Annotated in this window: 48 protein-coding genes and 1 other RNA gene (1 of these 49 running past the window's edge); 31 read left to right on the forward strand and 18 right to left on the reverse strand. The window is 63.2% G+C overall.

The features are described 5' to 3' along the window. Positions 1–253: 253 nt before the first annotated feature. From ABZ728_RS17295 to ABZ728_RS17320, 6 genes are all read right to left on the reverse strand, one after another. The gene (locus ABZ728_RS17295) at positions 254–685 is read right to left on the reverse strand and encodes a DUF1489 domain-containing protein (protein ID WP_366657493.1); all 432 of its coding nucleotides are present in this window, start codon (positions 683–685) and stop codon (positions 254–256) included. A 151-nt stretch (positions 686–836) separates the two neighbouring features. Next, on the reverse strand, positions 837–1,748 hold the full coding sequence (locus tag ABZ728_RS17300) for a hydroxymethylglutaryl-CoA lyase (RefSeq protein ID WP_366657494.1): 912 nt from the start codon (positions 1,746–1,748) through the stop codon (positions 837–839). Next, positions 1,745–3,769 carry an acetyl/propionyl/methylcrotonyl-CoA carboxylase subunit alpha gene (locus ABZ728_RS17305; protein WP_366657495.1) on the reverse strand — a complete coding sequence of 675 codons (2,025 nt, stop codon included), beginning with the start codon at positions 3,767–3,769 and terminating at the stop codon, positions 1,745–1,747. Before ABZ728_RS17305 ends, ABZ728_RS17300 begins: the two co-directional genes overlap by 4 nt. Before the next feature lie 8 nt (positions 3,770–3,777). Next, positions 3,778–4,680 carry an enoyl-CoA hydratase/isomerase family protein gene (locus ABZ728_RS17310; protein WP_366657496.1) on the reverse strand — a complete coding sequence of 301 codons (903 nt, stop codon included), beginning with the start codon at positions 4,678–4,680 and terminating at the stop codon, positions 3,778–3,780. A gap of 29 nt (positions 4,681–4,709) precedes the next feature. Beyond that, positions 4,710–6,317, reverse strand: a complete 1,608-nt coding sequence (locus tag ABZ728_RS17315; protein WP_366657497.1) for a carboxyl transferase domain-containing protein — start codon at positions 6,315–6,317, stop codon at positions 4,710–4,712. Then, entirely contained in the window at positions 6,314–6,982 is a 669-nt protein-coding gene (locus ABZ728_RS17320) for a 2-hydroxychromene-2-carboxylate isomerase (RefSeq protein ID WP_366657498.1), read from the reverse strand. Before ABZ728_RS17320 ends, ABZ728_RS17315 begins: the two co-directional genes overlap by 4 nt. Before the next feature lie 216 nt (positions 6,983–7,198). Here ABZ728_RS17320 and ABZ728_RS17325 point away from each other — a divergent pair, with 216 nt between their 5' ends. The 22 genes from ABZ728_RS17325 to rnpB all read left to right on the forward strand — a co-directional run bounded on the left by ABZ728_RS17325 (position 7,199) and on the right by rnpB (position 30,662). Beyond that, on the forward strand, positions 7,199–7,666 hold the full coding sequence (locus ABZ728_RS17325) for a gamma-glutamylcyclotransferase family protein (protein ID WP_366657499.1): 468 nt from the start codon (positions 7,199–7,201) through the stop codon (positions 7,664–7,666). A gap of 316 nt (positions 7,667–7,982) precedes the next feature. Further along, positions 7,983–9,170 (forward strand): glycine betaine/L-proline ABC transporter ATP-binding protein ProV, encoded by a 1,188-nt coding sequence (gene proV / locus ABZ728_RS17330; RefSeq protein WP_366657500.1) that lies wholly within the window; start codon positions 7,983–7,985, stop codon positions 9,168–9,170. Positions 9,171–9,183: 13 nt separating this feature from the next. Next, positions 9,184–10,110 (forward strand): proline/glycine betaine ABC transporter permease, encoded by a 927-nt coding sequence (locus tag ABZ728_RS17335; protein WP_366657501.1) that lies wholly within the window; start codon positions 9,184–9,186, stop codon positions 10,108–10,110. A 175-nt stretch (positions 10,111–10,285) separates the two neighbouring features. Beyond that, positions 10,286–11,155, forward strand: coding sequence for a glycine betaine ABC transporter substrate-binding protein (locus ABZ728_RS17340; protein ID WP_366657502.1), 870 nt, complete (start codon positions 10,286–10,288; stop codon positions 11,153–11,155). Positions 11,156–11,496: 341 nt separating this feature from the next. Then, complete coding sequence (locus ABZ728_RS17345) at positions 11,497–12,954, forward strand: flagellar hook-length control protein FliK (RefSeq protein ID WP_366657503.1); 1,458 nt, start codon at positions 11,497–11,499, stop codon at positions 12,952–12,954. Between the two features lie 30 nt (positions 12,955–12,984). Further along, positions 12,985–13,746 (forward strand): flagellar hook assembly protein FlgD, encoded by a 762-nt coding sequence (locus ABZ728_RS17350; RefSeq protein WP_366657504.1) that lies wholly within the window; start codon positions 12,985–12,987, stop codon positions 13,744–13,746. Between the two features lie 86 nt (positions 13,747–13,832). After that, positions 13,833–15,458, forward strand: a complete 1,626-nt coding sequence (locus tag ABZ728_RS17355; protein WP_366657505.1) for a flagellar hook-basal body complex protein — start codon at positions 13,833–13,835, stop codon at positions 15,456–15,458. Positions 15,459–15,618: 160 nt separating this feature from the next. After that, positions 15,619–17,013, forward strand: a complete 1,395-nt coding sequence (gene flgK / locus ABZ728_RS17360; RefSeq protein WP_366657754.1) for a flagellar hook-associated protein FlgK — start codon at positions 15,619–15,621, stop codon at positions 17,011–17,013. A 14-nt stretch (positions 17,014–17,027) separates the two neighbouring features. Next, positions 17,028–18,158: a flagellin gene (locus ABZ728_RS17365; protein WP_366657506.1), complete on the forward strand. Its 1,131-nt coding sequence runs from the start codon at positions 17,028–17,030 to the stop codon at positions 18,156–18,158. Between the two features lie 78 nt (positions 18,159–18,236). Beyond that, the gene (gene flaF / locus ABZ728_RS17370; RefSeq protein WP_366657507.1) at positions 18,237–18,638 is read left to right on the forward strand and encodes a flagellar biosynthesis regulator FlaF; all 402 of its coding nucleotides are present in this window, start codon (positions 18,237–18,239) and stop codon (positions 18,636–18,638) included. Next, a complete protein-coding gene (locus ABZ728_RS17375) occupies positions 18,610–19,041 on the forward strand; it encodes a flagellar biosynthesis repressor FlbT (protein WP_366657508.1) in 432 nt (143 codons plus the stop codon). The genes flaF and ABZ728_RS17375 overlap by 29 nt, the downstream gene beginning before the upstream one ends. Before the next feature lie 145 nt (positions 19,042–19,186). Further along, positions 19,187–19,600 (forward strand): hypothetical protein, encoded by a 414-nt coding sequence (locus ABZ728_RS17380; RefSeq protein ID WP_366657509.1) that lies wholly within the window; start codon positions 19,187–19,189, stop codon positions 19,598–19,600. Then, entirely contained in the window at positions 19,597–20,460 is an 864-nt protein-coding gene (locus tag ABZ728_RS17385) for a DUF1217 domain-containing protein (protein WP_366657510.1), read from the forward strand. The genes ABZ728_RS17380 and ABZ728_RS17385 overlap by 4 nt, the downstream gene beginning before the upstream one ends. A gap of 248 nt (positions 20,461–20,708) precedes the next feature. Beyond that, positions 20,709–21,713 carry a BMP family protein gene (locus ABZ728_RS17390; protein WP_366657511.1) on the forward strand — a complete coding sequence of 335 codons (1,005 nt, stop codon included), beginning with the start codon at positions 20,709–20,711 and terminating at the stop codon, positions 21,711–21,713. A 70-nt stretch (positions 21,714–21,783) separates the two neighbouring features. Then, entirely contained in the window at positions 21,784–23,370 is a 1,587-nt protein-coding gene (locus tag ABZ728_RS17395; RefSeq protein ID WP_366657512.1) for an ABC transporter ATP-binding protein, read from the forward strand. Then, the gene (locus ABZ728_RS17400) at positions 23,360–24,409 is read left to right on the forward strand and encodes an ABC transporter permease (RefSeq protein ID WP_366657513.1); all 1,050 of its coding nucleotides are present in this window, start codon (positions 23,360–23,362) and stop codon (positions 24,407–24,409) included. The genes ABZ728_RS17395 and ABZ728_RS17400 overlap by 11 nt, the downstream gene beginning before the upstream one ends. 12 nt (positions 24,410–24,421) lie before the next feature. Next, complete coding sequence (locus tag ABZ728_RS17405) at positions 24,422–25,363, forward strand: ABC transporter permease (protein ID WP_366657514.1); 942 nt, start codon at positions 24,422–24,424, stop codon at positions 25,361–25,363. 1 nt (position 25,364) lies between these two features. Further along, positions 25,365–26,636 carry an amidohydrolase family protein gene (locus tag ABZ728_RS17410; RefSeq protein WP_366657515.1) on the forward strand — a complete coding sequence of 424 codons (1,272 nt, stop codon included), beginning with the start codon at positions 25,365–25,367 and terminating at the stop codon, positions 26,634–26,636. A 98-nt stretch (positions 26,637–26,734) separates the two neighbouring features. Continuing rightward, entirely contained in the window at positions 26,735–27,310 is a 576-nt protein-coding gene (locus tag ABZ728_RS17415; RefSeq protein WP_366657516.1) for a hypothetical protein, read from the forward strand. Between the two features lie 466 nt (positions 27,311–27,776). Continuing rightward, complete coding sequence (locus ABZ728_RS17420) at positions 27,777–29,177, forward strand: cytochrome ubiquinol oxidase subunit I (RefSeq protein ID WP_366657517.1); 1,401 nt, start codon at positions 27,777–27,779, stop codon at positions 29,175–29,177. Between the two features lie 42 nt (positions 29,178–29,219). After that, entirely contained in the window at positions 29,220–30,224 is a 1,005-nt protein-coding gene (cydB, locus tag ABZ728_RS17425) for a cytochrome d ubiquinol oxidase subunit II (protein ID WP_366657518.1), read from the forward strand. 46 nt (positions 30,225–30,270) lie between these two features. Then, positions 30,271–30,662: RNase P RNA component class A (gene rnpB, locus ABZ728_RS17430), an RNA gene on the forward strand. A 70-nt stretch (positions 30,663–30,732) separates the two neighbouring features. On the opposite strand, the gene ettA is transcribed toward rnpB, so the two are convergent. Next, the gene (gene ettA / locus ABZ728_RS17435) at positions 30,733–32,412 is read right to left on the reverse strand and encodes an energy-dependent translational throttle protein EttA (RefSeq protein WP_366657519.1); all 1,680 of its coding nucleotides are present in this window, start codon (positions 32,410–32,412) and stop codon (positions 30,733–30,735) included. Between the two features lie 207 nt (positions 32,413–32,619). Here ettA and ABZ728_RS17440 point away from each other — a divergent pair, with 207 nt between their 5' ends. Then, positions 32,620–32,814 (forward strand): hypothetical protein, encoded by a 195-nt coding sequence (locus tag ABZ728_RS17440; RefSeq protein WP_366657520.1) that lies wholly within the window; start codon positions 32,620–32,622, stop codon positions 32,812–32,814. Positions 32,815–32,838: 24 nt separating this feature from the next. On the opposite strand, the gene ABZ728_RS17445 is transcribed toward ABZ728_RS17440, so the two are convergent. Then, entirely contained in the window at positions 32,839–35,922 is a 3,084-nt protein-coding gene (locus ABZ728_RS17445; RefSeq protein WP_366657521.1) for a VWA domain-containing protein, read from the reverse strand. A gap of 200 nt (positions 35,923–36,122) precedes the next feature. Here ABZ728_RS17445 and ABZ728_RS17450 point away from each other — a divergent pair, with 200 nt between their 5' ends. Continuing rightward, positions 36,123–37,712 carry a gamma-glutamyltransferase gene (locus ABZ728_RS17450; RefSeq protein WP_366657522.1) on the forward strand — a complete coding sequence of 530 codons (1,590 nt, stop codon included), beginning with the start codon at positions 36,123–36,125 and terminating at the stop codon, positions 37,710–37,712. Positions 37,713–37,760: 48 nt separating this feature from the next. Next, positions 37,761–39,242 (forward strand): M81 family metallopeptidase, encoded by a 1,482-nt coding sequence (locus tag ABZ728_RS17455; protein ID WP_366657523.1) that lies wholly within the window; start codon positions 37,761–37,763, stop codon positions 39,240–39,242. Positions 39,243–39,256: 14 nt separating this feature from the next. Here ABZ728_RS17455 and ABZ728_RS17460 read toward each other — a convergent pair whose 3' ends face one another. After that, positions 39,257–39,976 (reverse strand): DUF1428 domain-containing protein, encoded by a 720-nt coding sequence (locus tag ABZ728_RS17460; protein WP_366657524.1) that lies wholly within the window; start codon positions 39,974–39,976, stop codon positions 39,257–39,259. Between the two features lie 187 nt (positions 39,977–40,163). Then, on the reverse strand, positions 40,164–41,615 hold the full coding sequence (gene leuC / locus ABZ728_RS17465) for a 3-isopropylmalate dehydratase large subunit (RefSeq protein WP_366657525.1): 1,452 nt from the start codon (positions 41,613–41,615) through the stop codon (positions 40,164–40,166). 307 nt (positions 41,616–41,922) lie between these two features. Here leuC and ABZ728_RS17470 point away from each other — a divergent pair, with 307 nt between their 5' ends. Further along, a complete protein-coding gene (locus tag ABZ728_RS17470) occupies positions 41,923–42,489 on the forward strand; it encodes a PAS domain-containing protein (protein ID WP_366657526.1) in 567 nt (188 codons plus the stop codon). Positions 42,490–42,604: 115 nt separating this feature from the next. On the opposite strand, the gene rplS is transcribed toward ABZ728_RS17470, so the two are convergent. The 5 genes from rplS to ffh all read right to left on the reverse strand — a co-directional run bounded on the left by rplS (position 42,605) and on the right by ffh (position 46,389). Then, positions 42,605–42,985 carry a 50S ribosomal protein L19 gene (gene rplS / locus ABZ728_RS17475; RefSeq protein WP_366657756.1) on the reverse strand — a complete coding sequence of 127 codons (381 nt, stop codon included), beginning with the start codon at positions 42,983–42,985 and terminating at the stop codon, positions 42,605–42,607. Positions 42,986–43,079: 94 nt separating this feature from the next. Continuing rightward, positions 43,080–43,892 carry a tRNA (guanosine(37)-N1)-methyltransferase TrmD gene (gene trmD / locus ABZ728_RS17480; RefSeq protein WP_366657527.1) on the reverse strand — a complete coding sequence of 271 codons (813 nt, stop codon included), beginning with the start codon at positions 43,890–43,892 and terminating at the stop codon, positions 43,080–43,082. Beyond that, the gene (gene rimM, locus ABZ728_RS17485; RefSeq protein ID WP_366657528.1) at positions 43,889–44,461 is read right to left on the reverse strand and encodes a ribosome maturation factor RimM; all 573 of its coding nucleotides are present in this window, start codon (positions 44,459–44,461) and stop codon (positions 43,889–43,891) included. Before rimM ends, trmD begins: the two co-directional genes overlap by 4 nt. 44 nt (positions 44,462–44,505) lie before the next feature. Further along, on the reverse strand, positions 44,506–44,892 hold the full coding sequence (gene rpsP, locus ABZ728_RS17490) for a 30S ribosomal protein S16 (protein WP_366657529.1): 387 nt from the start codon (positions 44,890–44,892) through the stop codon (positions 44,506–44,508). Positions 44,893–44,985: 93 nt separating this feature from the next. Next, positions 44,986–46,389 carry a signal recognition particle protein gene (gene ffh, locus ABZ728_RS17495; RefSeq protein WP_366657530.1) on the reverse strand — a complete coding sequence of 468 codons (1,404 nt, stop codon included), beginning with the start codon at positions 46,387–46,389 and terminating at the stop codon, positions 44,986–44,988. Positions 46,390–46,775: 386 nt separating this feature from the next. On the opposite strand from ffh, the gene ABZ728_RS17500 reads away from it, so the two are divergent. Next, a complete protein-coding gene (locus ABZ728_RS17500) occupies positions 46,776–48,665 on the forward strand; it encodes an SEL1-like repeat protein (RefSeq protein WP_366657531.1) in 1,890 nt (629 codons plus the stop codon). 14 nt (positions 48,666–48,679) lie between these two features. Here ABZ728_RS17500 and ABZ728_RS17505 read toward each other — a convergent pair whose 3' ends face one another. The 3 genes from ABZ728_RS17505 to ABZ728_RS17515 form a co-directional block, all read right to left on the reverse strand. Then, the gene (locus ABZ728_RS17505) at positions 48,680–49,636 is read right to left on the reverse strand and encodes a 4-(cytidine 5'-diphospho)-2-C-methyl-D-erythritol kinase (RefSeq protein ID WP_366657532.1); all 957 of its coding nucleotides are present in this window, start codon (positions 49,634–49,636) and stop codon (positions 48,680–48,682) included. Positions 49,637–49,704: 68 nt separating this feature from the next. Next, positions 49,705–51,546, reverse strand: a complete 1,842-nt coding sequence (locus ABZ728_RS17510; protein ID WP_366657533.1) for a tetratricopeptide repeat protein — start codon at positions 51,544–51,546, stop codon at positions 49,705–49,707. Positions 51,547–51,837: 291 nt separating this feature from the next. Then, positions 51,838–53,493: an electron transfer flavoprotein-ubiquinone oxidoreductase gene (locus ABZ728_RS17515; RefSeq protein ID WP_366657534.1), complete on the reverse strand. Its 1,656-nt coding sequence runs from the start codon at positions 53,491–53,493 to the stop codon at positions 51,838–51,840. Positions 53,494–53,622: 129 nt separating this feature from the next. Between ABZ728_RS17515 and ABZ728_RS17520 the strand changes: the two genes are divergently transcribed. From ABZ728_RS17520 to ABZ728_RS17535, 4 genes are all read left to right on the forward strand, one after another. Next, a complete protein-coding gene (locus tag ABZ728_RS17520) occupies positions 53,623–54,576 on the forward strand; it encodes a uracil-DNA glycosylase (RefSeq protein ID WP_366657535.1) in 954 nt (317 codons plus the stop codon). 171 nt (positions 54,577–54,747) lie between these two features. Next, positions 54,748–56,667: a lytic transglycosylase domain-containing protein gene (locus ABZ728_RS17525; RefSeq protein WP_366657536.1), complete on the forward strand. Its 1,920-nt coding sequence runs from the start codon at positions 54,748–54,750 to the stop codon at positions 56,665–56,667. Then, positions 56,654–57,184: a molybdenum cofactor biosynthesis protein B gene (gene moaB / locus ABZ728_RS17530; RefSeq protein ID WP_366657537.1), complete on the forward strand. Its 531-nt coding sequence runs from the start codon at positions 56,654–56,656 to the stop codon at positions 57,182–57,184. Before ABZ728_RS17525 ends, moaB begins: the two co-directional genes overlap by 14 nt. A gap of 65 nt (positions 57,185–57,249) precedes the next feature. Further along, positions 57,250–57,671: the start of a PA0069 family radical SAM protein gene (locus tag ABZ728_RS17535; protein ID WP_366657538.1), read on the forward strand. The gene runs 682 nt beyond the window's last position; 422 of the gene's 1,104 nt are visible here — the first part of the coding sequence; it begins with the start codon at positions 57,250–57,252; the stop codon falls past the right edge of the window.

Consider the following 57,671-nt stretch of genomic DNA (forward strand, 5'->3'; position numbering starts at 1 on the left):
CACAATGTCCAAAATCCAAAATCAGAGACCAAAAATCCCCCGCGGGCCGCATAAGCAACCCACCAAAGGATCGTCCAGCATCTGATCTGCAAGCACCCCTGCTTCAAGGCCCCCTCAGGAACCACCCCAACCCGTCGTTGCCGACCGGCCAGCGCCGCAGTGCGTGAGCGAGCTTATAGCCAACCTCACCAACCAAACGCAATACCTTTTTGCAGAAAAATGACGCTGTCATCGAAACCGCGATCGGCGACCGTCAGACGACCCCCATTTCACGCAGCTCGCGGGCCAATTCGGGCGGCAGAGCATCGTCCTCGGCGCTGCCCGCACCGTCCAGATCGGGCGGTGCGTCGTCTGGTCGAAGATACCGCCATCCCTGGATCGCCCGCCTGGGCAGGCCGGCGGTCTCGATCAGCGCCGGATCGAACACCATCAGGCAGAACGGCTTGCCTTCATCGTCCCGCTCCTCGTCCAGCCCCAGGATGCGCTGGCGCACGCAGATAACACCCTTGATGATCCAGTAGATCGACCCGCCGTCGAGGACCTCGTCCGCCCTTGTCGGGCGCCTGCGGGTATAGCCGAACACGACGTCGCGGCCTCCGTGCTGCCCGGCACGAGCGGCCTGCCTTGCCTGCAGCGAGGCCACGTCCGCGATTCCGACAGCGGTCTTGAGTAGATGTACGGCCATGGTTCTCCTTCGGGACAGCAACCGGAACGGGTGGGTCGGCGGTTTGCCGCCGACGATCCTAACCGTCTATTCGATTGGTTCCGAAGATGTGTCATTGCCGGCGCCCCGTCCAGTCTTCCCCGTTCAGCCCTCCCCGTTCAGCCCTCCCCGTTCAGCCCGGGGCGGCGGCCGCCTTTGCCAGCAGCGCACTGCCGGCCCGAGAGCGATTCGGGCGCCCGATCGCCTGCGTGATGAAATCGCCAGCGCGGGCCAGCGCCGCGATATCTACCCCGGAGTCGTAGCCCAGGCCATCGAGCATATAGACGACGTCCTCTGTTGCCACATTGCCCGTCGCGCCTTTGGCAAAGGGGCAGCCGCCCAGTCCGGCGACAGACGAATCGACGACGTCGATGCCGTTCTGCAGCGCGACGTGAATGTTGACCAGCGCCTGACCGTAAGTGTCGTGAAAATGGGCGGCGAGGCGGTCGATCGGCACGTGATGTTCGACGGCCGCTATTAACCGTGCGACCGCTGATGGCGTGCCGACGCCGATCGTGTCGCCCAGCGAAATCTCGTAACACCCCATCGTCGCCAGTTCCGCCGCCACCCCTGCCACAGTGTCCGGCGCAACCGCGCCCTCGTAAGGGCAACCCAACACGCAGGACACATAGCCGCGCACCCGGATTCCGGCGCCTAGCGCCCGCGATACGACAGGACGAAACCGCTCCAGACTCTCAGCGATGCTGCAATTGATGTTCTTCCGGCTAAAAGTCTCCGAAGCCGCGCCGAAAACGGCAACCTCTTCGACGCCGGCTGCAATCGCGGCTTCCAATCCTTTTTCGTTCGGCACCAGAACCGGATAGGCGACACCGGGACGCCGGTCGAGAGCCGCCAGCACCTGGGCACTGTCGGCCATCTGCGGCACCCATTTCGGCGAGACGAACGCCCCCGCCTCGATCACGCGCAAACCGGCATCCGCCAGCCTGCCGATCAGAGCGACCCTGGTCGCCGTAGGGACGGCGGCCGGCTCGTTCTGAAGCCCGTCCCTGGGCCCGACCTCGACGATGCGGATGCGGCGTGTCATGCAGAGGCGTCCTCCTCGGGCGAGCCCGATTCGAAGCCGACCAGCTCGGCCCCCTCCTCGACCTGATCACCGACGCCAAACGGCAGCCCGGTCACGGCGCCATCCGCCGGTGCGAGTATCGTATGCTCCATCTTCATCGCCTCGATCACGATCAGCGCAACGCCCTTTTTGACCGAATCGCCCACAGCGACGTGAAGCGCGACCACGCGACCCGGCATTGGCGCGACGAGCTTGCCGCCGACGGCATCGCGATCGGCGTCGGCAATCGGGTCGACCAGCGAAAGCCGCTGGATTTCGCCGGAATCGAAGACCGTCACCGCCAATCCATCGAGCGCGACTCTGACACGTCGCCAGACGCCGTCGATGCCGAGTGACAACATACCATCGTCGTCCACCCTATAGGCGAGTCGGGCCTCGATGCCGTCAGACGTCAAGAGAATACAGCCGTCGCGAAGATACCGCAGTGTGACGGCGAGAAGCACTTCTCCCGACCGGAATGCGATGCGCTCCTCGCCCTCGCCGTTCAGCCGCCATCCGCCGGCATCGCCCCATGGCGACCATGGATCCGCCGACGAACCCGCCTGCCGAGCCGCCTTCGCGGCGCGATCGGCCAGAACGCCGGCGACGGCGGCGCCCAGCGTCGGCAGGCCCGGCAATCTCCGTTCCGGCAGCAGATCCGCTGTATGCTTCTCGATAAAGCCGGTCTCGATCGCCCCCGCAGCGAATGCCGGATGCGTCACGATTCGCCTGAGAAAGGCCGCATTGGTGGCCGGACCTGCCACCTCCGTCTTCTCCAGCGCCCGGCCCAGTCGCCGCAAAGCGGTCGCCCGATCGGGCCCATGGGCGATGATTTTCGCAATCATGGGGTCGTAGTGAACCGAGATCACCGATCCGGCGTCGACGCCGCTGTCGACCCTGATGCCGACTTCTCGTTCGGGCATGGAAAAATGGGTCAGCCGCCCCGTCGACGGCAGGAATCCGGCGTCCGGATCCTCGGCGTAAAGCCGCACCTCGACCGCATGGCCGTCGAGGCGGATATCGTCCTGAACACAGGGCAGCGCTTCACCCGCCGCGATGCGCAACTGCCAGGCGACCAGATCGACGCCAGTTACGGCTTCGGTGACCGGGTGCTCCACCTGCAACCGCGTGTTCATCTCCATGAAGAAGAATTCGCCGCTGTCGGGGGCATAGAGAAATTCCACGGTTCCCGCCCCGACATAGCCGATGGCCTTCGCCGCGGCGACGGCGGCCGCGCCCATCGCCTCGCGCACCGCCGGGGGCAAATCGGGCGCCGGCGCTTCCTCGGCCACTTTCTGGTGGCGGCGCTGAATGGAGCAGTCGCGCTCGAACAGGTGAATGCAGCCCCCGTGACTGTCGGCGAAAACCTGCACCTCGACATGGCGCGGATGGTCGAGGTAGCGCTCGATCAGCATCCGGTCGTCGCCGAAAGCCGCCACGGCTTCCCGCCGCGCCCCGCCGAGCGCCGCCGGGAACGCCTCGGCATCCCTGACGACCCGCATGCCCTTGCCGCCGCCGCCGGCCGACGCCTTGAGCATGATCGGATACCCGACACGATCGGCCTCTGCCGACAACAGGGCATCGTCCTGACCGTCGCCATGATAGCCAGGCAGAATGGGCACGCCGGCATCGGCCATGATCGCCTTGGCGGTGGATTTCCCCCCCATCGCCCGCATGGCGCTCGCCGGCGGACCGACGAAAGTAATGCCGGCAGCCGCGCAGGCATCGGCGAAATCGGCATTCTCGGACAGGAAACCGTATCCCGGATGGATGGCCTCCGCCCCGGTCCGGCGGGCCGCCTCGATGACGCGGTTGCCGTCGAGATAACTTTCCCGCGCCGGCGATGGCCCGATCCAGACCGCCTGATCGGCCTGGTGAACATGTGGCGCATCGGCGTCGGCATCGGAAAAGACCGCCACTGTCCGGATCCCGAGCGAACGCGCGGTCCGGATGATCCGGCAGGCGATCTCTCCGCGATTGGCGATCAACAGGCTGGATACCATGGACTCCGTCACTCCTGCTCCGGCGGGGCATCATCGCCGGTCCGGCGCCATGCCGGCGGCCTTTTTTCCAGGAACGCGGTAACGCCTTCCCGTCCTTCGTCGCCCGCGCGCAGATCGGCGATCCGCCGCGCCGTCAGATCGATGACGGTCGAGGGATCCTGGCCGACCACGGCGGCGACCAGGCCCTTGGCCGCCGCGAGTGCCGTGGGACCGTTGGCGACCAACGCGTCGGTGTATCCGGCAACCACCCGATCAAGGGACTCACCCTGGTCGACGACCTCGTGGACAAGGCCGATCCGGCGTGCCTCAGCGGCGTCGAAACGCTCCCCGGTGAGAAAGTACCGTCGGGCCTGACGGGGACCGATCGCCTGCACCACATACGGAGAGATGACGGCGGGTATCAGGCCCAGCTTGACCTCCGACAGTGCAAATCGCGCCGTTGCCGACGCGACGGCGATGTCGCAGCAGGCCACCAGGCCGACGCCTCCGCCCATGGCCGCGCCCTGAACCCGGGCCACTGTCGGTTTGGGCAAATTGTTGAGCGTCTGCATCAGGCCGGCCAGCGTATGGGCATCGGCGAGGTTCTCGTCATAGCCGTAGTCGGCCATGGCCCTCATGTAATTGAGGTCGGCCCCGGCTGAGAAACTCTTGCCCTCCGCGGCGAGCACCACGGCGCGGACATCCTCGCGCCCGCCGACATCCCGCAGCGCCGCCGTCAGGGCCCCTATCATGGCCTCGTCGAAGGCGTTGTGGACGTTTGAACGACACATGACGACGCGGGCTACCGGCCCGTCGCGCTCGATGCGCACCGTTTCGGGTGACGCTGGCTCCGGTGACACTGGCTCGGGTGACACTGGCTCGGGTGATGGGGGCGTCGCGCTGCCCGTCCTTCCCGCCTCGTCGGTCGCCATGGCCTCTGGTCCTCCTTCGTGCTTGCGCCCTACATCCTGAACAGGCCAAAGCGGGTTTCCGGGATCGGCGCGTTCAACGACGCCGACAGGCCCAGGCCGAGGACCATCCGGGTATCGGCCGGATCGATCACGCCGTCGTCCCACAGGCGGGCGGAAGCGTAATAAGGGTGTCCCTCGCGCTCATACTGCTCGCGGATCGGCGCCTTGAACGTCTCCTCGTCCTCGACGGGCCAGTCCTCGCCGCGCGCTTCCATGCCGTCGCGCCGGACCTGGGCCAGGACGTTGGCCGCCTGATCGCCGCCCATGACGGAGATCCGCGCGTTCGGCCACATGTACAACAACCGCGGCCCGTATGCCCTGCCGCACATGCCATAGTTTCCGGCGCCGAAACTGCCGCCGATGATGATGGTGAATTTGGGCACCGACGCCGTCGCGACCGCCGTCACCAGCTTCGCGCCGTCCTTGGCGATGCCGCCAGCCTCGTATTTCCGGCCGACCATGAAGCCCGAGATATTCTGCAGAAAAACCAGAGGAATACCGCGCTGGGCGCAGAGTTCGATGAAATGGGCGCCCTTCTGCGCGCTTTCGGAAAAGAGGATGCCGTTATTGGCAATGATGCCGACCGGATAGCCGAAGATATGCGCAAATCCGGTCACCAGGGTCTGGCCGTAAAGCGATTTGAACTCGCCGAATTCCGAGCCGTCGACGATCCGGGCGATGACATCGCGGACATCGTATGGCTTCTTCAGGTCGGTCCCGACGATACCGTAGATCTCGCCTGCGTCGTAGAGCGGCGGGCGCGGCGGGCGGATGTCGAGAGCAACGGGCTTGCGGCGATTCAGATCGGCCACAAGCCGCCGCGCGATGGCCAGCGCATGGGCATCATCGGTCGCATAGTGATCGGTGACTCCGGAAACGCGCGAATGCACGTCCGCGCCGCCGAGATCCTCCGCCGACACGACTTCGCCCGTTGCTGCCTTGACCAGCGGCGGCCCGCCGAGAAAGATTGTCCCCTGCTCCCTGACGATGATCGCCTCATCCGACATCGCCGGCACATAGGCGCCGCCGGCCGTACATGACCCCATGACCACCGCGATCTGCGGTATGCCGGCCGCAGACATCGTCGCCTGATTATAGAAGATGCGGCCGAAATGGTCGCGATCGGGAAAGACTTCGTCCTGGCGGGGCAGATTGGCGCCGCCGCTGTCGACCAGATAGAGGCAGGGAAGGTTGTTTTGCAGCGCGACTTCCTGCGCCCGGAGGTGCTTTTTCACCGTCAACGGATAATAGGTGCCGCCCTTGACGGTCGCATCGTTGGCGACGACGATACACTCGCGTCCGGCGATGCGGCCAATGCCGGTAATAATGCCGGCGGCGGGCACGTCCTCGCCGTAGACGTCGTGGGCCGCAAGCTGTCCGATTTCCAGGAACGGCGCACCGGGATCGAGCAAGGCGCGGATCCGGTCGCGCGGAAGCAGTTTACCGCGGGAGAGATGCCGTTCGCGCGCTTTTTCACCGCCGCCGCTTTTGATTCTGGCAACGGTTGCGCGAAGGTCATCGACGAGAGCTGCCATGGCGCCGGCATTGTCGGAGAAAGTGGCCGAGCGGGTATCCACACTGCTTTTCAGTACCGTCATCTGACGCGCCCCTGCAAAGCCTCGCCGGGCTCGCCGCCTGAAAGCCACCAGTCGACGTGATCCAGTCGATCGGCGCCCCAGAATGCTTCGCCGTCCGCGACGATGAACGGACTGCCGAAGACACCCACGGCAATCGCCGAATCGGTTTCGGTCTTGAGCCGGTCCTTGATCGGGCGGCTTTCCATCCCGTCGAGAATTTCGTCCGACCCATCGGGGAGGCCGGGGACTTCGAGTGCGGCGACGGCCTTGGCAACGGCTTCCTTGTCGATCAACGCCTGGCCACGGCCGAAAATCTCGTGGAGAAGCCCACGAACGACCGCCTTCTCGGCGCCCGGCGCTGTCGATTCCGCCCAGTACACAGCACGGGCAGCAGCAACGGTGGCAAAGGGAAACGGCTCCGGCAGGACGAACGGAAGGCCCAGCATCCGCGCGAATCTGGGGCAATCATGGCGCAGATAGTCGCCTTTCAGCGGCAAATCGGCCAATGGCTGCGCCCCGGTCGCCCGAAATACGACGCCCAGCAGGATCGGGCGCCAATCGACCGCCCGGCCATGGCGCGCCGCGAGCGTCAGAACGGAGTCGACGGCGAGATAGGCATAGGGGCTGGAGAAATCGAAATAGAAGGTGATGGCTGCCTTGTCCGAGTCGTCGTTCTGGCCGGTCATGGCGCCGCCTCTCTGATCGTATTTCCGTGGGCCAGGACATGCAGTCCGCCTCAGGTGCCATCATAAGGTCGGCGCACTTGCCCGCGCAATCGCAGAGGTAGGGATATTCGGGTTCAATTGGCATCCGATAACGATTAAAAGATATAGTCATTTCTCTTTTACGGGGGCGGGCGACAGGTCCATGTCGCACCTGTAGTGGGGGCGCTCGCGGAATCGATGCTGTATTTCTCCTATGGACTGAACATGGATCCCGAGGGCATGGCGCGGCGCTGCCCGGGATCCCGATTCGTCTCGCAGGCCACGCTGCCGGACCACCGGTTCCGGGTTACCTGCCAGGGCGTGGCCACCGTCATCCCCGCCCCCGGGCATCTGGTTCCCGGCGTCCTGTGGCGCGTTGCGATCGCGGACCTGTCGACGCTGGACGGATTCGAAGGCGTCACGCTGGGCATCTATCGCAAGCGCTTCATCCATGTCCGCACCAATGGGCGGATCCGTCGGGCGCTGATTTACACGGCCGTCGTCTCGCGGCCGGGCTATTCCGGTCCCGGCTATATGGACGCGGTCGTTCGCGCGGCTGAGGCCGCCGGCCTGCCCGGCGATTACGTGGCCGAACTGAACAAGCGTGCCGGCAATTCGTTCGGACGGCCGCAGGAACGGCCCTGGTTCCTCACCGAAGACTACTGAAGCGATTCAGCCAGAGCCGCTCCGCTTTCGGATTCCAGCGGGACCGGTCGGCAAGCAGACTTGAAACGACCTGCCGCGAAAGAAAAACGAAGGTTGGTGTCCCAAATCCGGTGCCCCGTTGCTGCTGTCCGACAATATCATCCTGAGCACCTAGCCATAATGGGGTAGACAGAGCGATCAAAAGAAACGCCAACCCATAGTCTGACGATAGAGCGGATTTGACAAATCCTGCCACTGCACCTATGTGATGTGGAGTTCTCTCACGGAGCCCATCCGGACCGCCTTGGGGCGCGGTCGTCACAGACCAATGAGCAACATGACTGATAAACTGGTCGTCAAGAATCTGTATAAAATTTTTGGTCCCCATCCCGATCGCGCACGCGCCATGCTGGAGGATGGCTCTTCGAAAGACGAGATCTATGCCGAGACCGGCGCAACAGTCGCGGTCAACAACGCCAGCTTCTCGGTCCAGAAGGGCGAAGTCTTCGTTATTATGGGCCTGTCCGGGTCCGGCAAGTCCACGATCGTGCGCTTGCTGAATCGGCTCATCGAGCCGACTTCCGGTCAGGTGATGGTCGATGACCGCGATATTGCGGCACTCAGCCAGAAGGAACTGATCGAAATTCGCCGACGCTTGTTCGGCATGGTCTTCCAGTCCTTCGCTTTGATGCCGCATCTGACCGTGGTTGAGAATGCCGAATTCGGCCTCGCCGTCGCCGGGTATGGCACAGCCGACCGTCGGCAGCGGGCGCTCGAAGCGCTGGAAAAGGTCGGCCTTCGCGCCAATGCCGATGCCATGCCATCGGAGCTTTCCGGCGGCATGCAGCAGCGTGTCGGGCTGGCACGGGCGCTGGCCGTAGATCCTGCCATCATGCTGATGGACGAGGCGTTCTCGGCCCTCGACCCGCTGATCCGCACCGAGATGCAGGACGAACTGCTCCGACTGCAGCAGGAAGCTGAGCGCACGGTCATTTTTATTTCCCACGACCTCGATGAAGCCATGCGCATCGGCGATCGCATTGCCATCATGCAGGACGGCATGATCGTGCAGGTGGGGCGACCGGACGAAATTGTACGCAATCCGGCTAACGAGTATGTCCAGTCATTCTTCAAGGGTGTGGACGTCACTCAGGTGTTCACGGCGGGGCACATCGCCGCCAAGACCGGACTGACCATTGTTCATCGCGGAGATGACGGTGTGGACAGCGCTCTCCAGCGCCTTCGCAAACACGAAACCGACTACGCCTATGTTCATGATCGGTCGAAAAAGTTCAAAGGCGTCGTTTCGAGCGAGAGTCTGCGGGCACAGGCGGGCGGCAGCGGTTCGATTGACAAGGCCTTGCTACCGGACATTAAACCCGTCAGCGCCGACACCTCGCTTTCCGACCTGATGGGACTGGTCGCCGACGCTCCCTGCCCCCTGCCGGTCGTCGACAGTAACAACGTCTTCGTCGGCACAATATCCAGGGCTGCCCTTCTGCGCACCCTGGACCGAAACGAGTAGGAGAATCGGCACCGTGTTTGATTGGGAACCTGAATTCCGCATTCCGATCGGCGATGTCGTTTCGGCCACTGTCGACTGGCTGCGCGCTAACGCATCCGGTCTTTTCGACGGCATTGCGTCATTCGTTGGCGCGGTCGTGGATTTCGTGGAAACGATACTGACCACGCTGCCTTTCTGGCTGACGGCACTGATCATCATCGGCATTGCCTGGTACCGCGTCGGCTGGCGGTTCGGCCTGTTCGCCGTGGCCTCCATGGTCGTGATCGTGGGAATCGATCTTTGGCCGGAGACCATGGAAACTTTGGCACTGATCCTGTCGGCGACCGCAGTCAGCCTCGCAATCGGTATTCCCGTGGGCATCGCAGCCGCCAAGTCCGACCGGCTACTTGCAGTGATCCGGCCTGTGCTCGACCTCATGCAAACGCTTCCGCCCTTCGTCTATCTGATCCCGGCCGCGATGCTTTTTGGCCTGGGACAGGTGCCGGGCGCGATCGCGACGATCATTTTCTCAATGCCGCCTTCAGTACGTCTGACGAATCTCGGCATCCGCCACGTGCCGAAGGAAATGGTCGAAGCCGGACAGTCATTCGGGTGCACACCGCGCCAGCTTCTGTTCCATGTGCAGATCCCCAATGCCATGCCCTCCATCATGGCGGGCGTTAACCAGACCATCATGCTGGCGCTGTCGATGGTCGTCATCGCCTCGATGATCGGCGCTGGCGGCCTGGGAACAGAGGTGCTGCGCGGTATTCAGCGGTTGAATGTCGGCCTTGGCTTCGAAGGCGGTCTCGGCGTCGTCATACTTGCGGTCCTGCTGGACCGGGTGACGCAGACCTTCGGCACAGGCCAGCGGCGTGCGACGCTGAAGTCCCGCTTAATGTCGGTTTTCACGCCCGGCACGGCCGGCCGCGCTGGCGGCAATGGCCGGACAGAAGCCTGACCGGTCCGGCTGCGACGGCCACACATCACTCGATGGCCGACGGCGACAACGATCCGCCCTCGGCCTGGCACCTCGCCGCTCCACGGAGCGCGCGGGTGTTTCACCTCCGTCGATTTCGGGTGCAATGGCGCCCGATCTCGGCATCACCGATCGCTATATGCGAAAGGAGAATCCAATGACCTTCAAGATCAAGACAGCAGCAGCAACCAGCGCCCTGGCGCTCGGTCTGGCGACCGCGCCGGCCGCCGCACAGGATGTGACGATCGGCTGGACGGCATGGTCCGACGCCGAGGCTATCACGACCATGGCCGTTCAGGTCATTGAAGAACACTTTGATGCAGAAGTCGAAATGACGCTGGCGGACATCGCCATTCAGTATCAGGGCGTCGAAACCGGCGATCTGGATATGATGCTGATGGCTTGGTTGCCGGGCACTCACGCCGACTACTGGGAAAACCTCTCCAAGGACGTGATTCCGGTCGGCCCGCTCTACACCGGCGCAAAGCTCGGCTGGGTCGTTCCAAATTACATGGACGAGGACACATTCGGCTCGATCGCCGACCTCAACAGCGACGAAGCGCGTGAAGCGCTCGACGGCGAGATCCAGGGCATCGATCCCGGCGCGGGGCTGATGCGTCTTTCCGAAGAGGCCCTCGAAGTCTACGACCTCGAAGGCTACGACGTTCTGACGTCCTCCGGCGCCGCCATGACCGCGGCCCTGGATCGGGCCATCCAGAACGAAGATCCGATCGTCGTGACGGGCTGGAGCCCGCACTGGATGTTCGGCGCTTACGACCTTCGGTATCTTGAGGATCCGGAAGGCGCCCTCGGCGGGGACGAACGGATTCACGCCATGGTCCGCCCCGGCTTCGATCAGGACCATCCGGAAATCTTCAACTTCCTCACCCGGTTCACCATTGATCTGGACATCCTCCAGAACCTGATGGCCGAAGCCGAAGAATCCTCTTATGAAGAAGCCGTCGCGAACTTCATCGATGAGAACGAAAGCCTGGTCAACTACTGGGTGACCGGCGAGATCGAGTAACGAGAACCGCCGATCGCAAACGATCGACGCTTGTTGCGCCTGGCCCGTTGCCGCTACCCGCGGCAACGGGCCTTTTTGTGCGATCACGCGATGGGGCTGATACGCCCGGGGCACAACGCAACGATCCGAAGACGGACTGCGCCTGGGCAGACTCTGACCTGGCCACCCGGCAGGAATTACCGGCCAGTCGACGTCTGCTGGACGCGTGCCCCCGGACCGACCTCAAGGCACTCAGCGCCGCTATATCGTAAACTATTGATAATAAATGATTTTTTTTGCCCCCGGAGGGTTTGGCATCGCCCTTGCATTGAAATGCGCGTGAACGTCAGCGTGAGGGTCCGATGGACATCCAGGCATCAATTTTCGGCACTACAAGATTGGGGCGTACGGACGGCCAATCAGGCGGTGCCCGCGAGAACTCCGGCGCTGCCTTCGACGGACTGCTGCGGCTTGCTGCGGGGCGAACCGCCGAATCGTCATCGGATGCGGAGATTTCGGAGACCGAAGCCCGCGCCGCCATCGACTTCGCCAGACGGATGACCGAGACCGAGGCGGAAGGTGGCGCGGAAGCCGTCGGCGACGGGGGCGGGCAAACATTGCCGGGCGGCGATGTGCTGAAGGCGCTGGAAAACCTGCTCGCCGCGATGGATATCGATGTCACCGAGCAAGTAGGCAAGGTTCTGGAAGAAGGCGGCATAGAAGACGCCGTCAGGAAACTGGTCGCTGCGTTGGCGGAAGCGCTGCAGGCGGAAGGCGACACTGACGGTATGCAGACCATTCCCGCGCAGGACGCCGATCTGCTCGCCAATGCGGACGATGAGACGATCGGTGCAGCGCTTGCCGCCCTGATCGATATCGAAATGGCCGGTGCCGACCGGGTCGAGTCCCTGTCGTCCCGGATGTCATCATGGGCAGAAGAAGTTTCCGGTCTCGGCGGCGGCCTGGCCGGTCTGACGGCCATGTTCGGCCGGGAGGCGAGCGCCATCGGCCGAAGCCGCGATTCAGGCCCCCAGATCATCGTACCAAACCAGACCACGGCCGGCGGCGACGGCGAGGGGGACGCGGAAATCGCGGCATCAAGACCGGGGGGCACCGCTCGGGCCGACGGCGAGGCTTCGGCACGCGATGGCGGAACCGGCACCGACTCCCGTGGCCGCCAGTTCAGCGACGCTCTCTTCCGGCTCGGCTCGGAAACGCTCGGCGACGACAACGAGATGCCGACGGGGCTCCGCAGCACCTTTGCCACCGCGGGCTCGGAGACGACGACGTCACTGATTCCGACAAGCAGCGCCATAGGCCAGGGGCCGGCCGCAGCCGGTGGCGCCGCAGCCGGCCTGGCGGCGGAAGCCGCAGCTCAGCGTCCGGGCGCCGGTGCAACACCGGTCCAGGACCAGATCGCGCTTCATCTCAAGAAGCTGGCCGACAATGGCGGGGATCGTCTGCGCCTTCAACTGCAGCCAACCCGCCTCGGCGGCATCGATATCGTGATGGAGATCGGCCGCGACGGGCGCGTGCAGGCAGTCGTCATGGCCGACAAGGCCGAAACCCTTTCATTGCTGCAGCGCGATTCCCGCGCTCTGGAACAGGCCCTCCGGGAGGCCGATCTGACGGTTGATGGCGACAGCTTGCGGTTCGACATGGCCGACCGCCAGGAGCGCAACGGTGAAGACGAAACCGGCGCCGGATCCCGCCGGAGTCTCGGCGACAGGCTCTGGGCACAGGGCGACGACAATCCGGACCCGGCCCAGGTCGCTCAACCACCGGCCATCAGTCTCAGAGCCGTCGACATCACCATTTAGCGGACCGACAGGACCGAGCAGGAGACTTCCATGGTCGATATGACATCCCTCACCGGTCAGACCGGCAATCTACCGAGGCCTCAGACAACTCTAGGGGGCCAATCGAGCAGCGCTGGCCAGGCGGCCCGCCAACGGGACGAAGATCCGGAGATCAAACCGGCTTCGGAATCGGACAAAGCGGTTCTGGGCGACGATTTCGACGCCTTCTTGTCGCTGCTGACCACGCAGCTCCAGAACCAGGATCCGATGTCTCCGATGGACACGAACCAGTTCACCGAGCAACTCGTCCAGTTCTCGCAGGTCGAACAGGCGATCAAGTCGAATGACAATCTGGAAACACTGATCGACCTGCAACGCGGCACCGACATCAATACTGCCGCAGCCCTGACCGGCAAGATGGTCGAAGTCGACGGCAACAAGAATCGCCTGAACACGGCCGAGGGTCCCATGCGGTACGTCCTCGACGTTCCGGAGGGTCTGAGCGAGATGCAGGTCGAAATGGTCAATGCCGGCGGACAGGTCATCCATCGCACAGAAATGGACCCGGCTTCCGGCCGTCGCGAGATGGCGTGGGACGGCGCAATGATCGGCGGCGGCACAGCGCCGGACGGCAACTATACTGTCAGGGCCATTGGCCGGGAAGGCGCCGAAGGCGAGATGACAAACGTGCCGACCAGCGTCATCGGCCCGGTCGACGGCGCCACCGTCGAGGATGGCGAGATCATGCTCGAAGTCGGCGGCGGGCGCGTATCGATCGACGACCTGAAGTCCTTCCGCAGCGCTGCCGTCTAGTCCGCCTGAATCGGATCTTCACCTGACAGAAAAAAGTAGCCGGCCCGGCAACAAATGCCCGGCCGGAATCAAACAGGAGCCAGAATATGTCGGTGTTCTCTTCGCTCAATACAGCCGTCGGCGGCCTGCGGGCACAATCGACCGCCCTGGGGCACATCAGCGACAATATCGCGAATTCGACGACGCTCGGGTACAAGCGAACCGAAACCAATTTCCGGGATCTGGTCACGACATCCAACCAGCGCCTTCATTCGCCCGGCTCGGTCATTGCCCAGCCCAAATTCGTCAACAATGTCCAGGGCGAACTGACGCAAAGCCAGACCGAGACCCATATGGCGGTCAGCGGCAACGGCTATTTCGTCGTGTCAGAGCCCGAACGTTTCGAGGGCGATGAGATTTTCTTCCGCAACGAGGAGTTCTATACGCGGCGCGGCGATTTTGAATTGGACCGTTACGGCAACATGGTCAATGGCGCTGGCTATTACCTGCGCGGCCAGCCGGTGATCGATCAGGACACGATGAATACCAGTGACGTGATGGAAATCGTGAACGTTGCCACTACCACGACAGAGCCGGAAGCTACGACACGCATCAATTACCTTGCCAACCTGCCCAGCGAAGCGGATGTCGTGCCTGAGATTCCCGCAGGCGCGCTGAATGCCGGGGTCGCCCCCTGGTCCGGCGTTGCCGAGGCCCCCCGCGCGGTCGGAGATGTGAACGTTCCCGGATTGGCGTCGACTGATCCGAGGGAAATCGACTTCACGGATGTCCCTGTCGCGGAAGGGGCCGAATACACTGTTACCATTGGCGGTCAGCAGTTCACCTACACGGCGGCAGCCGGCGATGACATCAATGACGTCGTCACTGGACTTGCCGCCGATATCGACGCCGATCCGGCTTTCGACGCCAATGGCGCGTCCGCTCCCGTTCTTGAAATCACCGATGGCGCGGGGACGGAAAATATCTCGGCCGAGTCGGACGCACAGACTTATGATTACGATGGCTTCATGGCGTCGAGCGTCAGCGGCGGCGCCCTGACAGTTTATGACGAGATCGGCAATCCCTATGACGTTCAGATGCGCTGGGTCCGGACCGACCGCAATCAATGGTCCCTCTATTACGACCGCGGCGATGATCCGGTCGACGGCCGAACCTGGGTCGAGGCCGATCAGTTCAATTTCGCCAATGGGCAACTCGTCGGCGATACCAGTCGCGAGATCAGTATAAACCTCGATTCGGGATTCAGCGATGATATCAATTTCTCGTTCGCCAATTCCAACCAGGAGCCCGGACTTACACAATATGCCGACAGCGATATATCGGTGTTCCGCCTTGACCAGGACGGGTTCCGCTCCGGCGTCATGACGAATGTTTTCGTGGATGAGAACGGATACGTGACGGCATCCTTCGACAACGGCATCGACCGGACGCTCTATCAAGTACCCGTTGCCATGTTCAACGCCGAGAACGAGTTGAACCGCAAGGATGGCGGCGCGTTTTTCCGCAGTCCGGAAAGCGGCACACCTCGATATGAACAAATGGGCCGCGCCGGGGCCGGATCGATCAATGGATCGGCGCTGGAGAATTCCAATGTCGATATCGCTGACGAGTTCACCAAGATGATCATCGCCCAGCGCACCTACTCCGCCAACACGCGGGTCATCACAACGTCGGACGAAATGCTTCAGGAAATCATCAACGCCAAGCGTTAATGATACCGAAAATTCCCGGACACCGGGAACGTTCCGTTAACCGATTATCACTATACTGACGCGTGAGTGATTGCAGGACCAGAGGCGGCGCGGGCCGCCCCTGGGATCCTGATGCCCCAGAACGGGGGCGTATCGAGGCAGGGAGACCCATGCCGTGGTTATGTCGATCCTGAACAACGCCAGCAGCGGATTGAAGACGGCGCAGAGCCTTCTCAATACGACGTCGCGCAATGTTACGAATGCCAGCACGCCGGGCTATACGAAGAAGACACAGCATTCCTCGACCGGGCCACTCGGCAACGCCGAGCCGGGCAAGATCACCCGTGCCGTCAATGAATTTCTGGTCCAGGATCTGCGGCGCGCCACCTCGGCCGACACATATCAGGATACGCTGACGGCGGCGCTGAAATACATGGATGCCCTGAGCGGCGATCCGGCGGCGGAAGCTTCGCTTGGCAATCGGATGGACGCCCTCGGCAATGCATTCCAGGATGTCGCCACCGAACCGTCGTCCTCGGTCGCCTATGCCGCCGTCATCGAGTCCGGCACCGGGCTCGCCGATTCGATGAACAGGCTCTACAGCGACATGCAGTCGGTCAGGTTCGAGGCACGGCAGGATCGTTCGGTTGATGTCGGAGTCGCGAACGAAATCCTTGGCGAGATTGCTGATCTGAACATCAAGATCTCCGATGGCCTGGCGGCGGGCCGCGACGTCACCGACCGGCAGGACCGGCGCGACCAGCTGGCGCTTGAACTTTCCGAAATCATGGAGATCCGGACCTTCGAGAACGACCGCGGCGTAATGAATGTCTTTACGGCTGAATACCAGCAACTTGCGAACGACCGGGCAAAAACCATCACGGTCGACTCAAACGACCGCATCCTGGTCAGCGACGAACCGGTGAGCCGGCTCGGTGGGACGCTCGGCGCCTATAATGAAATCGAGCGTCGCGCCGTCGATCGTCTTGCCGAACTCGATGAAATGGCGACGCAACTGGCGTCGGCGTTTTCCGAGAATGGCGGTCCGGAAACGGACATGTTCGTGGATGCCGCCGGCAACACACCCGAAGACGGCGGATTTGATAGCGCCGGCTTCGCGGCCGGCATCAGCGTCCGGCAGGATCTGATCGATAATCCCACACATCTGCGGACATCGCGCGCCGATATCGGCCTCGGCAACGAGAACGCCGTGGGCGACACGACAGTGCTCAACCAATCGCGGCAGGCACTCCTTCAGCCGCGCGATTTCGACCTCGGCGCGAACGAGACTTACCGCGGCGTCTTCAAGCCGGCACTGACTTCGGTGACGCTGTCGAACGCCGCCGCCGAAGTGACGGCTTCGATCGGCGATCAGGTACGCCGGTCCGAAGGGCTGCTATCGGAATCGTCGGTGTCGGTCGGCTTCCTGAAGAACGAACTCGCGACAACCGCCGACGTCAATATCGATGACGAGATGGCCCGAATGATCGTGTTGCAGCAGCTCTACAGCGCATCGGCGCGCGTGATCACGACGACGCAGCGCATGATGGACGAATTGATGAATTCGGTACGATAGGGGCGGATTGAACGATGACACAGATCAACACGAACACGTATTTCAATCTGCTCAGATCCGACCTGTCCCGGATGCAGACGGAAACCGCCACCCTGTCGCAGCAGATCTCCAGCGGAAAGAAGACCGACCGGTTCGGTGGTATGCGTACGAACGAGGCGCGCAACGTGGTCTCGATGCGCAACGAGATGCAGCGACTGGAAACTTTTCAGCATACGATCGGCACATTGGAAACCCGCGCGGAGCGGGTCGAACTGTCGATCAACAAGACGACCGACTTCGCCGAGACCGTCAAGGATATGGTCTACGGACTGCCCAACAACTCCACATCTCAGCGCCAGATCGAGTACGAGGCGAAGAACGCCCTGGACAGTATACAGTCCGTCCTGAACTCATCGGTCAACGGCATGTATGTCTTCAGCGGCGAAAATGCCCTGACGCCGCCGATCAATCTCGACATCGTCGAGAACGGCAAAGGCGCCCCCGGCGACGCCGATTATATTCCGCCACTGGAGGATTTTCTGGCCGACGGACGGACGCCGGGGAATTACACACCCGGCCCACCGCCACCCGAGGCGCCGACGTCGGAAATCGACTCGCCCACATCACTGCACGGCGCCGTTCAGGAATGGTTCGAGCGTTTCGAAGCCGCTCCCGACGGCAGCACGGGCTGGTACCAGGGCGGCGACCTTCCCGAAGGCCCCTATATCGCCGACAACCAACGTGCCGGACCGCCCGGCGTGGCCAACGACCCGGGTTTTCGCAAGATCCTGGCCAACCTGGCGGGGATGGCCTATAGCGGCACCGCGCCGGAAGCCGGTGTCGCGAACGATCAGGAATATCAGGCGTTCGCGGAGATGTCGTCGCTCAGCATTACCGAAGCGGCAGGCGTCACCTATAGCGGCAGCGACAACGACCGCAGCCTGCGAGATCTAATGGCCGAGAACGGCTTGTTTCGCCAAACGCTCGAAACCCAGAAAGAGCGGCACGACGACACCAAGAAATTCGCCAACTCGGTCCTGAACGACATCGAATCGGTCGACCCCGCCGATGCCATCACGAAACTTCAGGAATTACAGTTTCAGCTTCAGGCGTCGTATAATCTTACCGGGCAACTACGACAATTGTCGTTGGTGAACTTTCTCTAATTCCCGGCACCATCCCCCATCTCATTGAACGGGGATGCACGGCACCATGACCACCTTCCGGCGAGGAAAGCACCCAATATGAGCATCGCAGCGTATCAGACCCGCGCCCGAGACAGCATTTCTCCGGTCGAGGTCGAGTATCAGATTCTGGGCCGGCTGACCGGCAGACTGGAAAAGACACGGGACGGCAGCGCCTCACCCAGCGATCGCGCGCAGGCCATCCACGATAACCGGCAGTTCTGGCAATCGCTGGCCATCGACCTGACGGAGGCGACGAACGAATTGCCGGATGGGCTCAAGGCGCAGTTGATTTCACTGGCGATCTGGGTCACGACTTACTCCAGTAAGGTCCTGCGCGAGGAAAAAACCATCGACGCGTTGATCGACGTCAATAAATCGGTCATGACAGGGCTGTCGGGACAATCGTCAGCAAAATCGGAGCCGGTCGTTCATGCCATTGGTGCTGGAGCTCAAGCCTAAGGAAAAGGTCGTCATCAACGGCGCCGTGATCGTCAACGACAATAGGCGTTCACGGCTGACGATCAGCACCTTCGCCCATGTCATGCGCGAAAAGGACATCCTGCAGGAGCAGGAAGCGAACACGCCGGCCAAAAGAGTCTACTTTCTCATCCAGCTTCTGCTCTTGGCAGCCGGCGACAGGAATAGCATCGAGGCCTATGGCCAGCCGCTGGAAAACGCCATCGCTGCCCTGGGCGCGGCGTTGACCAATGCCGAAATCAAGGAGCATCTCGGTACGGTAAGCACGCTTGCAGCCCGCGGCGACTATTACAAGGCGATCATCGCTCTTCGTCCGGTGATGGAGTACGAGGCCCGCCTGCTCAACATCTCTGACCGGCCCCCGACTGCCGACCCGACTGGCTAATGGTTCGGGCGACCACCCCCAACCTCCAATTGCAGTGCGATCAGTGGGCAGTCGATCCCAGGTCGCTTAACGGTATATTAAATGCCGTGTCATAGCCTGAAGCGACCGGGAAGAATTCCCGGTTCAACCGCTGAAGGAGTGGACCATGGGCGACAGCTTTTCGATCGGCGATAGCTCCGGCATGTATCTGCCGGGTCAAACGCATCTTCGTTCGTCTGCGAACAACGATCCCCAACCCACCAAAGAACAAGCCGGGCCGGAAAAAATCGGCACAACGACCGGCAGCAGCTCGAAGAACGGGCCTGGGGCTACGGGGTCCGGAGGCGACGCATCCGGTGACCGGGCCGAGGACGCGGCCGCGTTTGAGCCGGCAACGTTCAAGAACAGCCGCTATCAGGTGAAGATGGACGGTGAAACCGGGCAGGTTTTTACTGATATCGTCGATCCGGCGACCGACGCCGTCGTGGGCCGCATTCCCAGCTACTTCAAGCCATCCGACGAAATCAGGGCAGAGAGTAGCCCTGCCGAACCCACCGGCAGACGAACGGTGACAATATGATCCTCAACGCAATGCAGCAAGGCGGCAGCGGCACAAGCGGCCTTCTTCCGCCGGTGGCGACACTTCCAGGCATCGGTGGCTACAATGCCCTGAAGAACCAGCAGGCTGCACAGCTTCAGGCCTTCCGCAAGCACCCGATGATACAGCGCGAGGCCGAGGAATTTCGCGCCAAGGCCGCGTCGATCGATTCCACCGACGACCTGATGAAGGACTACAAGTCCTATAAGCTGGTTCTGACGGCCTATGGCATGGAAGATCAGCAGAACGCCAATGCGCTCATGCGCCGGGTGATGGAAGAAGGGACGCTCGATCCCCGCTCGTTGGCGAACCAGATGAGCGATCGCCGTTATCGGGAATTCTCGCGCGAACTCGGGTTCGGCGAGGGTGCGACCGGCAACTTCTCCGACCCCGAATTCGTGGAATCGACAATCGACCGGTTCATCGTGCAGCGATTCGAGGAAGCGGTTGGCGAGTCGAATCCGGCCGCGCGGCGGGCGCTGTATTTCGAGCGCACGATCGGCAAGATCGACAACTGGTTCCAGGTCATGTCCGACCGGCCGCTTTTCGATGTCATCAGGGGCGCGCTCGGGCTGCCGGAACAGATCGGGCAACTCGACATCGACCGCCAGCGCGACATGCTGGAAAGCCGGCTGCCGCTGAAGGAACTGAAAGAGAACCCGGACAAGGTTCAGGAGACCATTCAGCGTTTCATGGCACTGGAAGGATCCGGCCCCAACCAGATGCCTTCGACGCCCGCCACGCAGTTGATCGCCGGCGCCACCTCGCCCAACGGACTGCTCGACCCTTTTTCGATGACTGAATTGATGGTCAACGCCAGCAACATGTCCATGCGCCGATAGCCGAAATCACGGCGCTCCATGCGCCGGTGTCTTTTGCGCTTCGAAATTCGCGCTCCACAATCGTTCGCAACCATCGACTTGAGGGTCACTTGCCCCGTCGCTGATGCGACAGCAATTGACCCTATTGCGCATACGTGACTACGATAATAACGAACCTGCCATACATCGCTGCTCGACAGGCAACGAACCGTTGGATCAGGGCGACTTCCGCGCAATACGAACGACAGCGAACAGGGGCTCGGACAAGAATGAACAATGATCTGACGATACGACGGCGCCCGATCGTGGCCGCCGCACTGGGCATGGCCGCGCTGGGCGTGATGGCAACGTCACCGGCGGCCTGGGCTGACGACCCTGTCTCGGTGGCGGCGATCTACACGGTTCCGACCGAACAGCAATGGGTCAGCCGCATCCATCTGGCGCTGAACACCGCCGCCGACCGGGGCGACATCGTCTATACCTATTCCGAGAACGTCTCGAACAGCGACTATGAGCGCGTGATGCGCGAATACGCCGATGCCGGGCACGATCTGCTGATCGGCGAAGTCTTCGGCGTCGAACGCGCGGCCCGGCAAGTCGCCGAAGACTACCCCGATACCGCCTTCCTAATGGGCTCCAGCTTCGGCCCTTCCGGCGACAACTTCGCCGTCTTCGACAACTGGATCCACGAGCCGTCCTATCTGACCGGCATGGTCGCCGGGTCTCTGACGGAAACCGGCAAGATCGGCATGGTCGGCGGATATCCAATTCCCGAAGTGAACCGTCTGATGCATGCGTTTATGGACGGTGCGCGGGAAATCGATCCCGATATCGAGTTCGTCGTGACCTTCCTCGGATCCTGGTACGATCCGCCAGCCGCAAAGGAAGCCGCATTCGCCATGATCGATGACGGGGCCGACATCATGTACGCAGAGCGATTCGGTGTGTCCGATGCGGCCATGGAACGGGGCATCCTGGCGATCGGCAACGTCATCGACACACAGGAAGACTATCCCGGCACGATCGCCGCCTCTGCCATCTGGCACATGGAGCCGACCATCGACCGGGCGGTCGAAGCGGTCGCCGACGGCAGTTTCGAAGCCGCCGATTATGGCCAGTACAGCTATATGGCCTATGGCGGCGGCTCTCTGGCGCCGATGGACGACGATCTGGTCCCACAGGAGGTCCAGGAACTGGTGATGGAGCGCCAGCAAGAGATCCTCGACGGCATGTTCCGGGTGAACGTCAACGACTCCGAGCCCCGGTCGAACTAACCGCGGAACCGGCCCAATCGGCGGGCGCCGACAGGGCGCCCGCCGCAATTCCCGCTATCGCGGTTCGACCATGACCCTGCAAACCGATCAAGCGGCGCCCGACCCGGTGTCGACACCCGGGCTCGTCCTGCGTCTCGCCGGTATCTCGCGGTCTTTTGGCCCGGTTCTGGCCAATGACGGTGTCGATCTCGACCTTCGCCGCGGCGAAGTCCTCGCGCTTCTGGGCGAGAACGGCGCCGGCAAGACGACGCTGATGAACATCCTGTTCGGGCACTACACGGCGGATGCCGGCACCATCGAGGTCGCCGGGCCGGATGGCGCGATGCGGGCACTGCCGCCCGGCAACCCTGCGGCCGCGCTGGCAGCCGGCATCGGGATGGTCCATCAGCATTTCACCCTGGCGGACAATCTTTCGGCCTTCGACAACATCGTCCTCGGCACCGAGTCGCTCTGGCGGCCGACGCAGAAGCGCCGTGAGGCACACGAAAAGCTGAACCGCCTGATGGCCGCCTGCGGGCTGACCGTAGACCTGTCCGCGCGGATCGCCACCCTGTCCGTCGGAGAGCAGCAACGGATCGAGATCCTGAAGGCACTGTACCGCGATGCCCGGGTTCTTATCCTCGATGAGCCGACCGCCGTCCTGACTCCGCAGGAGACCGGGCAATTGTTCGAGACGCTGCGCCGATTGGCGGCGGACGGCATGGCAATCGTTTTCATCTCGCACAAGCTGAACGAAGTAATGGCGATCAGCGACCGCGTCACGGTCCTGCGCGGCGGCAAGGTCGTGACGACGCTGCCGACGGCCGATACCGATCGCCATCACCTGGCGGAAACCATGGTCGGCCGCGCGATCCCGGTCACCGCCCGCACGGCGATGACGCCAGGGGCCGCGGTGCTGAGTCTGAAGGCAGTACATGTCGACGGCGGACCCGGGCGGGTGGCCTTGCGGGATGTCGATCTGGACGTTCACCGGCATGAAATCGTCGGCGTCGCCGGCGTTTCCGGCAACGGCCAGTCGGCGCTGTCTGACCTGTTGGCCGGATTGGTCGCGCCCAGCGCCGGGACCGCGACATTGCTGGGCGCGCCGATGACCAGCCCGACCCCCCGCGATCTCGTCCAGAACGGCGTCGGCCGCATACCCGAAGACCGGCATCGCCACGGCGTCGTCGGCGACATGGCACTATGGGAGACGGTGCTGCTGGAAGACTATCGCCAGCCGGCGTTCCAGCGACTCGGCCTGACCCGCCGGGACGCCGCCCGCGCCTATGCCGCCGGCATCATCGAGCGCTACGACGTCCGGTGCCCCGGACCCGACGCGGTGACCCGGCTGCTGTCCGGCGGCAACATGCAGAAGCTGATCCTGGGGCGGGTCCTGGAGCGCGAGCCCGGTCTGATTCTGGCCAATCAACCGACGCGAGGCCTCGATATCGGCTCGGTCACCTTCGTGCACGCTCAATTGCTGGCGGCACGCTCGCGGGGCGCCGGCGTGGTGCTGATTTCCGAGGATCTCGACGAATTGCTGGCGCTGTCGGACCGGATCGCCGTGATCTATCAGGGACGGATTTCCACGACGCAACCCACCGAACACGTCACCATTCGCGGTCTCGGGCTGCTTATGGCCGGGCACGACTCAACAGGGGACACCGATGCGGCTTGAACCGCGCGACCACACACCGCTGGCGCTGCGAATCGCTCTGCCGATCGCCGCCGTCGCCGCCGCGTTGGTGCTGTGCGCAATTCCGCTGGCGATAGCGGGCGCCCCCGTCCTCGATGCCTATGGCCTGATGCTGCACGGGGCGCTTGGCTCGCGCTTTGCCGTCACGGAAACGCTGACGCGGACGGCGCCACTGATCCTGACCGGTCTTGCCGCCGCCGTGGCATTTCGCGCCAAGCTCTGGAATATCGGCGCCGAAGGCCAACTGTATATCGGCGCCATCGCCGCCGTCATGGTCGGCTCGACGGCCTGGGCGGGCAGTGTTTTCGTCATGGTGCCGGCGGTGCTGCTGGCCGGGGCTGCCGGTGGCGCGCTGCTGATGCTGATCCCCACGCTGCTGAAAGTCCGCCTCGGCGTTGACGAGGTCGTGACCACGCTGCTGCTGAATTTCGTCGTGTTGCTGTTCGTCTCTCTGCTGGTTGAGGGGCCGCTGCAGGATCCGATGTCGATGGGCTGGCCGCAATCGGTGCCGATCGCGGATGCCGCCGCGCTGCCGACCCTGATCGAGCGAACGCGCCTGCATATGGGCCTTATCGTTGCGCTGGTCGCGGCGCTGGCGATGTGGATCCTTGTCGCCCGGACGCGCTGGGGATTCGAGATGCGCGCCGTCGGCTCCAATCCCGACGCCGCCCGGTTCGCCGGCATGTCAACGTCGGGCGTCATGATCCGGGTCGGGCTGATATCCGGCGCCCTGGCCGGACTGGCCGGCGTCGGCGAAGTTGCTGGCGTGCGCGGCTATCTGACCACCGACCTGTCGCCGGAATACGGCTATGCCGGCATCGTGGTCGCGATGCTGGCCCAATTGAACCCGCTGGCGGTCGTGGTGTCGGCCTTCTTCGTGGCGACGGTCTTCGTCGGCGCCGACAGCATGGGCCGGGCGCTGGGCGTGTCGAGCTATATCGCGCATCTGATCGTTGCGACATCGTTGCTGACGATGCTGATCGCGACGCTCGGCCTGCGCTACCGCATCCGCTGGCGATAGGACGAAGCCGCCATGGAATTCATCGACATCCTGTTTGCCGGCAGTTTCTGGGCGGCGGCGGTGCGCATCGCGACACCGCTGATCATGGGCACGCTCGGTGCTCTGATCTGCGAGCGCGCCGGCGTCCTCAACCTCGGCATCGAGGGCATCTTCACTGTCGGCGCGCTGGTCGGCTGGATGGCGGTCTATCAGGGCGCCGATCTCTGGACCGGGGTGCTACTCGCCGCCATGGTCGGCATGCTGTTCGGGTTGATCCACGGCATTCTGACGGTGCCGCTGGCATTGTCCCAGCACGTTACCGGCATCGGCATCACCCTGCTGGCGACCAGCCTGTCGTATTTCGCCTATCGGATCGCGCTGCCCGAAGTCACCAGCCCGCCGCGCATCGAAGCCTTCCCGACCTACGCCATCTGGGGGCTGTCGGAGATTCCCGTGCTCGGGCCGGCCCTGTTCACCCAGACGCCGCTGACCTATCTCGCCTTTCTGCTCGTCCCGCTGACGGCCTATGTGCTTTACCGCACGCCGCTGGGGCTGGCGGTCCGCACGGTCGGCGAGAACCCGGCCGCGGTCGAGGCCCAGGGCATCGATGTCTATCGGCTGCGGATCGGCGCGGTCATGGTCGGCAGCGCCTTCATGGCCGTCGGCGGTGCCTTCCTGACCATGAGCGCTTTCAATGCCTTTTTCTTCGAGATGGTGGCCGGGCGCGGCTGGATCTGCATCGCGCTTGTCGTCTTCGCCTCGTGGCGGCCGGGCAAGGCCATGCTCGGCGCCCTGCTGTTCGGCGCCTTCGATGCCTATCAGGTGCGCCTTCAGCAGCAATCGGGCATCGAACTGCCGTATCAGGTCTTTCTGATGATGCCGTATCTGCTGTCGATTCTGGCGCTGATCGCAATGGCAAGGCGGGCGTCCTATCCCAAGGCGCTGCTCGTTCCGTACCGCAAGGGAGAACGCTGACATGCTCGACCTGATTCTCACCGGCGCCACCCTGCCCGACGGCCGCACGGGACAGGATATCGCGATCAAGGACGGCCGGATCGTGGAGATCCGCCCGGCGATCGCGGTCGAGGCCATGGAAACCATCGACGCCACCGGCCGGCTGGTCAGCCCCCCGTTCGTTGACGCGCATTTCCACATGGATGCGACGCTGTCGCTGGGGCTGCCGCGTCTCAACCGGTCGGGAACGCTGCTTGAGGGCATCGCGCTGTGGAACGAGTTGAAACCGCTGCTGACCCACGAAGCCGTTGTGGACCGGGCGCTGGCCTATTGCGATCTGGCCGTATCACAGGGCATCGGCGCGATCCGCAGCCATGTCGATATCTGTGACGACCGGCTGCTGGGCGTCGATGCCCTGCTGGAGGTCAAGCAGCGCGTCGCCGACTATCTGGATCTGCAACTGGTTGCCTTTCCGCAGGACGGGTACTACCGCGACCCGACAGCGGCGGCCAATCTCGAACGCGCCCTCGACCGGGGCATCGAGGTGGTCGGCGGTATTCCTCATTTCGAACGGACCATGGTCGACGGCGCCGCCTCTGTCCGGGCGCTCTGTGAACTTGCGGCCGACCGCGGACTGCTGGTCGATATGCACTGCGACGAGACCGACGACCCGATGTCGCGGCATGTCGAGACGCTGGCCCATGAAACCCACCGCCTGGGACTGCAGGGCCGGGTTACCGGCTCGCATCTGACGTCGATGCATTCGATGGACAATTACTATGTCTCGAAACTGATCGCCCTGATGGCCGAGGCCGAATTGTCGGTCATCGCCAACCCGCTGATCAATATCCTGATCCAGGGCCGTCACGACAGCTATCCCAAACGCCGGGGCATGACCCGGGTGCCGGAACTGCAGGCGGCGGGGCTTTGTGTGGCGTTCGGCCATGATTGCGTGATGGATCCCTGGTACTCGCTGGGCAGCGGCGACATGCTGGACGTCGCCCATATGGCGGTCCATGTCGGCCATATGAGCGCTACCGACGCCATGGCCGACGCGTTTCAGGCGGTAACGAGTGTTCCAGCGCAGATCATGCACCTGCCCGGCTATGGGCTGGAGCCGGGATGCAACGCCGATCTGGTCGTGCTTCAGGCCGCCGATCCGATCGACGCCATCCGCACCAAGGCCAACCGGCTGACCGTCCTGCGCCGGGGACGGGTCATCGCCCGAACACCGGCCCGCCAGACGACTCTAGACCTCCCCGGCCGCCCGGCGATGGTCGGCCCAGAGCGGTGACGCGGTTGGATGACCGGCAAGGCCGTTACAAAACAATAACCATTTCGCGACTATTCTCATGGACGACAACAAGACCATGAAATATGAGGCGTTTTGGTATGGAAGACGGTGACGCGGATTTCGCTCGGCATCGCGATGTCGAGTCATTCAGATTCGGCGGTGGAAATCTGACATTCTTGATCATCTTCTACGAAACGATGATCGTCGCTGCGGTCATCGGCGGCCCCCTTCTTGCCGCTCGATTCCTGATCGCCGGCAACAGCATTGAAGCATTGATCGAAACAGCCCTGTTATTGGCAATCTTTTTGGGGCCGGTCTTGTATTTTCTATTTCCAACCGCCCGCAACTATCGCCGAGCCCGCGGCCAGCAGCTACAAGTCGATGATGCCGGGCTATCACTCCCCGATGCCAATCTACATCTCACCTGGGAGGCGTTATCGCAAGTTCAGGTCCGCTCTTATAAACAATGGCGATATATAGAGATCGAGCGTGCCGAAAACCGTGAAGACGTTGCCAATACCTTCCGGGACTTCAACGAAAATGTGCCCTGCACAATTGCTTTCATGAAACAAAAATGGATCGGCTTTACGTCGAGCACCTTTCAACATGCCGGATCTGACGAACGGCGTTTTTTAGCCGCTATCGAGCGCCATGCGCCGGGACTATCTCAATAGACATAGCTGTGAATCGTCACTCTTCACAACGCCGCGCAATTGGCGGGCGGAAACCCTGATCTGTGAAACCCAAAGTCTGGGACTGCAGGCGGCAGGGGTGGCGGCGGATAGTCTTTGCGTCGGTTTCCGGACGGCGCCGGGGATGCAGCCGATAAATTGCTCCAAATCAACCATTTATCGGCGTTCGGCAAAAGCAATCCAACTTGCTGCACGACGGTGGCTCTACAGAGCAGCATTGAGTGCTGCATTGCGTCCGGGACGATCAGGGGGTAGAAAATCTGATGATATCGATCCGTGAGTCCCATAGCGCGTAGGCGGAAATCTCGCGCTACATTTGCCACTGCCGACGGTGGTCGGTTCTTCGCCCCCCAAAAAAACGGTCCATGCGACCAAAGGCCATCTACGCCCTGCCAGAGTGGCGACATAGTTTCCCTTCCGTACCCGAACGCCGCAAAAGGTGTCGATTATGGACTTGGACCCGCTCTTAATCTCCCGGATACAGTTCGCCTTCGTTGTATCCTTTCATATCCTATTCCCCGCATTCACCATTGGTCTCGCGTCCTTCATCGCAGTCCTGGAAGGGCTTTATTACAAAACCGACGATCCGGTTTATCTCCGGCTGTCGCGGTTCTGGACCAAAATCTTCGCCGTCAGCTTTGGCATGGGAGTTGTGTCCGGCATTGTCATGTCGTTCCAGTTCGGCACGAATTGGAGCGAGTTCGCCTATTCCGCGTCGAACATCTTCGGGCCGTTGCTTGCATACGAGGTTGTGACGGCGTTCTTCCTGGAGGCGACGTTCCTCGGGATTCTGCTGTTCGGCCGCGATCGCGTGCCCAGGGGCGTTCACCTGTTCGCGGCCATCATGGTCGCGGTGGGCACCTTTCTGTCGACCTTCTGGATCCTGGCCGCGAACAGCTGGATGCAGACCCCGGCCGGCATCGATTATCGCGACGGCATGTTCTATGTCGAAAGCTGGGCTGCGGCCATCTTCAACCCCTCGTTCGGTGTGCGGTTCCTGCACATGGTCACCGCCGCCTTCCTGACCACGGCATTCTTCGTGATCGCGGTCGGCGGTTGGTATCTGCTCAAGGGAAAATTCCGCGGACCTGCACGGATCATGTTTTCGATGAGCTTCTGGCTGGTCGCCGTGCTCGCCCCGGCTCAGATCATTTTCGGCGATATGCACGGGCTGAACACATTCGAGAATCAGCCCGCCAAGGTCGCCGCCATGGAAGGCCACTGGGAGACCCACTCGGGCGCACCGCTGTTGCTGTTCGGCCTGCCCGATCAGGAGGCCGAAGTGACCCGTTACAGCCTCGGCATTCCCAATCTTGCCAGCCTGATCCTGACCCACAGCCTCGACGGCGAAGTCCCCGGCCTTTCGTCATTCGCGCCCGACGAGCGGCCCTATATGCCGGTGTTGTTCTGGACATTCCGCATCATGGTGGGCATTGGCTTCGTCATGGCCGGCATGGCCATGATCAGCCTGATCCTGCGCTGGCGCGGCACCCTGTTCACGGCACACTGGTTCCACCGGTTGTCCATCGCCACGCTGCCTTTGGGCTTCCTGGCCGTCCTGACCGGCTGGATCACGACCGAAATGGGCCGCTACCCATGGGTGGTTTATGGCTATCTTCGTCTCGAAGATGCCGTCACGCCGTCACTGACCGGGCCGATGGCACTGGCGTCGCTCCTGATCTACATCGTCGTTTATGCCGCCGTGTTCAGCGCCGGCGCGTATTACATCGCGCGCATCATTCAAAGCGGCCCCGACGACGATCCGGCGATTGCGTCTCCTGAGACCACCGGCGCCCATCCGAAACGGCCGCTTTCGGCCCCCGAAGAAAGCCTGTCACCGGCTGAGTAGACAAATCGTTCCCGTTCGGACCGACGCTGGGAGTTTCAAATCATGGTCGACCTGACCCTCGTATGGGCCGCGATTATTGCCGTTGGCGTGTTCATGTACGTGCTCATGGACGGGTTCGATCTGGGCATCGGAATCCTGTTTCCGTTCGCGCCGGATCATGCGGCCCGTGACGACATCATGAATTCGGTGGCCCCGATCTGGGATGGCAATGAAACCTGGCTGGTGCTGGGCGGCGCCGGATTGCTGGCCGCCTTTCCTCTGGCCTATTCAGTTCTTCTGCCCGCCCTCTATCTGCCGATCCTGTTCATGCTTGTGGCGTTGATTTTCCGCGGCGTCGCGTTCGAGTTCCGCTTCAAGGCTCATCGGTCGCGCTATCTGTGGGACATCGCCTTCACTTTCGGATCGACGCTGGCGACCTTTTCCCAGGGGGTCATCCTCGGCGCCTTCATCCGCGGATTCGAAGTCGAAGGCACCCGCTATGTCGGTGGGCCTTTCGACTGGCTGACGCCGTTCAGCTTCGCAACCGGGCTCGGCCTCGTCGCCGGCTATGGCCTGATCGGCGCCAGCTGGATCGTGATGAAGACGGAAGACGAAACCCAGGAATGGGCCTATGGCGCCGCACGGATATTGCTGGTGGCCGTCATCGTCTTCGTCGGCGTGGTCAGTCTGTGGACCCCGCTTACAGATCCCGACATCGCCGCACGCTGGTTCGACTGGCCTAACATCCTGTTTCTGTCGCCGGTCCCGCTGCTGACGGCACTTCTGGCCTGGACGCTGTATCGCGGCATCGAGAATCGGCGGGAATTCACGCCGTTCCTGTGCTCGCTCGGCCTGTTCGCGTTATCCTATCTCGGCCTCGCCATCAGTTTGTGGCCGTATGTCATCCCGCCCTCGATCACCATCTGGGAGGCGGCATCCGACGAGGGATCGCAGCTCTTCCTGCTGATCGGCGTCCTGCTCGTGCTGCCGGTGATCCTTACATATACCGCGATCACCTATTGGGTTTTCCGGGGCAAGGTCCGCAGCGGGTCGGGCGGCTACCATTAGGAAAAGCTTTCGTTCCGCGCGCATTTCGCTATTGTCCGCGATCGGGGTAGACGGCTGGATGGCCGCCCTCGGCCGGCTTCGCCGCTGCCGGGGGAGGAAAGTCCGGGCTCCACGGGAACACGGTGCCGGGTAACGCCCGGCGAGGGCGACCTCAGGGAAAGTGCCACAGAAAGCAAACCGCCGATCCGTTTTCGAATCGGTAAGGGTGAAAGGGTGCGGTAAGAGCGCACCGCGCCCCCGGCAACGGGGGCGGCATGGTAAACCCCACCGGGAGCAAGACCGAATAGGGGCGGAAGGGTCCTTCGAGGCCCACGGGAGTTCCCGCCCGCCGCCCGGGTTGGTCGCGCGAGGCGTTCGGCGACGGACGTCCCAGATGAATGGTCATCCATGGGGCCATGTGCCCCGGGACAGAACCCGGCTTACAGGCCGTCTACCCCGTTAATGGCCAGCGTAGTCCCCCCGACCGGGCCATTCGATCGACATCGACGGCCCGGCCAGAGCGTGAGGCTTACCGGGTTAGGGGCTTGTACTTGATCCGGTGCGGCTGGTCGGCCTCAGCGCCCAGACGACGGCGGCGATCGGCCTCGTAGTCTTCGTAGTTGCCTTCGAACCACACAGCCTGGCTATCGCCTTCGAAGGCCAGAATATGGGTCGCGATCCGATCCAGGAACCAGCGATCATGGCTGATCACGACAGCGCAGCCGGGGAACGACAGCAACGCGTCTTCCAGTGCCCGAAGCGTGTCGACATCGAGGTCGTTGGTCGGCTCATCGAGCAGGAACAGGTTGGAGCCGGACCGCAGCATCTTCGCCAGATGGACACGGTTACGTTCACCGCCGGAAAGCTGGCCGACCTTCTTCTGCTGATCTCCGCCCTTGAAGTTGAACGCACCGACATAGGCACGGGACGGCATCTTGCGCTTGCCGAGATCGATCTCGTCGTCGCCGCCGGAGATTTCCTCCCACACCGTCTTATTGGCGTTGAGGCTATCCCGGCTTTGGTCGACATAGCCGAGCTTGACGGTATCGCCGACCTCGATCGAGCCGCCATCCGGCTTTTCCTGGCCGGTAATCAGCCGGAACAGGGTCGTCTTGCCGGCGCCGTTCGGACCGATGACGCCGACGATACCGCCCCGAGGCAGGTTGAACGACAGCCCCTCGAACAGCAGATGATCGTCAAAGCCCTTTGTCAGATCCTCTGCCAGCAAAACCTTGTCGCCCAGGCGTTCGGGCGTCGGGATCAGAATCTGGGCGCTGCCGGGGGCCTGATCGCGTGACTGGGCAAGCAGATCCTCATACGCATTGATTCGGGCTTTCTGCTTTGTCTGGCGGCCTTTGGCGCCCTGACGGATCCAGTCGAGTTCGTGGTCCAGCGTGCGCTGGCGCGACGCCTCGGACTTCGCTTCCTGTTCCAGACGCTTGCGGCGCTTGTCCAGGTACTCCGAATAGTTGCCTTCGTACGGCAGCCCCCGACCGCGATCGAGTTCCAGAATCCAGCCGGTAACGTTGTCGAGAAAATACCGGTCATGGGTGATCATGACCACGGTGCCGGTGTAGGTGCGCAGGAACCGTTCCAACCAGGTTATGCTCTCGGCATCCAGATGGTTGGTCGGTTCGTCGAGCAGCAGCATATCGGGCTTCGACAGCAGCAGCCGGCAGAGGGCGACGCGACGGCGTTCACCGCCGGACAGCACCTTGACGTCGCTGTCGCCCGGCGGGCACCGCAGCGCGTCCATGGCGATTTCGACCGTGCGGTCCAGATCCCAGGCATCCGCGGCGTCGATCTTCTCCTGCAAAACGCCCTGCTCTTCGATCAGGTCGTTCATTTCGTCGGGATCGGTGATCTCGGCGAATTTGAGCGACACTGCTTCGTAGCGTTTGACCAGATCGTAGACTTCGCCAAGCGCTTCCAGCACATTCTCGTGCACCGTCTTGGTTTCGTCGAGATGCGGTTCCTGCTGCAAATAGCCCATCTTGACGCCGTCGGCCGCCCAGGCTTCGCCGCTGATTTCCTTGTCGATTCCGGCCATGATGCGCAGTAGGGTCGATTTACCGGATCCGTTCGGGCCGAGCACGCCGATCTTCGCGCCCGGATAGAATTGCAGATTGATGTTATCCAGAACCTTTTTGCCGCCGGGATAGGTCTTGGACACATTGCTCATGTGATAGATGTATTGGTACGAGGCCATAAGCGGCAATGCTCCGTCTTTTGAGGGTACGACGGCAGCGTCGGCGGCGGCCCAGCCGCACCCGTCTGCCCGAAGTTGTCCGCCTTTTACCTGATCATTGTCGCCATGGCGAGGGGCATCGTCGCCGCATCGACCGGAGACGCCCCGGATACGCTGCCAGGGGCGCGCATTTCCAATTCGCCCCGATCTCTGATATCGGATAGGGCCATGGATATGAAGGAACTGGCCGGCAATGCCGCCGGCACGATCGTTGTTCTGCTGCTTCTGGCGGCCGCTCTCGTCATCGCGGCCCTGGCGATCGCCATGATCCCGGTGATGATTTTCGTGGCACCTATGACGCTCGCCGCCGTCGCTATCGTGTTCCTGGTCGCCTGGATCAGGCGGCGCCGCGACCGGCGATAGCACCGCCAATCGCGCCGCCCCGACTCATTCCACCGAAATCTCGCGCCGCACGAGAATAGCGCGATTCCCGAAGTCGAAATAGCGGAGTTCGTAGGTCCCCGCGGCGTCAGGCAGCGGCAGCGTTACGGTCTTGCCGTCGGCCGTACCGACCGCGTCCAGCCACTGCATCGTCGGCATGCCAGGTTCGGCGATCGCAATACGGTCGCGGTCGTTGCCCGGACCGGTCCATTCGACCTCCACGCTGCCACCGGCGGCAGCCGTCGCCGGAGCGTCGAGCGTCGCCTCGACCCGACCGACCTCGAACGATGCCCGCGCAATCACGGAACCGTCCGATCCGAGCACATAGACCAGATCGTAAGGCCCGGTTTCCGCGAGTGGATCGAACCGGACATCGCCGCCGCCCCCGGATATTTCGTGCTCGGCGATCGGGGAGTCCGTGTTCCCGCCGGTTGCAACCAGCAGGATACGGTCGTTGCGACGGCCAGGCCCCTGCCAACTCACCGTGAACGGCGCCTCTGCCACCACGTCTTCGGGCGGCGTGATGTCGGCCGTGACGGCGATCAGTTCGATCGGCGCACTCGCCAGCGTTCGGCGCCCTTCCTCAAGCACATAGCGGATCTCGTAGAAACCCGGTTCCCCTGGGGCCGTCAGGCTGCCCTGGCTGTCATCGCCGACCCGCACATAGTCGGTATATTCACCTTGCTCGGCATCCAGCGGCACGATGGTCACGAAGTCGCGCGGATGAATCGCATCACTCCATTCAACCCGGAAATCCGACCCGGTTACCGCTGTTTCAGGCGCGCTGACCGACACATCCTGCGTCACGATCTCGATCGGGGCGCTGGCCAGCGTCCGGCGGCCTTCGTCCAGCACATAGCGAATCTCGTAGAAACCCGGTTCCGCCGGGGCGCGGAGACTGCCCTGGCTATCGTCGCCGGTCCGCACGTAATCGTCGTACTCACCTTCTTCGGCGTCCAGCGGCACGATGGTCACGAAGTCGCGCGGATGGATCGTGCCGGTCCATTCGACCCGGAAATCGGACCCCGTCACCGCTGTCTCCGGTGCGCTGACGGAAACCTCCTGCGTCACGATCTCGATCGGCGCACTGGCCAGCGTCTGCCGGCCTTCATCCAGCACATACCGGATCTCGTAAAAGCCCGGCTCGGCCGGCGCCCGCAGATCGCCCTCCGTGTCGTCGTCCCCGACCCGGACATAGTCGCCGTATTCGCCCTCGGCGGCGTCCAGCGGCACGATGGTGACGAAATCGCGCGGGTGGATCGAACCCTCCCATGCCACGCCGAAGCTGGAACCGGCCACCGCCGTCTCCGGACCGCTGACGGAAACCTCCTGCGTCACGATCTCGATCGGCGCGCTGGCAAGCGTCTGCCGACCTTCATCCAGCACATACCGGATCTCGTAAAAGCCCGGCTCGGCCGGCGCCCGCAGATCACCGTCCGTGTCGTCGTCCCCGACCCGGACATAGTCGCCGTATTCGCCCTCGGCGGCGTCCAGCGGCACGATGGTGACGAAATCGCGCGGGTGGATCGAACCCTCCCATGCCACGCCGAAGCTGGAACCGGCCACCGCCGTCTCCGGACCGCTGACGGAAACCTCCTGCGTCACAATCTCGATCGGCGCGCTGGCCAGCGTCCGCCGGCCTTCATCCAGCACATACCGGATCTCGTAGAAACCCGGTTCCGCCGGAGCGCGGAGACTGCCCTGGCTATCGTCGCCGACCCGCACATAGTCGGTGTACTCACCTTCTTCGGCGTCCAGCGGCACGATGGTCACGAAGTCGCGTTCGTTGATCGCCCCATCCCATTCGACGGAGAAATCGGAACCCGTCACCGCCGTTTCCGGCGCATCCACTGTCACATCCTGTTCGGCAACCTTGATGGGGGCCGTCGCCAGTGTGCGGCGTCCTTCGCTCAGAACATAACGAATCTCAAAGAGCCCGGCTTCGGCGGGCGCGGTCAGTGTGGCCGACGTTGAATCGCTCACATTGGAATAGTCGCCGTATTCGCCCTCCGCCGCTTCCGTCGACACGATCGTTACGAAATCACGCCCGTTGATGGCGTTCTCCCACGTCACTTCGAAAGGCGCACCCGTTGCGACGGTCCCCGGACCCGACACCGACACGTCCTGCGTCACGACTTCGACGGGCACGCTGGCGACAGTGCGGCGTCCGTCGCTCACAACGTACCAGACTTCGTACAGGCCGGGATCCGCCGGCGCGGTCAGATCGGCGGAGAATTCGTCTTGCACATGGGAATATTCCTCATATGTGCCTTCGTCAGCGCCGCTCGGAACGATGGTCACATAGTCACGCGGTTCGGCCGAGTTTTCCCAACTCACGTTGAACACCGACCCCATAACGACGGATTCCGGCGCGCTCAGCCCGACGTCGATCGGTTCGGGTTCGGGCTCCGGTTCCGGTTCGGGGGCCGGCTCCGGCTCCGGCTCCGGCTGGGCCTGCACTTCCTGAGCGGCCTGAACGAGAGCACTGCTGAGTTCACTGGCGGAGTCGGCAGTAAAGAAACGGCCGCCTGTATTCTCCGCGATACATTGCAGCTGCGTGGGATCGGCGACATCGGCGACGTCGAAACCCACGACATGCACTCTGAAATCGACGCCCATCTCCGCCAGCTCGGCAGCGACAGCGCACGGATCGGCATCGCAGCTTTCGATACCGTCGGAAATCAGCACCACGGTAGCCGGGCGTTCACCCGACGACATTTCGCCTGCAGCGTGGCGCACGGCGTCGGAAAGCGGCGTCATGCCGCGCGGCGTCAATCCGTTCACCGCCTGAAGGAACGTATCGGGATCGAGCGGCCCGACCGGCAGAACGGTCTCTATATCGCTGCAATCCTCGCTCCGGCGGTGGCCATAAGCGACCAGGCCGACATCAGCGCCACTGGCCACCCATTCGCCCACCGTATCGGCCATCACCCGGCGGGCGATCTCAATCTTCGATTCGCCGTCGATCTGACCCCACATACTGTTCGACGTGTCCCACACGACAGTAACGTCTTCCGCCTGCGCGAAAGTGGCCAATAATGCGGCGGCAAATCCCGCCCCCAGCGTCGTCGCGCTATTCTTGAGCTTCATTCGGCGTTCCTCGGGATACGGTATTCGATGTGACCGCCGAGGAGACTATCCGACAATTCACCGGGCGCCAACCCGGTCGGGACACTTCCCGTGCAAAACGATCCGGCCGAAATAACCTTGCCGACACCAGCGCCGTGTGTACGCTCAACCCTGCCAATGCATCAGGCGGAACGACCGCGAACAACAGGATACCGGGTACAATGGCACTGTCCGCAACGGGGTCCGGGCCCGCAACCGAGCAATGGGCTGTATCGAAGGCCGCCGCATCGTCGGCTGGCGGCGTCGTGACGGCCCATCATCCACTGGCAGCGCACGTGGCCTGCGAGACGTTACGGGCCGGCGGCAGTGCCGTCGACGCCGCCATTGCGGCCGGTTTCGTCCTCGGTGTCGTCGAACCGTGGATGAGCGGTGTCGGCGGCGGCGGCGTCATGCTGATCCGGCCGCCGGGTGCCGAAACGCCGATTGCCCTGGACGCCGCGATGATTTCATCCGGCGGCGTCGATCCATCACGCTATGCGCTGGCTGCCAGCACTGCCCCGCCGCCTGCCACCCCTTCGATGTTTCCGTGGCCCGCCGTTGTCGACGACCGGAATATGACAGGGCCGGAATCGATCTGCGTTCCGGGACTCCTCGATGGCTATCGTCTGGCGCACGAAAGGTTCGGCCGGCTGAACTGGGCCGATCTGGTCGACCCCGCCCGCGCGATCGCGACTGACGGTCTGCCGGTCGACTGGTACACCATGCTGAACATCGCCATAGAGGCACGTCGGCTGTCGTCGCAGCCGGAAACCCGCGACATCTATCTGCCCGACGGCTTTCCACCCACGCCCGGCATTGCCGCGACGCCGACCAGGCTGTCCCTGGGGGCGCTGCCGGAAACGCTGGCTACAATTCGCGATCAGGGACCGCGGGCGCTCTACGATGGCCCCCTCGCCCGCGCCCTCGCCGCCGACGTTTCGGCCAGGGGCGGCCCGCTTTCCGAGACGGATCTGACGGCATACCGGGCTGCATGGCGCAAACCCGACCGAACGGCCTATCGCGATACGACCGTCTTCACGACCCCGGGCCTGACGGGCGGCCCGACGCTGTCGCGCGCCTTGACCTTGTTGGACGGCATGCTTGATGCCGCGAACACCGATGCCGCGCACCTGTTTCCAGCCATCGCAACGGCCCTGAGCGATGCCTTCGCGGAACGTCTGCGGGGCCACGGGGCCGGCGGCGGCGAAAGCTGCACGACGCATTTGGCCGCAACCGACGCCGACGGCATGACCGTGTCATGGACCCAGACGTTGCTGTCGCGTTTCGGCAGCGCGGTCGTGCTGCCCGAAACCGGCCTGTTAATGAATAATGGAATGCTGTGGTTCGACCCGCAGCCCGGCCGGCCGAACAGCATCGCCGCCGGTGTCAAGCCGCTGGCCAACATGGCGCCGACGATCGGCATCGACGCCGACGGCAGGATCGCGGCGATCGGGGCATCCGGCGGGCGGCGAATCATCGGGGCGGTGCTGCAGATGATTGCCTTCCTGACCGATCTCGGCCTGTCGCCGGAACAGGCTCTGGCTCAGGCGCGAATCGACGTCAGCGGCGGCTCCGACGTCAGCGTCGATCCGAAGCTGCCGCCCGACGCCCTCGCCGCGTTGAGGGCCGCCCATTCCACGGTCGAGATGGAAAACGGCGTGCATCCGACGACTTACGCCATCGCCTCGGTCCTCCGGTTCGATCCGCGCACGAACCGCGCCGAGGGCGCTGCGAGCCCCCACCAGCCGTGGCCCTGCGCCGCCGCCGTCTGAACTCACCGGCTACGACCCGCACTCGACCCAACTTGAAAGGAACAGGCCTTGGCTCGCATCGCCGTCGGCGGTTTCCAGCACGAAACCAACACCTTCGCTCCGAAAAACACGCCGTTCGCCGAATTCGAGATCCCCGGCGGCTGGCCACCGATGACACGGGGCGCGGCCCTGTTCGACACGGTTTCCGGCACCAGCGTGCCAATCGCCGGCGCCATCGACGCAGCCCGGGAGGCGGGGCACGATCCGGTACCACTGTCCTGGTGCATGGCCACGCCGGCGAACCGTGTGACCGACGATGCGTTCGAGCGCGTTGCCGCCATGTTGCTGGAAGAACTGGACGCTGTTCTGGCCGAGGGTCCGCTCGACGGCGTTTATCTCGATCTGCATGGCGCCGCCGTGACTGAAAGTCTGGAGGATGCCGAAGGCGCGCTGATCGCGCGGGTCCGCGAGCGTGTTGGCGGCGTGCCCATCGCGGTCAGCGTCGACCTGCACGCCAATGTGACCGACGCCATGGTCCGGCAGGCGGATCTGATCGACGCCTATCGTCACTATCCGCATATCGACATGCGGGTGACCGGTGCAAGGGCCATGCGCGGCTTGCTGGCCCGGATCGCGGACGGCACACCGTGGCATCGCCGGTTTCGCAAATTTCCGTTCCTGATTGCGATCAACTGGCAGTGCACCATGATCGAACCCGGCCGGTCGATCATGGACCGTATCGACCACCTGGCAATCGACGAGGATGTGTCTGTCTGCTTCTGCCCTGGCTTTCCGCTGGCGGATATCGCCGATTGCGGCCCGGCGCTGGCGGTTTTCGGCCCCGACGAGGCACGCGTCGCATCTGTGTTCAAGGAAATCGATGCGCTGATGACGGCATCGCGGCCGGGCTTCGCCGGTACACTCTGGACCCCGGCGGACGCCATCGCCCACGCCATGGGAGCACCGCCGTCCGGTAAACCGTTCATCTTTGCCGATACGCAGGACAACCCCGGCGGCGGCGGCGAAGCCGACACGACCGGCATCCTTCAGGCCTTGATCGATGCCGGCGCAAAGGATGCGCTGGTCGCGATCATCAAGGACACCGATGCCGCTGCTGCCGCCCATAAGGCTGGCATCGGTGCCAATCTGGAACTGGCCCTCGGCGCGGGCACCGATCAGCCGGACATCGAACCGGTGCGAGGCCGGTTTGTCGTGGAACGCCTGACCGATGGCCGCACGATCGGGACCGGCCCTATGCAACGGGGCAATGCCCTGTCGTTCGGCCCGACCGCCGTGCTCCGGATCAATGGTGTGCGCGTGATCGTGACCTCACGAAAGGCCCAGGTCGCCGATCAGGCGGTCATCCGCCACACCGGCCTTGACCCTGCGGAAATGCACATAATCGTGGTCAAAAGCTCGGTTCATTTCCGCGCCGACTATCAGCCGATCGCCCGCGAAGTGCTGGTCGTCAAGGCGCCCGGCCCAGTCACCGCCGACCTGACGCAGTTGGCGTTCCGCCATTTGCGCCCGGGCGTCGACCTCCGTCCATAGCCACGCGGCCGATCCTACTCGTCAAGGATCGGCACGAATCCACCATGGATCATCCGCTTGCCGTCCATCGGCATGTCGCTATTGCCGGGATTCATGCGCGGATCGGCCATGGCCTTCTCCCAGCCTTCATCGCGCACTTGCTTCGACGGCCACTCGATCCAGCCGAACGAGACCGTCTCGTCGCCATTGGCCTTAACCGCGCGCTTGAAGTCAGTAACCTTGCCGTCGGGAACGTCATCGCCCCAGGTATCCATGGTGCGGATGGCACCGCATTCCTTCAGCACGGTCACCGCCTGCTCTGCCATGGCGCGAAAGGCCTCGCGGCTGCCGTTCGGGATCACCATGACGGATCCTTCGACATACCCCCCACCACCGGCACTGCCCTCCTCGACCAGGGCTTCAAATCCGCCCATGATCATCCGCTGACAGTCTAACGGCATGGATGTGCCCATTTCCTTCATTCTCGGATCGTTCATGATCGTGGCGTTGGCGGCATCCCGCGCCTGTTTGGACGGATACTCGAACCACGAGAACACGACGGCTTCGTCAGGCTTCGCTTTCACGGCCTTTCTGAAGTCGGTTACCTCGCCATCGGGAACGTCGTCCTCCCAGGCCTCAACCACGCGAGTCGCGCCGGACTCCTTGATGATAGGCACGAAACTGGCAGCATGAGCCCGGTACGCTTCCTTGTTGGCGATCGGCACGGCGGCAACGAAACCTTCGACATAGACCATGGCACTTCTCTCCTGTGGTGCGCCAGTGTACCCGAACGGCGGCAGCGCGCGTGTCTCACACTAAAAGTTGATATCAACATATATGCGCAGTGTCAAACGCCAATGTCGTGACACGAAAGGTCCGCCCGCGCTATCTGCACGGGCGGACCAGAACGTCGTCTGCCGTCAAAAATCAGCCGGCCATCTCTCAGTCGGCCATCAAGGTGCGGACATCAGTCAGTTTACCGGTAAGAGCGGCCGCCGCCGCCATGGCCGGACTGACCAGATGCGTCCGGCCGCCACGTCCCTGACGACCTTCGAAGTTGCGGTTCGAGGTCGAAGCGCAGCGTTCACCCGGCGCCAGTTTGTCGGCGTTCATCGCCAGACACATGGAGCAACCCGGCTCGCGCCAATCGAAGCCGGCCTGGACGAAAATCTTGTCGAGGCCTTCTTCCTCGGCCAGTTTCTTGACCAGACCGGAGCCGGGCACAACCATCGCCCGAACATTCGCGGGCACGTGGCCACCCTTGGCCAGTTGCCGCTCGACGACGGTTGCCGCCTGTCGCAGGTCCTCGATGCGACCGTTGGTGCAACTGCCGATAAAAACGGTGTTGACGGCGACGTCGGCCATGCGTGTGCCGCCGGTCAGCCCCATATATTCCAGTGAACGCTGAACCGACCGCTGACGGCCCGGCTCGGCGTAATCATCCGGCGAAGGAACAACGCCGGAAATTGGGGCGACGTCCTGCGGGCTGGTGCCCCAGGTCACCGACGGCTCGATCTCGGCGGCGTCAAGATGGATTTCAGTATCGAAAACCGCGCCCTCGTCAGTGGTCAGGCTGCGCCAATAGGCAACGGCCCGGTCCCAATCGGCACCCTTCGGCGCCATGGGGCGGCCCTTGACATAGTTGATCGTGGTCTCATCCGGCGCGATGATCCCGGCGCGGGCGCCTGCCTCGATCGACATGTTGCAAATGGTCATCCGGCCTTCCATCGACAGCGAACGGATGGCCGATCCGGCATATTCGATCACGTGGCCGGTACCGCCTGCGGTGCCGATTTTGGAGATGATCGCCAGGATGATGTCCTTCGCGGTCACGCCGATCGGCAATTCGCCGTCAACGGTGATCCGCATGTTCCTGGCCTTGCTCTGCGGCAGGGTCTGGGTCGCCAGAACATGCTCGACCTCTGACGTGCCAATGCCGAATGCCAGGGCGCCGAACGCCCCATGCGTCGCGGTATGGCTATCGCCGCATACGATCGTCATGCCCGGCTGGGTCATGCCCTGCTCCGGACCGATGATATGAACAATGCCCTGGCGGGGGTCGTTCATGCCGAATATCTCGATCCCGAATTCGGCGCAGTTCTTTTCCAGCGTCTCGACCTGAATCCGGCTTTCCTCATCGACGATGCCGCGGCTGCGGTCGGATGTCGGAACATTGTGATCCGGCACTGCGAGCGTCGATTCCGGACGCCGCACTTTGCGCCCCGCGAGACTCAACCCCTCGAAAGCCTGGGGACTCGTGACCTCGTGAACGAGATGGCGGTCGATATAGATCAGTCCCTGGCCGTCGTCGGACGGCGGGACGACGACATGATCGTCCCAGATCTTGTCATAGGTGGTACGAGGTCCGTTGCTGGTGCCTGTCGCGCTGGCCATAACTGTCTTTCTCCGAGGCAAGTGTGTCGATTGCCTTTCCCGAGGGCGCCCCTTGTTTTCGGGTCCGGGGCCTTGTGCGAGTGACAATACCCGCCTGACCCTCCAACCGAAAGAGCCAATTGTTGCAATATTGTCACCTTGGGAGCCGATCATTCCGGCTGCATCATCCGGGCAGCCATGGATATGGTGTATACTTACGGCCTCACCAATACCGACGAATGCTGATATGCTGAATGTGACGCCAGCGGGGTAATACCTGCATGCGGCCAACAGCATAAACAATTCGAAAAAACAAAGGGTCGGAAGAATGATCAGCGCCAGCCCCATCGCACTATCAGAGGTGACGGCCCGGCCGCTGGCAGCGGGCCTCAGATACTGGCTCTCGAAAAGAAGCGCCGACGGACAACCGCCCCGACGGCAGGATATCGATCCGATCGAAATTCCGTCGGTACTGCCCTATATCGAGTTGACGGACGTCATCGACGAAGGGGCAGATCTGCGCTTTCGCCTCGTCGGGACCCATCTGGTCGATATCGATAGCGTGAACCCGACCGGTCAGTATCTCAGCAACTTCTTCCAGGTTCCATCCTATCGACGCTATCAGTTCCAGCTCTACCGCCACGTCATTGAAAACAGGGTGCCGCTTTATTCCCGCAGCGTCATGCCACTGGTGGAATCGAACAGCATCTTCCGCACCGAACGACTGTATTGCCCGCTGGTGGATGACCGCGGCATCGTCGACTGCATCATCAATTTTCAGATCTGCAAGGGTCTGGAGGCGGGAACCGTAACGCTGGAAATGGCCTATGACCCGACGCGCGGCGAAGGGATGGTCGCGGAAATCGACACCAGTGCCGATCAGCTGCCGCGCTGACGGCTATTGATTGAATCCGAATCATCCACCCGGTCGGAGTAAGCCAGAGAAAACCCCCGCCGGCCAACGCCGACGGGGGTCCCCATTATCGATATCGGGCAGGTGCCGATCGCGATCAGCCTGCCTTCTTGACGCGGGGCTCGCGCTTTTCCTTGATGCGGGCCGACTTGCCGCGGCGTCCGCGCAGGTAGTACAGCTTCGCGCGCCGGACATCACCGCGCCGGACGACGACCAGACTGTCGATCCGGGGGCTGTATAGCGGGAAGACGCGCTCGACGCCCTCGTTGTAGGAAATCTTGCGTACCCGAAAACTGCTGTTGATGCCGTCGCTGTGCCGCGAAATGCACACGCCTTCGAAGGCCTGCACACGCTCGCGCGTTCCTTCGACGACTTTCACATTCACACGGACGGTATCACCCGGTCCGAATTCAGGAATCGGCTTGCCGTCGGTCAGCTTGGCAATCTGCTCGGCTTCGAGCGTCTGGATAATATTCATGGCTTGCAGCCCCTCTTGTTCTGAGATCCGGTCGATAGGATGACGTGCCACCGCCATCGTCGCCGGTCCCGATCCGTCGCAACGCTTCCAGCGGTCACCGGCGCTTCCGACGGACGTCGGAAGGTCCATAGACCGAGGCCCGGTATCGACGCCACAATTCCGGGCGCCGTTCGCGGGTTAAACGCTCCGCTTCCATACGCCGCCACCGTGCCACTCGCCCGTGATCACCCGAGACGAGAACTTCCGGTACCGGCCATATGTCACCGTCCGGACCGACCCATTCGGCCGGACGGGTAAACTGGGGATATTCCAACAGGACGGCGTCGCCGTTCCCCGAAGATTCCCCGAAACTTTCTTCTGTCGCGCTCGCCGCGTTGCCCATGACCCCCGGCAAAAGCCGGATGACACTGTCGAGCATCATAAGCGCCGCAAGTTCCCCGCCGGAGAGAATGAAATCTCCGATACTGACGTCTTCGGCGCCATGAGCGTCGAGCACGCGTTGATCAACACCTTCGTAGCGGCCGCACAGGATGATCACACCCGGCTCATCGGCCAGCTGGCGCGCGAATGCCTGATCGAACACCCTGCCACGCGGCGAGGTATAAATAAGGCGCCGCCCCACATTGCCGGGCGAATCGCCACCTGCACCGGTACCGGTACCAACAAAGCGCAAAGCTCGATCGAGCACATCGGCCCGCAGCACCATCCCCGCGCCGCCGCCAAACGGCGTATCGTCAACGCGGCGGTGTTTATCACCCGCGAAATCGCGAATGTCCACCGTTTCCAGCGTCCATGCCGCGTCATTTTCGGCCCCAGCACCGGCTAAAGACCGCCCGGCAAGAGATTCGCCCAATGGGCCCGGAAACATATCCGGGAAAAGACTGAGCACCGTTGCCCGCCACGTCATCCCTGCCGCTCGCCCGACATGGCCGAAGACTCAGCAGTATCGGGAGCGCTGTCCTCGTCGCCGGTCATCGGCGGAGGGTCAACGACGATGAGACCGCCGGGAACGTCAACCTGCGGCACAGACTGGCGGGTAAAGAGGACGAAGACCGTTTCGCCGTCCGGTTTCTCGATTTCCAGTACGTCGCCGGCACCGTGATTGGCGATACCGCGCACACGGCCGAACGGCGAGCGGTCGGGAAGAAGAGCCGACAGGCCGATCAAATCATGATAATAGAACGAATCATCATCATCGGGCGGCGGCAACCGGTCACGAGGCACCCAGAGCCGCGTGCCCCGCAATTTTTCCGCCGCCGTCCGATCACCAACCCCTTCGATCGACGCGATCCACGCCCCCTTCGACCAGGACTTCAGGTCGATATCGAACCGGCGGCTGCCAGTGGCATCGGTCGGCGACCCATAGGCCAGAACACCGTCCGGCTCTTCGGTGAATGGGCGAATCCGCACGAGCCCCCGAACGCCGTGGGTCGCACTGATCTCGCCAACGCAGACAAGTTCCGGCTTGTCCGTCACGACGTCCACCTCCGGTCAGCGCCCGCCCCATTCCGACCGCATGATTACGCCTCGGCTTCCGATTTGGCGTCTTCGGCAGCCTTTTCAGCGGCCTTACGGGCTTCCTCAGCCTCCTTGAGCCGTTCCTGTGCCTTGGCCTTCGGAGTCGCCTTCTTGGGCTGTTCGGCATAAGTCCGCTTGGCGACGAGACCAGCCTCGGCCAGAAAACGGTAAACGCGATCGGTCGGCTGGGCGCCGGTGCCAAGCCATGCGCGGACCCGCTCTTCGTTCATGACGACGCGCTCGGCGCTGTCCCTTTCCGCCATCGGATTGTAATACCCAAGACGCTCGATGAAGCGTCCGTCACGCGGCGAGCGGCTGTCGGCGGCAACGATATAGTAAAACGGGCGCTTCTTGGCACCGGCACGGGCCAAACGAATCTTGACTGACATTGTATCTTTCTCTTGGCTATTGGTGGCTTGACTCGACAGGAACGCGAAACGGCGCCCCTTTCCCCTAAACTTTAATCTGCTCTACCCTGCACACTACTTGAACCCCGGAGGCAGCATGCCGGGCGGCAACCCACCGGGTGGCATCATTCCGGGCGGCAGCCCGCCCTTCATGCCCTTTTTCCCGGCCTTCTTGACCTTTTTCATCATGTCCGTCATCTGCTGATGCTGTTTCAGCAGGCGGTTGACGTCCTGCACCGTGGTGCCCGAGCCCTTGGCGATCCTGATCTTCCTTTTCGCCTGGATAAGCTTGGGATTGCGGCGTTCGCCGGGTGTCATCGAACCGATGATCGCCTCCTGCCGTACGAGCACCTTCTCGTCGACATTGGCGTTGTTCATCTGCTGTTTCATCTTACCGATGCCCGGCAGCATGCCGAGCAGGCCGGAAACGCCGCCCATCTTGCGCATCTGCTGAAGCTGCGAGCGCATGTCTTCCAGATCGAACGTGCCCTTCTGGACCTTGCGCGCGAGTTTCTCGGCTTCGTCGGCTTCGAAGGATTGCTGGGCCTTTTCCACCAGGCTGACGACATCGCCCATGCCCAGAATACGGTTGGCAATGCGGTCGGCATGAAACGCTTCCAGCGCATCGACGCCTTCGCCGACGCCCATCAGCTTGATCGGCATGCCGGTGACCGAGCGCATCGACAAGGCAGCGCCGCCACGGCTGTCGCCATCGACCCGCGTCAGAACGATGCCCGTGACGCCGACTTTTTTATGGAAGTTGTCGGCCGTGGTGACGGCGTCCTGCCCGGTCATGGCGTCAGTGACCAGCAGCGTCTCGACCGGCTTGACGGCGTCACGCACCGCGGCGACCTCGGCCATCAGCTCCATATCGATGGAAAGCCGTCCGGCGGTATCGAGAACGACGACGTCGAAACCTTCCAGCGTGGCCGTTTGCATGGCACGCTTGGCAATATCAACCGCCTGCTGACCGGCGACGATCGGCAGCGTCCTGACCTCGGCCTGCTCACCCAGCACCTGAAGCTGTTCCATGGCGGCCGGACGCCGGGTATCCAATGACGCCAGCAGAACCTTCTTGTTGTGGCGCTGGGTAAGGAAGCGGCCGATCTTGGCGGAGGTGGTCGTCTTGCCCGAGCCCTGCAGGCCGACCATCAGGATCGGCACCGGCGGCACGGCGGTCAGATTGATCGGCGGACCGGCATCGGCGCCTTCGGGCCCGCCGAGCATTTCGACAAGATTGTCGTGCACAATCTTGATGACCTGCTGACCCGGCGTCACCGAACGGGTAACTTCGGCCCCGACCGCCCTATCCTTGACCTTTTTTATGAACTCCTTGACGACCGGCAAGGCGACGTCGGCCTCAAGCAGGGCGACGCGCACCTCGCGCATGACGGCGGCGACGTCGTCATCGCTCAGCGCACCGCGCTTGCGCAGTCGGTCGAAAATCTCGCCGATTCGTCCTGACAGCCCATCGAACATGGTTCGGTCTACCCGTACTGATCGTCACTATCCCGCCACACAAACGCGTCACACCACATAATGCGACTGCCATGGCCCCAAACAGCTTTGCGCCAGTGCGCGATTCTCGCGGACTGGCGGAGCCTTTCGGCCGGTCTGGCGTCCCGAAGCGGGATTGAGGACGCGAACATTAGGGCCGCAGCAGATGAGTGTCAACCAGCGAGGCCAGTGCACTGAAATTGGTGTCACCGAATGCCTGACACCTGCCGTCGTTTTGGGCACGATGGGTCAGGCCGTGAGGCTGGATCGTTGCGATCAGTTCATCGTGAGACTACCAATGGATCGACCGGGCGACCAGGACCCGTTTCAGGCCCATAGTCAGTATAGTTGTGCCAGGATTGCATTGAATGACCGATGACCGCCGAGTGCCGCCCCCACTGCGATCCAGCAGCGAAAACAGCCGCGATGGCCTCGGCTATGCACGGGAAGCCGGCGCCGATCACGATGAATCGCCGCCCGCGCCGAGGGAAACACCGGCGCCGACAGTGGAAACCAGGGCACAGGACCCCTCGCCCCGCGAGATCATGGCTATGCTCGAAGAACTGGGCTCGCGTCTCGATCGGGTGGAGACCCGCCTGAACACTGCGCTGTCACGCAGAAAGCCGGACAACCGCGCCCGGCCGGCTCCGGCACCGATCACACAACCATCCGGTCGGGCCGATCCGCCTGCCCCGGCGGCTCCTACTCCCGGCCCGTCCCCTGACCCCGAGCTTGGGCCCGCACCAGAACCCACAGCAGCACGACCCGGGCCAAGGGCCGGATCGACCCACGGCCTGCGTGGATTGATGAAGGATCGCAGGGCGGCCGACCGCGTCACCCGGGCGCCCGGGCTGCGGACGCCGATAGCCCCCGCTCCGGGGGTTTCGGCACCTTCGGCGCCGGCGCCCGCGGCCACACCCGGCGAGCCTTCGTCCACCTACTATGCGACCCGGCGCGAGCCGACGCGGCGCAAACGCGGCCGTCTGCTATTGCCGCTCCTGGTGCTGATCGCGCTGGCGGGCGGCGGATGGTGGATCATGGCTGACCGTCCGTCGATGGAAGAGATCGTCGACGAGGCATTCATGCAACTCGACCGCGTCTTCTATGGCCCTGCCGACGGCGCCACCGACACGGCCCCGGAGGACGTCGTCTCAGACACGCCGGATGACGACCCGTTCGAAAGCGACCCGTCGGCGGCCGATACAAGAACCGCCGGGGCCGGCGGGTCGGCCGGGCGAGCCTCGTGGACACCGGCCTCATCGAGCGGTTCGGGGGCTGGGGCTGGGGGGGCCGGGCCCGGAGAAGGAGCGGATGCCGATCCGGCGGAAGCGCAAACCGTCGACGCCGTCAACCAGGGGCCGGCCATCGAAGCCGCTCCCAGAGACCCGGTCGGAACCCAGCCGCTTTCCTCGCGCGACGACGATCTGGCGGCGGCGGCGAACCTGCCTGGTGACGCACCGGAGACGCTGCAGACCCTGGCACGCCGGGCGACGAACGGCGATGCCGATGCGCAGCACGATCTGGCCACCGCGTTCGCGTTGGGCCAGGACATCCCGCAGGATCTCGAGCGCGCCGTTTTTTGGTATCGCCAGAGCGCGGAGGCCGGCATCGCCAATGCTCTCTACAACCTCGGCGTCCTCACCCGCGACGGTCTTGGCCGCGATGCCTCAGCCGAAGAGGCGGCGGACCTGTTCCGGCGGGCGGCGGAACGCAATCATCCCGATGCTCAACTCGCCCTCGGCCGCATGCAACTCGCGGGACGCGGCGTTGACCAGGATCCGGTACAGGCCGCCGGCTGGTTTCAGGCGGCAAGCGCCAGCGGAGAACCGCGCGGCGCGCTCGAACTCGGCCGGCTGTTCGAGTCCGGCCTTGATGGTGCGGCGGACACCGCCGCTGCCGCCGGTTGGTACCGGATCGCAGCGGAAGCCGGAAACGAGGAAGCAGAAGCGGCACTCGAACGACTGGTCGGCGAGGAACGGCAGACGCCGCAGGCGCCGGAGAATGCGCCGTCCATATCCGACCTGCCGGACGCTGTCCCGCCGACGAATGCCGAACCGGTCAGCGACTCCCAATCCGTTGCCCGGATCCAGGAACTGCTGGCCGCATTGAATTACGATCCAGGTCCCGCCGATGGCGTCATGGGCGACCTGACACGAAACGCAATCGAGGCATTCCAGGAGGAATACAGCTTGCCGGTGACGGGCGAGCCCAGCCGGGGTCTGATCGAGGACCTTGAGCACGCGCGATCGCTGGAATGACACTTTGCCCGGGCCTAAAGCACCGAGCCCGCCCGGCACCACCAACCGGGGCTTTCGCGGGAGATCGCCGCTGCGGCCAAATTGGCGTGGTTGCCATTATCGAAGAGGCCGAAACAGGTCGCCCCGCTGCCGGAAACGCCGGCATGTACCAGACCGGGTCGTTTCTGAAGCGACCGAATGACGACACCGATCTCGGGGCAGATTGACATTGCCGCCTCGGCCAGGTCATTGCGGTTCGACGATATCGCCGACATCAGTTCCGGTGCCTGGGCCCCTGACCTGACGCCTGTCCCGGACTCCATGATATCCGGACGGCGCGTCGGCGCACTGAACGGGCCCGTGCGCGCCTTGAAAACGTCTGGCGTTGATACCGGGACACCAGGATTGACCAGCACCAACGCGGCTCCCGACAACATCGGGCCCGGTTCCAGTTCCTCGCCGATACCCGATACATAGGCGGCCTCCGAGGCGACGCACATCGGAATATCAGCCCCCAACCCGGCGATCCGGTCACGATCCTCTGCCGTCAAGGTCAGATGCCACAGATGTTGCAAGCAGCGGATAACGGCGGCTGCGTCGGCAGATCCGCCGCCGATCCCGGCAGCCACCGGCAGATTTTTCTTCAGATGAATGGCAAGGGGCGATCGGTGGCGTCCGGCCCGTTCCGCCATCAGATCCGCAGCCCGCCAGACCAGATTCTCGGACGGTGCCGACGGAACGTCCGCCCCAAAGGGGCCAGTGACCCGGAACGTTGGCGTCGCAGCGGGACTCACACGCACCTCGTCCGCCACCGACGTAAAAGCGACCAGACTGTCCAGCCAATGGAAACCGTCGTCCCGGCGGCCCGTGATCCGGAGCCACAGATTCACCTTTGCCGGTGCGAGACATGCAACCGCCCCGCCGCCAACGGGCCGCGGGGCAACGGCCAGCCCGTCGCTGGCGAGGGGTGCTTCCACGAGGGTCAGGTCCACGCTTTCGGATCCAGGGTTCGGATCGCCAGGTTTCGGGGGACGGATGCGACGATAGAAGTCGGGCTGCCCTAACGCAGGGTCGGGCCGTCCTGATCGGCATCGCCGGTGGCCACGCGATCGGCCACAACTCCGGTCTCGTCCAGACCGTCGGCGAGTTTCCCCTCGATCGTTGCCGCCAGGTCCGGATCGTCGTCGACATGCTGCAGCGCGCGCCGCCACTGATAGCGGGCCTCGCGCTCGCGGCCAACCATCCAGTAGGCGTCACCGAGATGGTCGTTTACGGTGGCATCTGCCGGCAGCAACTCCACCGCGCGTTCAAGCCAGGATACCGCCTGATCCATCCGGCCGGTACGGAAATAAACCCATCCGACGCTGTCGATAATGTAGCCGTCATCGGGCTCCAGCTCGATCGCCCGGAGCAACAGATGTTCCCCCTCGTCGATATTGATGCCCCGGTCAATCCACGAATAGCCGAGATAATTCAGCAGATGCCCATGGGTTCCGTTCAGAGCCACCGCCCGTTGCAAGTCGCGTTCAGCTCGTTCCCAGCGATCAGCGCGTTCCAGCGCCATTCCGCGACGGTACAGGAACGACCAGTTCTCGGTCTCAAGATCGGGAGAGATCTCCGCCGTCCGGTCATAGGCTTCGACGGCCGCATCGAATTGCCGGTCGATGCGCTTCAGGTCGCCGATCAGGAACGGAATTTCCGGTCGGCCCGGATAGTCGTCTTCCAGCGCGTTGAGGAAATCGATGGCATCGCCACGCCGGTCCAGCCGATCCATCATCCGCGCAGCGGACAACCCGGCCGACAGATTGAGGGGACTGTCGGGATCGACTGACTCGAATACGTTCAGAGCCAGATTGTGATCACCGCGTTCGGTCAGCATCTCGCCAAGCAGGATGCGGGTGATATCAGAGTCGGGGCGGAGGCGCAGCGACCATTGAACATAGGGCAGCGCAAGATCAGCCACCCCTTCGGCATTCAGCGCCGTTGCCAGATGGAACAGCGCCTCGGCCAGCCCCTCTTGAGGATCGGTCGCAATTTCACCACCGCGCTTTGCTTCGACAACGATCGGCTCATCGGCCGGCGCGCGCTCCTCCGGCAATACCCCGAAGGCGTCCTCGTACAGCGCCTCGAACGCTTCGTTCTCTCCAGCCTCGCGGTAGAGGCGCCCCAGAGCCTGGATAAGGCGACCGGGTGCGGCTTCGGCACCGACACGCTCGATCGTCCGCTCATAGGTGGCTCGTGCGGAATCCGGCCGTCCCGCAACCTCAAGCAACAGGCCTTCCTGCAGTTCCACGAGCGTTTCCATGCCGCGCCGCTCCTGAAGCGGCGACAGCCGGGCAATCGCCCGTTCGACATCGTCCTGGCTCAGCGCCAGCCACGCGGACACGACGGGCACTACGACCGTGGAGAGGCCCATCGGATTCATGGCATCCAGATAGTCCAGTCCCTTCTGGAAATCTCCGGATTCTGCGGCGGCCAGCGCCAGAGCCATTGCCGACATATGGTCTGTGGGGTCGACGGCATTGAGTGCCGAGGCCAACGGCAAAGCCCGGTCGATCTCGCCTACTGCCATCGACAGTACAAAAGCCCGGTGCATAAGATAGCCGTTACGCCCGTGCCGCTGAAAGGCTGCGTACATATAGTCGGCGGACCGGCGCAGATCATCCTGTCGGCTTGCATGGGCAGCTGCGAGATAGGAACCGGTCAGGCCGCCATACCGAAGATCGTGACCGGCGCCCGGAAGCAGCACGCGCCCCGCGTTGTCCGATGCGAATGCCGGCCTGACACCCAGATCGGCGCCGGTCGGCAGCACGATTGCGCTGGAGGCGGCCATCATCGAGCCGAGTGCCAGACGCACGACCCGGCGCTGGAATCGCGGAAGAAATCGTTTTGATCGGGCCATCCCGGTCTCCCACCTGGACAATTCGGCGAAGGACCCACCCACCGCCACAAGGATCGCGATACTCAGAATAACGCAGTCTCGGCCATTGCGCCAGAGATCAAAGGCTGTGCAGTTTCATACCTTTGGGCCAAAGTCTTCATGCCCGAGGCCCCAGCCGACCATAACGATGGGATGGGGTTATGTCATAGTCAAGGCGGCACGCCGCGATGGGTCAAGGCGGCATGCCACGATGGCTCAAGGCGACACGCCGCGAAGGGTCAAGGCGAGGGGACAGGGCAATTCGTCGGACGGCTACATGTTCGGGTAATTCGGTCCGCCGCCACCTTCAGGCACTGTCCAATTGATATTCTGGCGTGGGTCCTTGATGTCGCAAGTCTTGCAGTGAACGCAATTCTGGGCATTGATCACGAACCGCGCTCCGCCGTCATCTTCATCGCGGACGACCTCGTACACGCCGGCCGGGCAATATCGCTGGGCCGGCTCGTCATAGACCGGCAGGTTGTGCGCGATCGGTATTTCCGGGTCGGCCAGCTTCAGGTGGGAAGGCTGGTTTTCCTCGTGGTTGGTGTTTGAAAGAAAAACTGACGACAGGCGATCGAAGGTGAGAACGCCATCGGGTTTGGGATAGTTGATCCTGGCCGATTCCGACGCTGGGCGCAGCGTCTCATGGTCCTCGTGCTTGTGATGGAACGTCCACGGAACCTTGCCGCGCAACCAGAGATCCAGCCCCGAATATGCCGTGCCGAGCGCCATTCCCCATCGGAACGACGGTCTGCTATTGCGCACAGCATAGAGCTCGTCGGCAATCCAGCTGTTGTCATAAGCGCTCTGATAGCGGTCCAGGGGCGCCGGCGTTTCTCCGGCAAGCCCGGCGTAGCAGGCTTCCGCGGCCAGCATTCCCGATTTCATCGCCGTATGGCTGCCCTTGATCTTTGGCACGTTGACGAATCCGGCCGAGCAGCCGATCAGCGCACCACCGGGAAAAACGAGCTTCGGGACGGACTGATAGCCGCCTTCGTTAATTGCTCGGGCGCCGTAGGACACGCGCCTTGCGCCTTCGAAATACGGCTTGATGTCGGGGTGCGTCTTGAACCGGTTGAACTCGCCAAACGGATAAAGATACGGATTGGCATAATCCAGGCCGACAACGAAGCCGATCGCGCAGAGGTTTTCCTCCAGGTGGTACATGAAGCCACCGCCATAAGTATCCGACTCCAGCGGCCAGCCGAAGCCATGCATGACCAGTCCCTGACGGTGTCTGGCGGGATCGAGTTCCCACAATTCCTTGATGCCGATGCCGTAGGTCTGCGGATCGCGTCCGTCACGCAACCCGAATCGGGCGATTGCTTCTTTCGAGAGCGAGCCGCGGACCCCTTCCGCCAGCAGCGTATAAGTTCCGTGGAGTTCGACACCCGGCGTATGGTTCGCGGTCGGCTCGCCGTCCTTGCCAATTCCCATATCGCCGGTCGCGATGCCGCGCACAGTGCCGTCTTCGTCGTACAGCAGTTCGGCGGCGGCAAATCCGGGGTAGATCTCGACCCCCAGCGCCTCGGCCTGCTCGGCCAGCCAGCGGCAGAGATTGCCCAGCGAAATGATGTAGTTGCCGTCATTGTGCAATTCGCCTGGCAGTGCGAATCCGGGCATCTTCATCGATCCGCTCTCGGTGAAGATGCGGAACTCGTCCTCCTGGACCGGTGTGTTGATCGGAGCACCCCGTTCCTGCCAGTCGGGGATCAATTCGTTCAAAGCGCGGGGCTCCAGCACGGCGCCGGACAGGATATGAGCGCCGACCTCCGCGCCCTTTTCGACGACACAGACGGATATTTCCCGGCCTTGTTCGGCTTCGAGCTGTTTCAGGCGAATCGCCGCGCCCAGACCAGCCGGCCCGGCCCCGACTATCACCACGTCGTACGCCATCGACTCCCGTTCTACTGCCATATCCACCATCCGTTCGTGCCGTTGTCGCCTCGCGCGTTCGGGGCGCGTCCCGGTCCGGTGGCCGCCGCAGCAGCCTTTCCGTCATCCAATACGTCGTTCGGTCGCTCTCCCGAGCCGCACTGTGGTACCCTAATTCCCATGGAGACCGCAAATCCGCAACAGATCGCCGCCCTTCTGGACTGGTATCGTCTGGTCGGCGTCGACGAGACCGTCAGCCCCGAACCGATCGACCTGACCAGGGACGGGCTCTGGCAGGCACCGCCGGATTCGCTGCTGGCGCCGGTCCGGCGCGCGGCGCCGGAACCGCCCGTACGTCCATCACGGGAAGCACCGGGACATGCAGTGCCCCCGTCCGCACCGGCTGCCAGTGCCGGGCGCGGACCGTCATCGGCACAGGCTGCCGCCTCCCCCGGCGCGCCGGCCGGTGGCGGCGCGCCGCTGCTGGGGGAGCGCGAAACCATAGAATCCGCGCGTACGGCGGTACAGGAAGCTGAAACCCTCGACGACCTGCGCGAGCGATTTCAGGCATTCGATGGGTGCCCACTGCGGCGCACGGCTACGAATTTCGTCTTTGCCGACGGCAACCCGGATGCCGATTTGATGATCATCGGCGAAGCGCCGGGCGAAGACGAGGATCGACAGGGCAAGCCGTTCGTCGGCAAGGCCGGACAATTGCTCGACCGTATGCTGGCGGCGATCGGCCGGAACCGGCAGTCGGCCTATATCAGCAATATCCTGCCGTGGCGGCCGCCAGGCAACCGGACGCCGTCGGCCGCCGAGATCGCCACCTGCCTGCCCTATATCCAGCGTCACATCGCATTGAAGCGACCCCGCGTCGTCGTCTTCGCCGGAGGCATCTCCGCCAAGGCACTCCTCGACACAAGCAGGGGGATCACGAAACTGCGGGGGCGATGGACGACAATTGCCGTGCCGGGGGCCGAGGCGCCGATTCCCGCCATGCCACTGTTCCACCCGGCATATCTGCTCCGCCAGCCGGCACAGAAACGCCTGGCCTGGCGCGATCTTCTCATGGTCGACAAGGCACTAAGTGAGATGAATAACGGGTCGCAACCCCCTGACGCCACGTCGTGAATCATGGCGCAGTGGCGGTTTTCCCCCCGGCACGCGGTCACACTGTGACCGGAATGTGAGCCCCCGTCCCTTGCCTCCGGCACCGAATCGGTTTATGCAACCGATATGTCGGAAATACAACTAAAAGTCGACAAAAGGCCCCTCGGCACGACAACCCGCAGCAGGACCGCAGTGGCGCCGCCCCTCTTCCGCCGCCTGTCCGCCCGTCTCGTGCCTGGGGTCTGGCCCGGAAACTGGCCCGGAAACTGGCCCGGAGACTGGCCAGGGATCTGGCCGGCATTTGTAGCCGCGGCCGCCCTGACGCTTTCGTCTTCTCCGGCATTGTCCATAGACGACTACGCCGAGCCGGATCACGTTATTGCGGACATCTTCGAGGCCGCCGCAAGCGATGCGCCGACGGCGGTTTCGGTCCTGATGGACAGGGGCGATGTCCGCCGCTATCGGGCAATCTTCGACCTCCAGTCACGCGGCCGCCTGGCCGTCGCCGACCAGATCATCGGCCGTCTGAGCGACCGCCGCCTGATGGGCCATGTCCTTTTTCAACGGTATATGCATCCCGAAGCGGATAATGGGGCCGATGAAGTGGATTACCCGGCGCTGGCTGGCTGGCTTGGTCGCTATGGCGATCATCCCGGCGCCACACGGCTCCATCGGCTGGCCGAAGAGCGGCGCGGCGACCATCCTGCGCCGTCGACACCGGATTCCGGCGGACGTCTTTGGGGAACGGTGGAAGCATTCGGTGTCGAAGCCTGCGAGATACCGCCGGAATCGGGCATAGAACGCAACGCCCGTCGTCATGTCCTCGATCTGGTCGGCCGCACGAGGCCGACGGCGGCGCTTGAATGGCTGGTCCGGCCGGATCACGCGGCCGTGCTGTCCCAAACGGTCCGCGACCGCGCTCGGGCGGACATCGCGGCCGGGTACCTGCACGCGGGATATCCCCGGCGCGCGCTGACCGAAGCTGTTCGCGCTGCCGAACAATCCGGCGAACAGGCGCCGCGGGGTCTGTGGATCGCCGGTCTTTCGGCCTGGGAACTGAACGACCGCCAGTCGGCGGGGGAATGGTTCCGGCAATTGGCCTCGGCCGCCTGTGCGAATGCATGGCAGCGGACCGCCGGGGCATTCTGGGCGGCACGCGCCCACGACGCCCAAGACGACCCACAGGGCCGCGAGCAATGGCTGGCTGTGGCGGCAAGCTATCCATACACATTCTATGGCATCGTGGCCCGCCGGATGCTTGGCCTCGACACGCCGTTTTCTTTCGATTCGCCCGACCTTTCAGGTACGCATCTGGCGCTGGTCAATGCCACGCCGCGGGGGCACCGGGCCATCGGGCTGCTTCAGGTGGGATTGACCGACCTCGCCGCCCGTGAACTGAGCACGCTTGTCGCCCAAAGTCCGTCGGGCGCGGTCAGGGATGGTGTCGTCGCCATCGCTCAGGAAAGCCAACTGGCGGCTTTGTCGCTGTATCTGGGCGGGGCGGTAACACCCGAGGAAGAAGCGCTGTTCGACGGCGCCCTCTATCCGATTCCGGCATGGGATCCACCCGGCGGATACTACATCGACCGGGCACTGATCCTGGCCACCATGCGTCAGGAAAGCCGCTTCGACCCGGACGCGGTCAGTCATGCCGGTGCCACGGGGCTGATGCAGCTCATGCCGGCGACAGCCGATGCCATGGCCCGTCGGCACCTCGACATGTCGACCCATGCCGCCGGCAATCTGGAACTGACAGATCCCGGTCTTAATGTCGGCCTGGGTCAGGCCTATTTCCGCCAGCTCATGGCAACCGACAGGATCGGCGACGACCTGATCGGCATGATCGCGGGCTATAATGCCGGGCCCGGAAACCTGCGCCGGTGGCAAGCGGCGTTCGAGGGCGGGAACGATCCGTTTCTGTTCATTGAAAGGATACCGGTGCGGGAAACGCGCAATTACGTAAAGCAGGTTCTGTCGAACTTCTGGATCTATCGGAGCCGGCTGGGACAGCCTTCGCCCTCGCTCGACGCCATTGCCCGTTTCGATCGTCCGAGGTATAGCGGACTGGATACAACTGTCACCGAGGTTGCGGCAGATCATGGCGCCAATTGACGAGACGATCCCGTTCCTGCCCGTTCGCATCGCATTGCTGACCATTTCCGACAGCCGTGATATGTCATCCGACCGGTCGGGGGCGACGTTGCGCGAGCGGGTCGAAGCTTCCGGTCACATCGTCGCCGAGCAGAGCATCGTGCCCGACGACAGGCCGACCATCGCCGCAGCGTTCCGAAAATGGGCCGCGTCCCCCGACGTGGATGTCGTCATCTCCACCGGCGGCACCGGCGTGACAGGCCGCGACGTAACGCCCGAGGCGCTCAGTGACGTGGCGGAAAAGATGATCGATGGCTTCGGCGAGCTGTTTCGCTGGCTGAGCTACAGCAAGATCGGCACCTCGACCGTTCAAAGCCGTGCCTGCGCCGGCGTCTTGAACGGCACCTATATCTTCTGCGCGCCGGGTTCGCCATCGGCCTGCCGCGATGTCTGGGACGGCATCCTGAAGGAACAACTCGACATCCGTCATCGCCCCTGCAATTTCGTCGAGTTGCTGCCACGCCTCAGGGAACGCTGAGCATTCCGGCGCGAGGCCGTTTTCGTTCTTGATATGTTCGACTCTGCGGCGCATCATCGGCTATCATGACAAAGACGATGGACGGCCCGAACGGGTATTCCCGGCATACGGTCAAGGCACGGGGGGCGGTGGCAAATGTCTCTCACCGCTATACCGTGCTTGATTCCACGGCATTCGACGACGGCTGGGATCGAACATCTTGGGACGACGACGCGCCGCCCCCGCTGCAGACTCATGTAGGGATCGATCATGCGAAATCCATCATCAGCCGAAACCAGTCTCCGGATGTGCCATTCGACCGGTCGGTGAATCCGTATCGGGGCTGCGAGCATGGCTGCGTCTACTGCTTTGCCCGGCCCAGCCACGCCTATCTCGACCTCAGCCCCGGCCTGGATTTCGAGACCCGCCTGTTCCAGAAGCCCGACGCCGCCCGTCTTCTGCGCGCTGAACTTGGCAAAAAGGGCTACACGCCGTCGACAATCGCAAT

The sequence above is a fragment of the Fodinicurvata sp. EGI_FJ10296 genome (genome assembly GCF_040712075.1).
Taxonomy (GTDB): domain Bacteria; phylum Pseudomonadota; class Alphaproteobacteria; order DSM-16000; family Inquilinaceae; genus JBFCVL01.

What these genes read in the sequence shown, in the direction of transcription:
- ABZ728_RS17295 (WP_366657493.1), bottom strand. Translation starts at nt 685, where the DNA reads ATGGCCGTACATCTACTCAAGACCGCTGTCGGAATCGCGGACGTGGCC.
- ABZ728_RS17445 (WP_366657521.1), bottom strand. Translation starts at nt 35,922, where the DNA reads ATGAAGCTCAAGAATAGCGCGACGACGCTGGGGGCGGGATTTGCCGCC.
- ABZ728_RS17440 (WP_366657520.1), top strand. Translation starts at nt 32,620, where the DNA reads ATGGATATGAAGGAACTGGCCGGCAATGCCGCCGGCACGATCGTTGTT.
- ABZ728_RS17350 (WP_366657504.1), top strand. Translation starts at nt 12,985, where the DNA reads ATGGTCGATATGACATCCCTCACCGGTCAGACCGGCAATCTACCGAGG.
- ettA (WP_366657519.1), bottom strand. Translation starts at nt 32,412, where the DNA reads ATGGCCTCGTACCAATACATCTATCACATGAGCAATGTGTCCAAGACC.
- ABZ728_RS17320 (WP_366657498.1), bottom strand. Translation starts at nt 6,982, where the DNA reads ATGACCGGCCAGAACGACGACTCGGACAAGGCAGCCATCACCTTCTAT.
- flaF (WP_366657507.1), top strand. Translation starts at nt 18,237, where the DNA reads ATGAGCATCGCAGCGTATCAGACCCGCGCCCGAGACAGCATTTCTCCG.
- ABZ728_RS17340 (WP_366657502.1), top strand. Translation starts at nt 10,286, where the DNA reads ATGACCTTCAAGATCAAGACAGCAGCAGCAACCAGCGCCCTGGCGCTC.
- rplS (WP_366657756.1), bottom strand. Translation starts at nt 42,985, where the DNA reads ATGAATATTATCCAGACGCTCGAAGCCGAGCAGATTGCCAAGCTGACC.
- ABZ728_RS17315 (WP_366657497.1), bottom strand. Translation starts at nt 6,317, where the DNA reads ATGACGGTACTGAAAAGCAGTGTGGATACCCGCTCGGCCACTTTCTCC.
- ABZ728_RS17375 (WP_366657508.1), top strand. Translation starts at nt 18,610, where the DNA reads ATGCCATTGGTGCTGGAGCTCAAGCCTAAGGAAAAGGTCGTCATCAAC.
- ABZ728_RS17395 (WP_366657512.1), top strand. Translation starts at nt 21,784, where the DNA reads ATGACCCTGCAAACCGATCAAGCGGCGCCCGACCCGGTGTCGACACCC.
- ABZ728_RS17345 (WP_366657503.1), top strand. Translation starts at nt 11,497, where the DNA reads ATGGACATCCAGGCATCAATTTTCGGCACTACAAGATTGGGGCGTACG.
- ABZ728_RS17450 (WP_366657522.1), top strand. Translation starts at nt 36,123, where the DNA reads ATGGCACTGTCCGCAACGGGGTCCGGGCCCGCAACCGAGCAATGGGCT.
- rpsP (WP_366657529.1), bottom strand. Translation starts at nt 44,892, where the DNA reads ATGTCAGTCAAGATTCGTTTGGCCCGTGCCGGTGCCAAGAAGCGCCCG.
- ABZ728_RS17380 (WP_366657509.1), top strand. Translation starts at nt 19,187, where the DNA reads ATGGGCGACAGCTTTTCGATCGGCGATAGCTCCGGCATGTATCTGCCG.
- ABZ728_RS17460 (WP_366657524.1), bottom strand. Translation starts at nt 39,976, where the DNA reads ATGGTCTATGTCGAAGGTTTCGTTGCCGCCGTGCCGATCGCCAACAAG.
- flgK (WP_366657754.1), top strand. Translation starts at nt 15,619, where the DNA reads ATGTCGATCCTGAACAACGCCAGCAGCGGATTGAAGACGGCGCAGAGC.
- ABZ728_RS17410 (WP_366657515.1), top strand. Translation starts at nt 25,365, where the DNA reads ATGCTCGACCTGATTCTCACCGGCGCCACCCTGCCCGACGGCCGCACG.
- ABZ728_RS17325 (WP_366657499.1), top strand. Translation starts at nt 7,199, where the DNA reads ATGCTGTATTTCTCCTATGGACTGAACATGGATCCCGAGGGCATGGCG.
- ABZ728_RS17510 (WP_366657533.1), bottom strand. Translation starts at nt 51,546, where the DNA reads ATGGCCCGATCAAAACGATTTCTTCCGCGATTCCAGCGCCGGGTCGTG.
- proV (WP_366657500.1), top strand. Translation starts at nt 7,983, where the DNA reads ATGACTGATAAACTGGTCGTCAAGAATCTGTATAAAATTTTTGGTCCC.
- ABZ728_RS17500 (WP_366657531.1), top strand. Translation starts at nt 46,776, where the DNA reads ATGACCGATGACCGCCGAGTGCCGCCCCCACTGCGATCCAGCAGCGAA.
- ABZ728_RS17400 (WP_366657513.1), top strand. Translation starts at nt 23,360, where the DNA reads ATGCGGCTTGAACCGCGCGACCACACACCGCTGGCGCTGCGAATCGCT.
- ABZ728_RS17355 (WP_366657505.1), top strand. Translation starts at nt 13,833, where the DNA reads ATGTCGGTGTTCTCTTCGCTCAATACAGCCGTCGGCGGCCTGCGGGCA.
- ABZ728_RS17385 (WP_366657510.1), top strand. Translation starts at nt 19,597, where the DNA reads ATGATCCTCAACGCAATGCAGCAAGGCGGCAGCGGCACAAGCGGCCTT.
- ABZ728_RS17470 (WP_366657526.1), top strand. Translation starts at nt 41,923, where the DNA reads ATGATCAGCGCCAGCCCCATCGCACTATCAGAGGTGACGGCCCGGCCG.
- ABZ728_RS17520 (WP_366657535.1), top strand. Translation starts at nt 53,623, where the DNA reads ATGGAGACCGCAAATCCGCAACAGATCGCCGCCCTTCTGGACTGGTAT.
- trmD (WP_366657527.1), bottom strand. Translation starts at nt 43,892, where the DNA reads ATGACGTGGCGGGCAACGGTGCTCAGTCTTTTCCCGGATATGTTTCCG.
- moaB (WP_366657537.1), top strand. Translation starts at nt 56,654, where the DNA reads ATGGCGCCAATTGACGAGACGATCCCGTTCCTGCCCGTTCGCATCGCA.
- ABZ728_RS17390 (WP_366657511.1), top strand. Translation starts at nt 20,709, where the DNA reads ATGAACAATGATCTGACGATACGACGGCGCCCGATCGTGGCCGCCGCA.
- cydB (WP_366657518.1), top strand. Translation starts at nt 29,220, where the DNA reads ATGGTCGACCTGACCCTCGTATGGGCCGCGATTATTGCCGTTGGCGTG.
- leuC (WP_366657525.1), bottom strand. Translation starts at nt 41,615, where the DNA reads ATGGCCAGCGCGACAGGCACCAGCAACGGACCTCGTACCACCTATGAC.
- ABZ728_RS17310 (WP_366657496.1), bottom strand. Translation starts at nt 4,680, where the DNA reads ATGGCGACCGACGAGGCGGGAAGGACGGGCAGCGCGACGCCCCCATCA.
- ABZ728_RS17365 (WP_366657506.1), top strand. Translation starts at nt 17,028, where the DNA reads ATGACACAGATCAACACGAACACGTATTTCAATCTGCTCAGATCCGAC.
- ABZ728_RS17515 (WP_366657534.1), bottom strand. Translation starts at nt 53,493, where the DNA reads ATGGTGGATATGGCAGTAGAACGGGAGTCGATGGCGTACGACGTGGTG.
- ABZ728_RS17415 (WP_366657516.1), top strand. Translation starts at nt 26,735, where the DNA reads ATGGAAGACGGTGACGCGGATTTCGCTCGGCATCGCGATGTCGAGTCA.
- ABZ728_RS17405 (WP_366657514.1), top strand. Translation starts at nt 24,422, where the DNA reads ATGGAATTCATCGACATCCTGTTTGCCGGCAGTTTCTGGGCGGCGGCG.
- ABZ728_RS17300 (WP_366657494.1), bottom strand. Translation starts at nt 1,748, where the DNA reads ATGACACGCCGCATCCGCATCGTCGAGGTCGGGCCCAGGGACGGGCTT.
- ABZ728_RS17305 (WP_366657495.1), bottom strand. Translation starts at nt 3,769, where the DNA reads ATGGTATCCAGCCTGTTGATCGCCAATCGCGGAGAGATCGCCTGCCGG.
- ABZ728_RS17420 (WP_366657517.1), top strand. Translation starts at nt 27,777, where the DNA reads ATGGACTTGGACCCGCTCTTAATCTCCCGGATACAGTTCGCCTTCGTT.
- ffh (WP_366657530.1), bottom strand. Translation starts at nt 46,389, where the DNA reads ATGTTCGATGGGCTGTCAGGACGAATCGGCGAGATTTTCGACCGACTG.